This is a genomic window from Mammaliicoccus sp. C-M13 (assembly GCF_022386845.1).
Lineage (GTDB): Bacteria > Bacillota > Bacilli > Staphylococcales > Staphylococcaceae > Mammaliicoccus > Mammaliicoccus lentus.
On the sequence record NZ_JAJNHQ010000007.1, the window covers coordinates 1 to 57,671 of the forward strand.

The 57,671-nt window shown below is 30.9% G+C and carries 45 protein-coding genes and 3 pseudogenes (1 of these 48 running past the window's edge); 10 read left to right on the forward strand and 38 right to left on the reverse strand.

The window, feature by feature from the left end:
- The 4 genes from LQ615_RS06740 to LQ615_RS06755 form a co-directional block, all read right to left on the reverse strand.
- Nucleotides 1-2,320: YSIRK-type signal peptide-containing protein (locus tag LQ615_RS06740; protein WP_239705386.1), on the reverse strand; the 2,320-nt coding region annotated here is incomplete at its 3' end.
- A gap of 300 nt (nucleotides 2,321-2,620) precedes the next feature.
- On the reverse strand, nucleotides 2,621-3,118 hold the full coding sequence (locus tag LQ615_RS06745; protein WP_239703820.1) for a TspO/MBR family protein: 498 nt from the start codon (nucleotides 3,116-3,118) through the stop codon (nucleotides 2,621-2,623).
- A 158-nt stretch (nucleotides 3,119-3,276) separates the two neighbouring features.
- Nucleotides 3,277-4,011: an NADPH-dependent F420 reductase gene (locus tag LQ615_RS06750; protein ID WP_239703819.1), complete on the reverse strand. Its 735-nt coding sequence runs from the start codon at nucleotides 4,009-4,011 to the stop codon at nucleotides 3,277-3,279.
- A gap of 39 nt (nucleotides 4,012-4,050) precedes the next feature.
- Nucleotides 4,051-5,391: an NtaA/DmoA family FMN-dependent monooxygenase gene (locus LQ615_RS06755; protein WP_239703818.1), complete on the reverse strand. Its 1,341-nt coding sequence runs from the start codon at nucleotides 5,389-5,391 to the stop codon at nucleotides 4,051-4,053.
- Between the two features lie 126 nt (nucleotides 5,392-5,517).
- Here LQ615_RS06755 and LQ615_RS06760 point away from each other — a divergent pair, with 126 nt between their 5' ends.
- Entirely contained in the window at nucleotides 5,518-5,886 is a 369-nt protein-coding gene (locus LQ615_RS06760; RefSeq protein ID WP_135021159.1) for a winged helix-turn-helix transcriptional regulator, read from the forward strand.
- Between the two features lie 59 nt (nucleotides 5,887-5,945).
- Here LQ615_RS06760 and LQ615_RS06765 read toward each other — a convergent pair whose 3' ends face one another.
- The 6 genes from LQ615_RS06765 to LQ615_RS06790 form a co-directional block, all read right to left on the reverse strand.
- On the reverse strand, nucleotides 5,946-6,758 hold the full coding sequence (locus LQ615_RS06765; protein ID WP_239703817.1) for an alpha/beta fold hydrolase: 813 nt from the start codon (nucleotides 6,756-6,758) through the stop codon (nucleotides 5,946-5,948).
- Between the two features lie 62 nt (nucleotides 6,759-6,820).
- Nucleotides 6,821-7,504, reverse strand: a complete 684-nt coding sequence (locus tag LQ615_RS06770) for a type 1 glutamine amidotransferase domain-containing protein (RefSeq protein ID WP_239703822.1) — start codon at nucleotides 7,502-7,504, stop codon at nucleotides 6,821-6,823.
- A 16-nt stretch (nucleotides 7,505-7,520) separates the two neighbouring features.
- The gene (locus LQ615_RS06775; protein ID WP_239703816.1) at nucleotides 7,521-8,528 is read right to left on the reverse strand and encodes an NADP-dependent oxidoreductase; all 1,008 of its coding nucleotides are present in this window, start codon (nucleotides 8,526-8,528) and stop codon (nucleotides 7,521-7,523) included.
- A gap of 543 nt (nucleotides 8,529-9,071) precedes the next feature.
- Complete coding sequence (locus LQ615_RS06780; protein ID WP_239703815.1) at nucleotides 9,072-9,626, reverse strand: histidine phosphatase family protein; 555 nt, start codon at nucleotides 9,624-9,626, stop codon at nucleotides 9,072-9,074.
- Nucleotides 9,627-9,778: 152 nt separating this feature from the next.
- Nucleotides 9,779-11,098 carry a xylose isomerase gene (xylA, locus tag LQ615_RS06785; RefSeq protein WP_017000400.1) on the reverse strand — a complete coding sequence of 440 codons (1,320 nt, stop codon included), beginning with the start codon at nucleotides 11,096-11,098 and terminating at the stop codon, nucleotides 9,779-9,781.
- Between the two features lie 160 nt (nucleotides 11,099-11,258).
- Nucleotides 11,259-12,407, reverse strand: coding sequence for an ROK family transcriptional regulator (locus LQ615_RS06790; protein ID WP_182093619.1), 1,149 nt, complete (start codon nucleotides 12,405-12,407; stop codon nucleotides 11,259-11,261).
- 369 nt (nucleotides 12,408-12,776) lie between these two features.
- Between LQ615_RS06790 and LQ615_RS06795 the strand changes: the two genes are divergently transcribed.
- Nucleotides 12,777-14,183, forward strand: a complete 1,407-nt coding sequence (locus LQ615_RS06795; RefSeq protein WP_239713541.1) for an MFS transporter — start codon at nucleotides 12,777-12,779, stop codon at nucleotides 14,181-14,183.
- Nucleotides 14,184-14,197: 14 nt separating this feature from the next.
- On the forward strand, nucleotides 14,198-16,126 hold the full coding sequence (locus LQ615_RS06800) for a right-handed parallel beta-helix repeat-containing protein (protein WP_017000403.1): 1,929 nt from the start codon (nucleotides 14,198-14,200) through the stop codon (nucleotides 16,124-16,126).
- 92 nt (nucleotides 16,127-16,218) lie between these two features.
- Here the strand turns inward: LQ615_RS06800 and LQ615_RS06805 are convergent, their stop codons facing one another.
- The 11 genes from LQ615_RS06805 to LQ615_RS06855 form a co-directional block, all read right to left on the reverse strand.
- A complete protein-coding gene (locus LQ615_RS06805; RefSeq protein ID WP_064204716.1) occupies nucleotides 16,219-17,631 on the reverse strand; it encodes a DHA2 family efflux MFS transporter permease subunit in 1,413 nt (470 codons plus the stop codon).
- A gap of 122 nt (nucleotides 17,632-17,753) precedes the next feature.
- A complete protein-coding gene (locus tag LQ615_RS06810) occupies nucleotides 17,754-18,209 on the reverse strand; it encodes a MarR family winged helix-turn-helix transcriptional regulator (RefSeq protein WP_017000405.1) in 456 nt (151 codons plus the stop codon).
- 203 nt (nucleotides 18,210-18,412) lie between these two features.
- Nucleotides 18,413-19,540: an ABC transporter ATP-binding protein gene (locus LQ615_RS06815; RefSeq protein WP_064204715.1), complete on the reverse strand. Its 1,128-nt coding sequence runs from the start codon at nucleotides 19,538-19,540 to the stop codon at nucleotides 18,413-18,415.
- Nucleotides 19,541-19,601: 61 nt separating this feature from the next.
- The gene (locus LQ615_RS06820) at nucleotides 19,602-20,024 is read right to left on the reverse strand and encodes a YhcH/YjgK/YiaL family protein (protein ID WP_017000407.1); all 423 of its coding nucleotides are present in this window, start codon (nucleotides 20,022-20,024) and stop codon (nucleotides 19,602-19,604) included.
- Nucleotides 20,011-21,135, reverse strand: coding sequence for a Gfo/Idh/MocA family protein (locus tag LQ615_RS06825; RefSeq protein WP_017000408.1), 1,125 nt, complete (start codon nucleotides 21,133-21,135; stop codon nucleotides 20,011-20,013). The genes LQ615_RS06820 and LQ615_RS06825 overlap by 14 nt, the downstream gene beginning before the upstream one ends.
- Nucleotides 21,136-21,148: 13 nt before the next feature.
- A complete protein-coding gene (locus tag LQ615_RS06830) occupies nucleotides 21,149-21,976 on the reverse strand; it encodes a carbohydrate ABC transporter permease (RefSeq protein WP_017000409.1) in 828 nt (275 codons plus the stop codon).
- A gap of 2 nt (nucleotides 21,977-21,978) precedes the next feature.
- Nucleotides 21,979-22,878, reverse strand: a complete 900-nt coding sequence (locus LQ615_RS06835) for a carbohydrate ABC transporter permease (RefSeq protein ID WP_064204713.1) — start codon at nucleotides 22,876-22,878, stop codon at nucleotides 21,979-21,981.
- A gap of 9 nt (nucleotides 22,879-22,887) precedes the next feature.
- Nucleotides 22,888-24,213 (reverse strand): ABC transporter substrate-binding protein, encoded by a 1,326-nt coding sequence (locus tag LQ615_RS06840; protein WP_239703813.1) that lies wholly within the window; start codon nucleotides 24,211-24,213, stop codon nucleotides 22,888-22,890.
- 104 nt (nucleotides 24,214-24,317) lie between these two features.
- A complete protein-coding gene (locus tag LQ615_RS06845) occupies nucleotides 24,318-25,148 on the reverse strand; it encodes an AraC family transcriptional regulator (RefSeq protein ID WP_017000411.1) in 831 nt (276 codons plus the stop codon).
- 184 nt (nucleotides 25,149-25,332) lie between these two features.
- On the reverse strand, nucleotides 25,333-26,451 hold the full coding sequence (locus LQ615_RS06850) for a zinc ribbon domain-containing protein (RefSeq protein ID WP_239703812.1): 1,119 nt from the start codon (nucleotides 26,449-26,451) through the stop codon (nucleotides 25,333-25,335).
- A complete protein-coding gene (locus tag LQ615_RS06855; protein ID WP_216683822.1) occupies nucleotides 26,451-27,779 on the reverse strand; it encodes a PrsW family glutamic-type intramembrane protease in 1,329 nt (442 codons plus the stop codon). The genes LQ615_RS06850 and LQ615_RS06855 overlap by 1 nt, the downstream gene beginning before the upstream one ends.
- 703 nt (nucleotides 27,780-28,482) lie before the next feature.
- On the opposite strand from LQ615_RS06855, the gene LQ615_RS06860 reads away from it, so the two are divergent.
- The 3 genes from LQ615_RS06860 to LQ615_RS13475 are packed head-to-tail and all read left to right on the forward strand — an operon-like array spanning nucleotide 28,483 to nucleotide 31,080.
- Nucleotides 28,483-29,667, forward strand: a complete 1,185-nt coding sequence (locus LQ615_RS06860) for a M20 family metallopeptidase (protein WP_216683823.1) — start codon at nucleotides 28,483-28,485, stop codon at nucleotides 29,665-29,667.
- 20 nt (nucleotides 29,668-29,687) lie between these two features.
- Nucleotides 29,688-30,350, forward strand: coding sequence for a hypothetical protein (locus tag LQ615_RS13470; protein ID WP_239706298.1), 663 nt, complete (start codon nucleotides 29,688-29,690; stop codon nucleotides 30,348-30,350).
- On the forward strand, nucleotides 30,307-31,080 hold the full coding sequence (locus tag LQ615_RS13475; RefSeq protein ID WP_239706297.1) for an AbgT family transporter: 774 nt from the start codon (nucleotides 30,307-30,309) through the stop codon (nucleotides 31,078-31,080). Before LQ615_RS13470 ends, LQ615_RS13475 begins: the two co-directional genes overlap by 44 nt.
- On the opposite strand, the gene LQ615_RS06870 is transcribed toward LQ615_RS13475, so the two are convergent.
- From LQ615_RS06870 to LQ615_RS06880, 3 genes are all read right to left on the reverse strand, one after another.
- Nucleotides 31,068-31,967 (reverse strand): LysR family transcriptional regulator, encoded by a 900-nt coding sequence (locus tag LQ615_RS06870; RefSeq protein ID WP_239703811.1) that lies wholly within the window; start codon nucleotides 31,965-31,967, stop codon nucleotides 31,068-31,070. The genes LQ615_RS13475 and LQ615_RS06870 overlap by 13 nt on opposite strands.
- A gap of 140 nt (nucleotides 31,968-32,107) precedes the next feature.
- The gene (locus tag LQ615_RS06875; protein ID WP_239703810.1) at nucleotides 32,108-33,463 is read right to left on the reverse strand and encodes a GntT/GntP/DsdX family permease; all 1,356 of its coding nucleotides are present in this window, start codon (nucleotides 33,461-33,463) and stop codon (nucleotides 32,108-32,110) included.
- Nucleotides 33,464-33,772: 309 nt separating this feature from the next.
- Nucleotides 33,773-34,657: a 5'-nucleotidase, lipoprotein e(P4) family gene (locus LQ615_RS06880; protein ID WP_239703809.1), complete on the reverse strand. Its 885-nt coding sequence runs from the start codon at nucleotides 34,655-34,657 to the stop codon at nucleotides 33,773-33,775.
- Nucleotides 34,658-34,869: 212 nt separating this feature from the next.
- On the opposite strand from LQ615_RS06880, the gene LQ615_RS06885 reads away from it, so the two are divergent.
- Nucleotides 34,870-35,787, forward strand: coding sequence for a DMT family transporter (locus LQ615_RS06885; RefSeq protein ID WP_239703808.1), 918 nt, complete (start codon nucleotides 34,870-34,872; stop codon nucleotides 35,785-35,787).
- Between the two features lie 105 nt (nucleotides 35,788-35,892).
- On the opposite strand, the pseudogene LQ615_RS06890 reads toward LQ615_RS06885, so the two are convergent.
- From LQ615_RS06890 to LQ615_RS06915, 6 genes and pseudogenes are all read right to left on the reverse strand, one after another.
- A pseudogene (locus tag LQ615_RS06890) lies at nucleotides 35,893-37,398 on the reverse strand (phytoene desaturase family protein).
- Nucleotides 37,395-38,270 (reverse strand): phytoene/squalene synthase family protein, encoded by an 876-nt coding sequence (locus LQ615_RS06895; protein ID WP_239703807.1) that lies wholly within the window; start codon nucleotides 38,268-38,270, stop codon nucleotides 37,395-37,397. Before LQ615_RS06895 ends, LQ615_RS06890 begins: the two are co-directional and overlap by 4 nt.
- The gene (locus LQ615_RS06900; RefSeq protein ID WP_239703806.1) at nucleotides 38,267-39,412 is read right to left on the reverse strand and encodes a glycosyltransferase family 2 protein; all 1,146 of its coding nucleotides are present in this window, start codon (nucleotides 39,410-39,412) and stop codon (nucleotides 38,267-38,269) included. Before LQ615_RS06900 ends, LQ615_RS06895 begins: the two co-directional genes overlap by 4 nt.
- A pseudogene (locus LQ615_RS06905) lies at nucleotides 39,413-40,904 on the reverse strand (phytoene desaturase family protein).
- Nucleotides 40,897-41,385 carry a glycosyl-4,4'-diaponeurosporenoate acyltransferase CrtO family protein gene (locus tag LQ615_RS06910; RefSeq protein ID WP_147640506.1) on the reverse strand — a complete coding sequence of 163 codons (489 nt, stop codon included), beginning with the start codon at nucleotides 41,383-41,385 and terminating at the stop codon, nucleotides 40,897-40,899. Before LQ615_RS06910 ends, LQ615_RS06905 begins: the two are co-directional and overlap by 8 nt.
- Nucleotides 41,386-41,698: 313 nt before the next feature.
- Entirely contained in the window at nucleotides 41,699-43,378 is a 1,680-nt protein-coding gene (locus LQ615_RS06915; protein ID WP_239703805.1) for a thiamine pyrophosphate-binding protein, read from the reverse strand.
- A 268-nt stretch (nucleotides 43,379-43,646) separates the two neighbouring features.
- Between LQ615_RS06915 and LQ615_RS06920 the strand changes: the two genes are divergently transcribed.
- Nucleotides 43,647-45,113 carry an aldehyde dehydrogenase family protein gene (locus LQ615_RS06920; protein ID WP_239703804.1) on the forward strand — a complete coding sequence of 489 codons (1,467 nt, stop codon included), beginning with the start codon at nucleotides 43,647-43,649 and terminating at the stop codon, nucleotides 45,111-45,113.
- A 274-nt stretch (nucleotides 45,114-45,387) separates the two neighbouring features.
- Nucleotides 45,388-48,483 (forward strand): YhgE/Pip family protein, encoded by a 3,096-nt coding sequence (locus LQ615_RS06925; RefSeq protein ID WP_239713543.1) that lies wholly within the window; start codon nucleotides 45,388-45,390, stop codon nucleotides 48,481-48,483.
- A 237-nt stretch (nucleotides 48,484-48,720) separates the two neighbouring features.
- On the opposite strand, the pseudogene LQ615_RS06930 reads toward LQ615_RS06925, so the two are convergent.
- The 8 genes and pseudogenes from LQ615_RS06930 to LQ615_RS06965 all read right to left on the reverse strand — a co-directional run bounded on the left by LQ615_RS06930 (nucleotide 48,721) and on the right by LQ615_RS06965 (nucleotide 56,932).
- A pseudogene (locus tag LQ615_RS06930) lies at nucleotides 48,721-49,861 on the reverse strand (IS3 family transposase).
- 131 nt (nucleotides 49,862-49,992) lie between these two features.
- The gene (locus LQ615_RS06935; protein ID WP_017000439.1) at nucleotides 49,993-51,411 is read right to left on the reverse strand and encodes a sodium:solute symporter family protein; all 1,419 of its coding nucleotides are present in this window, start codon (nucleotides 51,409-51,411) and stop codon (nucleotides 49,993-49,995) included.
- A gap of 123 nt (nucleotides 51,412-51,534) precedes the next feature.
- Nucleotides 51,535-52,101 (reverse strand): DUF488 domain-containing protein, encoded by a 567-nt coding sequence (locus tag LQ615_RS06940; protein ID WP_239703802.1) that lies wholly within the window; start codon nucleotides 52,099-52,101, stop codon nucleotides 51,535-51,537.
- A gap of 156 nt (nucleotides 52,102-52,257) precedes the next feature.
- Nucleotides 52,258-52,761 carry a DUF805 domain-containing protein gene (locus LQ615_RS06945; RefSeq protein WP_017000441.1) on the reverse strand — a complete coding sequence of 168 codons (504 nt, stop codon included), beginning with the start codon at nucleotides 52,759-52,761 and terminating at the stop codon, nucleotides 52,258-52,260.
- A gap of 345 nt (nucleotides 52,762-53,106) precedes the next feature.
- Complete coding sequence (locus tag LQ615_RS06950; RefSeq protein WP_017000443.1) at nucleotides 53,107-54,324, reverse strand: Mur ligase family protein; 1,218 nt, start codon at nucleotides 54,322-54,324, stop codon at nucleotides 53,107-53,109.
- A 473-nt stretch (nucleotides 54,325-54,797) separates the two neighbouring features.
- Nucleotides 54,798-55,613: a formate/nitrite transporter family protein gene (locus LQ615_RS06955; protein WP_239703801.1), complete on the reverse strand. Its 816-nt coding sequence runs from the start codon at nucleotides 55,611-55,613 to the stop codon at nucleotides 54,798-54,800.
- Nucleotides 55,614-55,851: 238 nt separating this feature from the next.
- Nucleotides 55,852-56,112, reverse strand: a complete 261-nt coding sequence (locus LQ615_RS06960) for an MptD family putative ECF transporter S component (RefSeq protein ID WP_016999825.1) — start codon at nucleotides 56,110-56,112, stop codon at nucleotides 55,852-55,854.
- Between the two features lie 112 nt (nucleotides 56,113-56,224).
- Nucleotides 56,225-56,932 (reverse strand): energy-coupling factor transporter transmembrane component T, encoded by a 708-nt coding sequence (locus tag LQ615_RS06965; RefSeq protein ID WP_182093627.1) that lies wholly within the window; start codon nucleotides 56,930-56,932, stop codon nucleotides 56,225-56,227.
- 291 nt (nucleotides 56,933-57,223) lie between these two features.
- Between LQ615_RS06965 and LQ615_RS06970 the strand changes: the two genes are divergently transcribed.
- Nucleotides 57,224-57,671, forward strand: partial view of an NAD-dependent protein deacylase gene (locus LQ615_RS06970; RefSeq protein WP_064205170.1) — the 5' portion only. It continues 287 nt past the right edge of the window; only the first 448 of its 735 coding nucleotides appear in the window; its start codon is at nucleotides 57,224-57,226; the stop codon falls past the right edge of the window.

Sequence of the window (57,671 nt, forward strand, 5' to 3'; positions counted from 1 at the left end):
GATTTGTAAAATTACTAATATCTTCAGCTGTTAAATTACTTAAATTATTGATATTAGATTTACCTTGCTCTTTTTGATTATTCAATAAGTTGGTTGCATCTTTAATTTGAGCATCTTGTACCGCTTTATCTATTGTTGCTTTATCTTTAGCATTAGCAACTTGATTGTTATAAGTGGCTTTTTCTTCATTTGACAAATAATTAAATCCGTTAATTTGGTTTGTTCCTTGTGTTTTTTGATTCCTCAGTAAGTTGCTTGCATCTTGAGCTTGTGCATTAGTATATATACTATCTAAGTCTGTTAATTTTTGCGTTTGCTTAACTTGCGTATTGTAATTCGTCTTTTCACTAGTAGTTAAGTTTGTTAACTGTCCTATATTATTGTTTACAGTTGTTCTACCTTGATTACGTACAGTATTAACTTGAGCTCTCAAACCATCTATCGTATTAACACCGTTAAATGAATTTAACATTTCTTGTTTCGTGGCTTCATCTAAAGCCTTTGTACTGTTAATTTCTTTATAAATATCCTGATATTCATTTAAGTAATTAGCAAAATCTTGGAAAGTTATATCATAAGTGTTTGTTCCAGCTAATAAACCAGTATTAACTTTCCTATAATAAGAGACAGATAACGCGCTTTTAGAATCAAAATCTTTTGAATTTATGATTATATTTAAATTTAATGGCTCACCATTAGAGAGAAACGATGCTGTTCTTTTATATTCAATTGAATAATTCCCATTGGCATCTTTTATTAATTTGTCACCTTCAGCTGTTATGCTTACTATATTGTTCTTCAATTGCTCATTAAAGTTTACACTATATCTTTCAAGTGCACTAAAACCAAAATTCAAGCCTTTTTCCTGTCCTATTGCAATACTTAACTCTATTTGATCATTATTTATTTGTCTAAATCGAATTGAATCCATGTGTGTCCAATCATCAATAAGAGGTCTAGAGATTGTTTTATTAATATTAACTAATTTACTAAAGTCTGTAGTGGCTGTATCTCCAGCTTCTAACACTCTTGTTTTAGGTGTATCAGATATACTTCTATTTTCATTACTCTCTGTTCGTACTGAGCGTAATACAGTTGCTTTCGGTTTTGTTCCTTCTTGTTCATCAGCAGCACGCTTTAACAATTCTAATCGTAATGAATCATAGATTTCTTCGTTAGATGCTTTATCATAGTCAATATCTAAATTATCTATGATTGCTTTTGCATCTTTATCTTGAATGTCATTATCTTTCAAATAATCTTCTACATATTGCTTACGATTTGTTTCTTCATTAAGGCCTTCTTTAAACGCTTTGTCATCAGCTAACTTAACGTCTTTCGCTTCTTCTGGGCTTATTTCTTCATTTGTAATTTCTTCTTTATCTATTCCAGATTGATTTTCTGAGCTAGCCCCTATATCTTCTTCGCTATTTTCATTGTTTTCGTCATCTGTTGTTTGCTTTTCATTATCTTCATATGATTCATTTGGATTTTCTGTTGAATTTTTTTCATTGGATTGGTTTGTATCTTGATTAGCTTTATCTATATCTGTATTTCGCTCTTCTGTAGTATTATCTTCATTTGTTGGTTTGTCGGAGTCTTCTTGCACAGAATCAATGTCTTCTTTATTATTTTGTTCATCTGAATGATTATCTTCAGCTGTATCCTTTTCTGATTGAGGCTTTTCTTCAACTGTTGGTTCTTCTTTCGGTGTTTCCTCTGTGTCTTCACTTGTTGGCTTGTCTTCCGTACGTTGTTCTTCCGTTGAAGTATCTTCTTTATCTTCAGCTGTTGGTTCTTCTTTCGGTGTTTCCTCTGTGTCTCCACTTGTTGGTTTGTCTTCCGTACGTTGTTCTTCTGTTGAAGCATCTTCTTTATCTTCAGCTGTATCCTTTTCTGATTGAGGTTCTTCTTCAATTGTTGGTTCTTTCTTCGGTGTTTCTTCTGCCTCCTCATTTGTTGACTTGTCTTCTTGCTCATATGTAGCAGAATCCTCAATGTTTTCTTCATTAGATACATTAGATTCTGCTTGGTCTATTGTTGGATTTTCAATTTCTTCATTTGTTTTTGTTGAATTGTTATGTTTTTCATTTGTACCTTGTTCTTTCAACTGACTTTGTTTAACGGTGTCAGTTTCATTTTCTTCTGAGTTACTTTTAACACTTTGATCAGTACTGTAATTATTTTCAGATGCCTTAGCATTATGATCAATACCTAAAAAAAGTAAAGTCCCGACGAGTATCGAAGCTGTTCCCACCGTGAATTTACGAATAGAGTATTGGTTTTTTCTATTTGGCAAAAAATCTATTTTCTTCTTCATCTTGAGTACCACTCCCTTATCATTAATATGCATAAATGTAATTTATTGTACAAATAGCATTATACTCGATTTGAAAAATTTAACAATATAATATGTTGTAAAATTTGTTAATATACAATTGATTTTCACTATTTATATTATTAAGTTGTGTATATAAATATAATTATTCATTATTTTATACAATACTTAAAATAATTTCTATTGCCATTTATAACAACGAAAGAGCGAATCTCAAGAAGAAAGTGAGGGTTTTGGTTTTTACATATTTATCCAATAAACATTAAGTTTTCGTAAACACAATTATTTATCATTTGGTACATATTCTGGGTTATCTTTATTTAATACCCAGTTACCAGTTGTTAAGTAAGATGCGAAAGCACTCCATGCCACATAAGGGATTAATAGTAGCCCTGCAGTCTTCTTAACTTGATAAAACTTAACTGTCGTAATAATAACAGCACTAAATAAAGCAAAGCTTTCAATCAGTGCAGTACCTCTTAATTTATATTTAAAGTAAAGTATAGACCATAAATAATTCAGACCTAATTGAAGAGAGTATATACCTTTAGTACTCTTACTTGCATTATTATTAGAAACTAAAGAATAAGCTATGCCCATACTAAAATAAAGTATTGGCCATACTATAGGAAAGATATAACCTGGCGGAGAAAATGGTGGCTTTTTATTTCGTTTATAATCTTGTCGCGCATTTTTGCTCGTATACTTACCTATCAAATTACCCCCAACAAACGGAAATCCAATCGCAAAAACTTGTTTCACTATGCCTGTAAGTCTCATTTAATCATGCCCTTTCAAACAGAATTTTTATCCTTACAATTAAAAATACCCTCAATCTGTATAATAAATCATTAGTAATTTAATAAAAAAAGAGAGCTATTTAAAATAGGCTCTCATAATTTATATATAAAATTGTTTACATTTTTTAATTATTGCTATTAAATAATTTCATTTGTCCCATAATATTTTCTATTTAATTCTATAATTTGATCATGGTTCATATTTGGTTCAAAGTGTTTAAATACTTCGTCTCGATTAATTGGTGCTAGGTTTTTGTCAGCAACTTTTAATGCTATTTCCAATTCTTCAGTATTAAGTTCTGTGCAATATGCAGGTGTGCCTGGTTGATGTCTCCATGAATTTTTAATTTCACCACTATCAACAGTATCAAATCCTATTGATTGTATAAGTTCACTTATAATTTTTTTATCTTCTGTATTATCTCCTGATATCGCCATTGCTATTTTTTCTTCATTTTCTTCTGTACTATTTTTATTTTTCAATGTATATGCAAGTAAATTATTAAATGCTTTTATAACTGGTTTGCCAATTGCTTCTGATACCCATTCACTTTCAACTGTTCCATCATCTAATTCTTTAATATTTCCATCTCTAAATGGATAATAATTACTTGTATCTACGACTATTACGTCATCACTTATATTAGAAATATAAGGTTTTATTGTAGGTATAACTTGTGTAGGAATCGATATTATTAAAATATCTACATGCTTAATTACTTCATCTATTTCTACTGCTTTTCCTTTAAACTTTTTATTTTCTAAATAGCTTACTGATCGCACATCCGCTATTTTGATATTATGACCTAAATTATATAATTTTTCTGAAATAGTGACCCCGATAGGTCCTGCTCCTATAATTCCAATATTCATTATATGTCTCTCCTAATATTTTATAGTTTGTTTAATATATTACTCTCTCATTCCGTATTCTTGAGGTACTTCTAAACTATCTCTAAGTGTTTCTCCTTCATAGTCTAAATGGTATAATCCTCTTTCTTGTAAAATAGGTACAACATAATCTACAAAGTCTTCTATACCATCATGTGATGAATCTGGAACTATTGAGAAACCGTCTGTAGCATCTGCTAAATACCATTCTTCTAGAAAATCAGCTACCATTTCTGGTGTTCCAGCTACTACTGGGTGATAGTTAATCACACCATTTGCTAGTACATCTTTTACGGATAAGCCTTCTTTAAGTAATTCATATGCTCTTTCTGCTCTAGGATCCATCGGTGATGGATATGCTTGCGATAATAAACTTTCTGATAGTGGTTTATTAATATCAATTGTATTTACATTGATGGTTATACCAACCATATGACCTAAATATTGAACATAATGAGCTGTTTCTTCTGGTGAAAAATCAAGCAACATACGTCTTCTATCTAATGCTTCTTCTTTTGTCTTACCTATATAGAACATAAATCCTGCAAACATTTTAATATCTTCAGGGTTTCTTCCATGTTGCTTTGCACTATTACGTATCATTGTGCGATGTAATTTCGCTTCTTCTTTTGTAAATGGATTTGCATATACACCTGAAGCAAATCTACCTGCAAGTTCCAAACCTTTTTCACCACCACCTGCTTGGAATATCGGTGGTTGACCTTGTGATGACGCAGGTATGGGTAGTGGTCCTCTTGTTTGATAATACTTACCGTTATAATTAGCGAGGTTTACTTTATTCATATCTGCAAACTGTCCAGTTGATTGATTAATAACATATGCATCTTTACCAAAGCTGCCCCATAAAGACTGTACTGCTTCAATATGTTCACGCGCCATTTCATACCTTGTATTGCGGTCAGGCAAACGTTTACCAAAATTCATTGCTGTCTGACCATTTGAAGTTGTTACTGCATTCCATCCAACACGCCCATTACTTACAATATCTAATGTTTTTAACTGACGAGCAAGATTGTAAGGTTCTGTAAATGTAGTTGAAAAGGTAGAAACAAGTCCAATGTTTTTAGTCTCCCTTGCAACAGCAGTTAATGCAATTAATGGATCCATTGAATGCATTGGTGAATTGATACTAATATCATTTTGCAAAGATGGAGTATCTGCAATAAATAAAGTATGAATTTTACCCCGTTCAGCAATTTTTGCTTTTTCAACATAATTATCCATATTTGTATAAGCATCCGCTACAGCTCCTGGCATGCGCCAAGTCTTAAATTCTCCACCATAGCCAGACACCATTTGAAGTGCTAACTTCATTTTTCCATCTCTTTTATTAATCGTCATTTCTACGCTCCTTTTATATTTGAGTTATAGTAGTATAAATTATATACTTATTAATATATTTTAAAAGACGGCAATAAAATAGTTCTTAGTACTATTTTTTGTACGTATGCATAAGGATGGGATTCTATGGCTAAAATTTGTAAATATGGATTTGATGATTCAATTATAAAAAATGAAAGAGATTTATACGGCATAGGATTTACTCAAAATTTATTAGCAGGACGCTGGAAATATTTTATATTGTGGTTTTTAAAAGAAGAGCCTAAACGATATAGTGATATTAAACGGTTTTTATCAGGTATATCTCAAGGTTCATTAACAAAACAATTAAAAGAACTAGAAGCTGATGGTCTTATTAATCGTAATGTATATCCAGAAGTCCCACCAAAAGTAGAGTACTCCTTAACAGACATGGGTGAAGAAATATTACCAATTCTAAAAATGATGGAAGTGTTCGGTAAAAAACACGGTAAACAAATAGATGAAGTGCTTTAATTCTTATTTATATAAAAAATGCCTCGACACTATTTTCCTAACTAGTGTCGAGGTATTTATTATTTCTTCAATAATTCAATGATTAAATCGTTAATTTCATGTTTTTTCTCTACGAATAATGCGTGTCCTACATCTGATACACGTGTTAGTTGATAATTAGGCATTGTTTTTTCTAGTACTTCAGAAAATTCGATTGGGCATGCCGCGTCGTCTGTGCCGTGTATTCCGTATACTGGTAAGTCTATATTCTTCACGTCTTCTCTAAGGTCTTCATCACGAAGGGACTCTAATAATTTAACTGTACCTATTAATGATGATGTTAGCGTTAATTGAGTGAAATAGTTTTTGTATTCATCTGATACGTTTGTGTTAGAACTGAAGAATGTGTCTCCAAATTCTGTAATTGCTTTTGGTTGATCGTCAGAAATAGACTTCATTAAATCTGTAACATCGTCTACTTCCATACCGTAAGGGTAGCCTTCTCTCTGTGTAAAGCTAGGTCCTGCTGGTCCAAGTAGTATCATTTTTTCTAAATCTGGATTGTTATGCTTAGCTGCATATTTTAGTGCTAACGCACCACCTACTGAGAATCCAACAACGACATAATTTTTAAGATTTAATTCATCGACTACTTTTTGAACGTCATCTACAATTGTGTCGTAATCATAACCAGAAGCAGTCGTATCTGATAATCCGAAACCACGATGATCAATACCTATATAACGGTAGCCATTATTTACAACATGTTGTGCTTGATATTCAAACATTTTATTATTAGCCGGCCATCCGTGAAGAAATACAATCGGCTGACCTTCACCAAAGTCTTCTACATTAAGATATGCATTTTCTTCTATTTGAATTCTATGTGTCATATTTATCTACTCCTTTGTTTAGTACTTTCCTTTTTGCTTTCTTCTTTAAACATTAGGTCAGATTAACTCAACAACTCTTTAACAGCAGCACCTACTAAATTAGCAGATTTTGGATTTTGTCCAGTTACTATTTGACCATCAATGACTACTTTAGGACGAAATGGTATATGAGATTTTTCATAACGTGCACCTTGTATTTTCAATTCGTCTTCAAGCTTAAATGGGACAATCTTCATCTTATTGGCCAAAAATTCTTCTAAGTTTGAGAACCCTGTAATTTTCTTTTGATCAATTAAAAACCTTCCTTTTTCATTTTTCACATTTAATAGACCTGCAATACCATGACAAACTGCGGAAACAACGCCGCCTTTATTATAAATCTCATTTATAGCTTTTTTAGCGTCTTCATTGTCAGGAAAGTCATACATTACACCGTGTCCACCTGTGAAATAAATTGCATCATATTGTGCAGCATTTGCTTCGCTAATAGGTTGTGAATATTTTAATTTATTCATAAAATCTTTATTTTGATAGTAGGCTTTTGTCGTCTTATCCAACATTACTTTTCCTAAACTCATTGGATCAAGTGGTGTATTTCCTCCTGTAATGTTGAAAAAGTCTACTTGATAATCATCACTCTTAAAATGTTCATAAAAATGAACAAGTTCACCTAGCCATAAACCTGTTGGCACTTGAGTTCCTTCAAAAACATCCGAACTTGTATTTACAATCATAATTCTTTTCATGATATGTCCGCCTTTCTTATTTGCTGTCATCCATTTTTACAATAATTTTACCTTTTGCCCTTCCTCTATTTGAATATTCTAGGGCTGCTTCTGTATCTTTAAAGTCATAAATTTTATCAATGATTGGTTTAATTTTATCTTGTTCGATTAAATCTTTAATAATCGTTAATTGTTCACCGCTCGGCTTCATAAACAGAAATTCATAATTTGCATGATATTTTTTAGCTTTTCTTGTATATTTTGAAGAAGCTAACTTAAATAACACTTGTTTAGCGGCACCTAAATTCATGCTTTTCGCAACTTTAGCTGTTGGCATACCTGATATAGATGTAACTGTACCGCCTTCTTTTAACACTTCAAAAGAATGTTCTAAATTTTCTCCTCCTAAAGTATCGAAAACACCGTTATATCCTGATAAGACATCCCAAAATTTTTCTTCTCTATAATTAATAACTTTATCTGCCCCTAGTGAACTGACAAGGTCATACCCTCGAGAACTCGCTGTTGTAGCAACATATAAGCCCATCGCTTTAGCCAATTGTATAGCGAATGTTCCAACTCCACCTGAACCAGCTTGAATTAATACTTTATCACCTTGTTTAAGTTGCATAACATCATTGAGTGCTTGATATGCCGTTAACCCCACTAACGGTATACTTGCCGCTTCTTCAAAAGTTAAATTACTTGGTTTTAAAGCAATATCATTCTCATCGACAGCTATATATTCTGCAAATGTCCCTATCTTATTTTTTCTAGGACGGGCATACACTTCATCCCCGACTTTAAAACCTTTAACCTTACTACCAACTTCAGTAATCACACCTGAAAAATCATTACCAAGAATAAGAGGAAAGTCATATTTCAATAAAGGACGTAAGCCTCCCTCTTTAATTTTATAATCTATAGGATTAATACTAGCTGCTTTAATTTCCACACGTACTTCAGTAGGACTCATACTCGGTATTGGCATGCGTTCTAATGATACTGGTCCATCACCATATTTATGAATTACCATCGCATTCATATCCGTTATCATATAATTCTTTCCCTTCTTTTTTAACGTTCATTTTATCTTCTATACATATTACCTATTACACGCTTGGCTAAACTTTCGAAGACAGTCAAAAAGGCACACCATTATGCGTATTAGCTAATGGTATGCCTTGATTTAAATCGTATATTTGTATTTTAATGTATTAAAATATTTCCTTTGGAAATAAAGCTCATTATTAGATATTATAGAAACAAAAGCTATACCTCATAATTAATTTTGAAAGATAATTCAGTAAACTAAAGTTAATTTTATACGCTTTATACTTTGGAGGTAACATTATGTTAAATTTTCTTTTTATAGTTCTTCTAGTCTTTCTTACGTATACTTTCTTCCATTATTTATATATAAAAATTTCTAAATCGTTAAAGGCTAAAGAAAGAACAAAAAACAACTTTGTGGTCAAAAATATTTTGCTTTCTTCTAAACACAATATTGATTCCTTTGACGTAATAGTTGTTTTGACGATTTCTTATTTCATTTATTATATATAATATATTATTCACTTGTTACACATCACCCTAATATTTCACTTTTCGTAAACTGAAAAATTTCATTGTTTAGCATTAAATCGTTATTTTCATCACGCTTTAGTTTTATATTTTTATATTGTTCTAATAAAGTGGCAATGACGCCATCGTGTGTGATAATCACATTATTCTCATCATCTTTTATATATTTTTTTATAAAATGTTGAAATTCTTTAATAAATGATTGGTGTTTTAAATCATTAGGGTGTTTATTATTTAATAAGTTAATAGTAGATATGTTTTTGTCGTTATAATTTGAGCATATCTGATCACATATATTCATTTTTCCTTTTCTATGTGGGTACACTCTTGGACCTAAAATATCTACGACCTTGATTTTATTGTTATGACTTAATAACATAGCAGTTTCAATTGTTCTAACTGTTGGACTTACCCAAAATTGAGAGTCTTGGTCAATATATTCACTTATGTTTTTTGTATCTCTTCTACCTTTATCAGTCAATTTTGGGTCTTTTAAATTAAAGCTTTCCGGCTCATTCATGTTATGTTCAGCTTGAGCATGTCTCATAATCTTTATCATCTCGACTCATCCCCTTTAATCAACTTATATTATTTTACCCCTCATTATACATTTCCATGGAAATATTTTTTAATATACTGCCGAAATAAAAAAGCTGCTATCCATCAATTCTTCTAAATTTATTAGAAAAATGAAGGAATGCAGCTCAATAATTATTGATTATTAATGTTTAAAATATATTGGTTAATTTCTGATTTAATCACTTCTAAATGATCAGACTCATTGTCTATTGTTGTTAAATTTAAAGCATGATTTTCTAATTCTTTAAATGATACTTCGCCTTCGACAATTTGCTTACCGATACCACTTGCAAATGATGAATATTTCTTCTCTACAATTTTTTCAAAGAATTCATCTTCAATCATTTTAGATGCAACTCTTAGACCCAATGCAAAAGCATCCATACCCGCAATATGAGTAAGTACTAAGTCTTCTTGTTTGAATGAAGTTCTTCTTGGTTTAGCATCGAAGTTTAACCCACCTGGAGCTAGTCCACCATTTTTTAAAATTTCATACATTGCTAAAGTTGTATCGTAAAAATCTGTTGGGAACTCATCTGTATCCCAACCTAGTTGAGGATGACCTTGGTTTGCATCCACTGATCCTAACATTTGATTATCTCTAGCGTAACGTAATTCGTGTTGGAATGAGTGACCAGCTAATGTTGCGTGGTTTGCCTCAATATTAAATTTGAAATGCTTATCTAAATCATATTTTTGTAGAAACGCATGAGAAGTTGCTACATCTGTATCGTATTGATGTGTAGTTGGTTCTTTAGGCTTTGGTTCAATTAAAAATTGACCTTTATAACCAATTTCTTCTGCGTAAGCGATAGCCATTTTAAAGAATTTAGCTAAATTATCTAACTCTAACTTCATATCTGTGTTTAACAGGCTTTCATACCCTTCTCTTCCACCCCAGAAGACAAAGTTTTCTGAACCTAATGTTTTAGCAATTTCTAAAGATTTTTTCACTTTTGCAGCTGCATAAGCAAATACATCTGCGTTAGAAGATGTTGCAGCTCCGTGCACAAAACGTTCATGAGTGAAGTTATTTGTAGTATTCCAAAGTAATTTCTTACCTGTTTCATTCATTTTCTTTTTAATTAATTCTACAATTTCATCTAAATTTTTATTAGATTCTTCTAATGTATTTCCTTCAGGAGCAATATCAACGTCATGGAAACAAAAATATTCAATTCCTGTTTTATCCATAAATTCAAAAATAGCATCAACTCGTGCTTTAGCTTTTTCCATTTCATCTAATGAATCCCAATCACGTAATGCAGTACCTACACCAAAAGGATCAGATAGATCTTCAGTGAATGTATGCCAATAAGCTACACTAAAGCGTAAATGTTCAGCCATTGTTTTACCATTAATTTTTTCATCAGCATTATAATATTTAAAACTAAATGGATTTTTTGATTTAGGACCTTCATATTTCACTTTTTCAACATTAAAGTAAGACATTCTTAACTCCTCCTTGAATTGTGGTTTAGTTAGTTTGTTTATTAAACTAACTAACTAACATTGAGTTAAATATAACACCTTAATTAATTTTTGTAAACGGTTTCTTTAAGTAAAATAAAAACAGGCTGTGACATAAATGAATGTCTCAGCCTTCTCTAAATTAAAAGTTAAGTTTAATGTTTTCTATATCTAATATTTTCTGGGTAATAGCGAGTGTAGCTCCAAATAAAGTTGCGAATTTAACATTTGAAGTTAAACTAATTTCTATTTCTTTTTGTGTATATTGGTTAAAAGTCGTTTTAATATTATCTAAGAGATCGGTTATTTCGTTTATTAATGGACAATTAATATAAATCACTTTTGGATTAAGCTGCATATTTAAGTTGTACATCAAAATTGCAATCCTTATTGAAAATTGTTGTATCTCTTCCAGTACAATTTCATTTCGTTCATAATACATCTTCTTAAGCTCTGATAATGTATTTTGTGTATTTAACCTTTTATTAATCTTATTAACTAGTGCATCTTGAGAACATAAATCTTCAATTTTGTGATATGTTCTCTCGTTATCTTCAATAGATGATACGAGTGTCTTTCCTATTTCTCCCGCTTCACCATTTACACCTCTATATAATTTCTGGTCGATAATTAAACCTGCACCGATACCTTTATGTATGCTAAGTGTAATTAAATTATTGATTTCTAAACTATTATTAACATTACATTCATAAATAGCAGAGAAATTGGCTTCATTTTCTACGATAACAGGCACGTCTGCGATTTCCTTAATACTCTCAATCATAGAAACTTTTTCTAATTCGTGAAACGGTAGATGTATAATTTCTTGTTCATTATTAACTATTCCATGGACAGAAATGGCGATACCTAGTAAACCAAAATGTGTTCCAAAGTTTTCATCAGCATTAATATGATATTTTAACAATTCCAACACATGCGTTATTTTTTGATTAGCCAATGGTATAGATTCATACTTTAATAATTCTCCATTGAAGTAGCTATAGATTATTTCAATAGAATGGTATGCAATATCCAAAGAAATGACATAACCAAAATTTTTATTGATCTCTAATATTATTGGTTTACGCCCACCGCTTTTAGTACTCTTACCTTGCCCTACTTCATTAACAAGCTTTTTCTCTTTTAATTTATTTAGAATACTTGAAATGGTGGCTTTATTAATCCCAAGATTTTTAGATATTTGTATTCTTGAGATTAGTTCATTATTAAATATTTGTTGTAAAACTAACTTTTGATTTGAATCTAAATTTGTTACATCTAATTTCTCCAAACTAACACCACCTCAATAAAAACAATTTAAACTAATTAAAACGTTCACTATTTAATTGCACAGATTTGGTTTAACTATAGCATAAAATATATCTGCAAACATCAAATGTCTATGTATAGATTATTTATAGAAACTTTTAAAAGAGAAATAAATAGTAATATTTTAATAACCTTCTAATCCTTGATTTAAACACACTTGTTAAAGATTGAAATATTATAATAATAAATAATACATAAGAAAGCGTTTACAAAAAATATGTTCAGTGGTAATATTTCACTTAAGTTAGTTTGTTTTAAAAACTAACCAACTTATTTGGTTTTTAAACAGGGGGGATATTATTTATGAATGAAACTGTAGAAGCTCAATCTAGTGAACAGATTTTACAATCTAATAATAATGAGAAATTGCATATGCCTGAAAAAAATCGTTTTCGGTATTGGTGACTTTGGCGCTAACTATAGTTGGACCTTCATCGCATCATTTATCACTATATACATGACAGATGTAGTTGGCATTGCAGGCTCAGTTATTGGAACGATTATACTTTTTTGTCGTTTTGCAGATGGGTTTTCTGATTTATTTATGGGAAGCATTATCGATAATACGAATACTAAGATGGGTAAAGCGAAACCTTGGGTCTTTTGGACAGCACCAATTCTAGGGGTATTAACTTTTATGTTGTTCAACGTTCCAGATTTCTTTGGTAATACAGGTAAAATCGCATATATTTTCATTGTTTATTTCTTAATATCAGTTATTTTTTACACTGCTAACAATGTTGCATACTCATCTCTTATCTCATTTATGTCTAAAGACGAAAAAGACAGAGTTTCATTAGGCAGTATTCGTTTTATTTTTTCAAATATTAGTGTACTTTGTATTACAACTTTCACTACATTTTTAGTAACAAGCTTTGGTGAAAACCAGCAAGGTTGGACTTATACAGCATTAATTTATGGATTTTTATGTGCAGTACCTTTAATGATTACAGGGTATTTTGTTAAAGAAAGAAACGTAGCTAAAAAACAGTATACAAGCAACGGTAAGGCAAAACGTATTCCATTTACCTTAATACTTAAATCATTACTAACTGAAAAATATTTTATTATAACAATTATTCTTTATCTATTATGGTATTTACGTCAAACTGATAATGGTATGAGAGTTTACTATGCTACCTACATTTTTGATAATGCCAATGTCATGGCAATTCTTAGCGTAGCGACATTGCTACCTACAATTTTAGGACTGTTAATCGCACCTAAATTTGCAGAAATAGTTGGTATTAAAAATAGTATTATAATTGGGTTAGTTATTTCTATAATTTCGTACATTGTTATGGCATTATTCTCAGAAAACTTACCATTCCTCATTGTAGGTTTAGTTATAAATGGTATAGGTCTTGTACCATTTACTGCAGCATTAAGTGGAATCGTTGCAGATGTTGGTGATATTATTTATTGGAAGACTGGCGTACCCGTACAAGGTTCCATTTTTAGTTTGGCTAGCGCAGGCATGAAAATCGGTTCTGGATTACAATCCGCTATCGTGGGCTGGTCACTATCTATTGGAGGCTATGTCGCAGGAGCATCTGTACAATCAGAAAGTACTATATTTGCAATTAAATCTATGCAAATATACTTTCCATTATTAACAGTAGTACTCATTTGTGTCATTACTTTCTTCTTAAATTATGAAAAGTTTATTACACAAATTAAACAACAAATTCGTTCAAATAATGTTGGCGAAATGAGATCAAAACAAATATATAAATAAAAGGAGTATTTCAAATGACTAATTTAATACATGTAGCTAAAAACGGTTCAGATTATGGGTTAGGAACTGAAACATCACCCTTCTTAACTATTGATAAAGCCGCTTCAGTAGCGTTACCAGGAGATTCAGTAATCGTACATGAAGGCATCTATAGAGAACAAATCACTCATATTAATAGTGGCTTAAGCGAAGCTAGAAGAATTACTTTTAAAGCTGCAGATAATGAGAAAGTAGTAATTAAAGGTTCTGAAGAAATAAAAAACTGGGAACATGTAGAACAAAATATATGGAAAGTGGATATTGATAATCAATTTTTCAATCATTTCAATCCATTCGATACCAAACTATTTGGTGATTGGTTAGTTGTTGATAATAATAAAACATTAGGACAAGTTTATATAAACGGGCAAGCATTATTTGAAGTGAATGATTTTGATTCTCTGAAAAATCCACAGCCTATACATGAAACATTAGACCATTGGACTAATAAACAAGTCTCTTTTGATTATACAGATGAATCAGTATATGTATGGCATGCAGATGTTCAAGAAGACCATACTACTATTTATGCTAATTTCCAAGATTATGATCCAAATAATGAAACAATCGAAATTAATGTGAGAGAAAATGTTTTTGCTCCCGTTAAAACACATACAAATTATATAACTATTCAAAATTTCGAAATTGCACATGGTGCAACACAATGGTCACCTCCTACAGCTAAACAAACTGGAATAATTGATACAAATTGGAGCAAAAATTGGATTATAGAAAATAATCTTATTCATGATTCTATGTGTAGTGCAGTAGCAATTGGTAAAGAAATATCAACTGGTGATAACTTTACTACTTATAGAAAAGATAAACCAGGATACCAATACCAAATTGAAACTGTTTTTAAAGCAGTTAATAGTGACTGGAATAAAGAAACGATTGGTTCTCACATCATTAGAAATAATACTATTCATGATTGTGGACAAAACGCAGTTGTCGGTCATTTAGGATGTGCTTTTAGTCATGTATATAGTAACCACATTTATAATATTGGAAATAGAAGAGAATTCTTCGGTCATGAAATTGCAGGCATAAAATTACATGCAGCATTAGATACACAAGTTTATGATAACTACGTTCATAATTGCTCTTTAGGTATGTGGTTTGATTGGCAAACTCAAGGCACAAGAATCAGTAAAAATATTTTCGCCAATAATACAAGAGACCTATTTGTTGAAGTAACTAGTGGACCTTATATTGTAGATAATAATATTTTAACAGCAGACTATGCACTGGATAACCATGCACAAGGTGGCGCATATATTAACAACATTATTAACGGTGAAATCGTACATCGATTAATGTTAGATAGATCAACACCTTACCATGTACCACATAGTACTTTAGTAGCTGGATTTGCACCTGTTTATGGTGGAGATGACCGATTTTATAATAATATATTTGTTGGTAAACCAGGTGTATCTAACATTGGCACGCATATATTTAATGAATACACAACTTCATTAGAAGAATATAAAGACTTAGTATCCAAAGAAGAAGGAGATCACGAAGCCTTCCATAAAATAAAACAACCAGTGTTCATCAACCATAACGCATATTTAAACAATGCCGAACACTTCAATAGAGAAGAAAGCTTCATTGAAGATAATTCATTCAATCCAAAGATTTCAATAACTGAAGATGAAAATGAAGTTTACTTAAATGTAACATTGCCAGATTCATTATTAGAATTCAAAGGAGATGTACACTCTACCACTTCACTACCTAAAGTAAGATTAGTCGACGCAGACTTTGAAAGACCAGATGGAAACGAAGTTGTTATTGATTCAGATTTAATCCATGATACTAGAAACGAATTTGCCGTGTTAGGTCCAATCCAAAATTTAAAACCAGGTGAAAACCGTATATCAATATGGAAAAAAGCTTAATTTAAAATTTCCGTATGTTATGAAAGGTATGTCCTGGGAAATAAAAAAGTGCGTTTTCTACATCAGAGAAAACGCGCTTTTTTTATGTTTTATTAACGAGTTTCACCTTCCTCCTTCGAAGGTAAATAAATCCAACATATGAATAACAGTACAAGTATTATAACTGGTATTAGAAAGCCTATTTGATAAGCTAATACGGCGTTATTTGGTGATACGAAGGTGCTTCTTGTCATCGTAGCAACTACTGTAGCTATAATTGCTGATCCAAAACTTGCTCCAATATTTTCAACAATATTTATTGTGATACCAGCTTGTGGTAATTGTGAGTCTTTAAGTCCAACATACGTGTTTGTAGTAAATGGCAATAGTATACCTCCAACACTTACACCTCTCATAAATAGGATAATACTCATAGTTAGTATAGTCGTTTGACTTGTTACAAATACTAATGGTATTGATGCGAGTAGAGATACTATTAAACAGATCAAAATAACTTTTTTTGCGCCATATTGATCTGTTAATTTTCCTATCATAGGTCTTGCGATTAACATACCTATACCTTGTGGCATTAATGCAGTGGCCGCTTCTATCGTATTAAAATTCTTAAATTGCTGAAAAAATAAAGGCAATATAATCATTGGACCCATGATTGCAATATTTGCTAAGAATAATCCACTACTAGACGTTGCAAAATTTCTATATTTAAATAGATTTGTCGGTAATACTGTTTGATAATTCTTCATTCGATTGTAAATAAGATAGTTGATTATAAACAGTCCGCCTACGACTAACGAAATAATGGTTTCTTTATTTATAAACGTAGTATTTTCAGTTGCTTTAGTAATACCGTATATGATTGTAAAGCTTATTAAAGATAAGTTTGAAATACCAAACCAATCTAATTTTTTCTCTTTGTTAAATGGCATAAATGAAGGTAATTTCTTAATCATAAGCGGAACTATGAGTACTGTAACAAAAATATTAATATAAAATATCCATTTCCATGAAGAGAAATGAATAATAAATCCTCCAATAACTGGTCCAAGTATCGGTCCTAAAATCATAGGTATACTCACGATGGCCATAACACGTCCTAATTTATCGTGACCGGCTGTTTTTACTAGTAGCGTTGACATGAGTGTTGATATAATACCTGCACTAAACCCTTGTAATACTCTAAATAAGATAAATAAAGATATGCTTTCACTCAATCCTGTTAAGACTGATATTACTCCAAATAATGCTACTGAAGAAATATATACTATCTTGCTATTAAATTGATCCATAAGCCAACCTGAAAATGGGACTGCAATTGCCATAGCTAAAATATAGCCCGTAACTCCCCACTGAATCATATTCAATGAAACATCAAAATATTGCGTTAAGTCATCAATTGCTATATTAATCATTGTTGAATCTAACATAGGAGCAATAGCGCCTAAAGCTATAGCCCATGCAGCCAACATAGTACTTTTTGGAATTTTATCTAATTGTTTTGCTGACATTATTATTTACCTCTCTTTTTGTTTCCTAAGAAACATTATATAAACTTATTGTTTCCTATTCAACAAAAATATTTCAATAAAATAGGGATAAGCATCACATATGCCTATCCCAAATATACTTTTTACTTTTCTTTTTTTATTTCTTGATCTAAAAAATCGCTGTATTTTTCAAAAAAGTTATTTAATACTTTAAATTCTTCATCTGATATATTATCGAAAAACGGTTTATCTCTATCAAGAAAAACTTGATGTAATTTTAAATGACGTTGATAAACACGTTCACCTTCTTCAATTAAACGAAAATAGATCTCTTTTTTATTTTCTGATTTTCTATAACTTTCAATAGCATTTTTCTTAATTAACTTTTTAGTTAATTTGCTAATAGCACCACGCGTCATAAACATTTCATCAGATATCTTTTTCACGTTAGGGTCTTGAATGTTTTTAATAGCCTCTATACAATGCACTTCTGACGGTGTGTATCCTTCTAATTCTTTTTCCATTTTTGGCTTATTGAGCCATATTATTCTATCTTGTACACGTCGCATTAGATAATTTAATTCTTTTACTTTATTCATAATATAAACTCCTTATATTATCACCAAAATAAGATTAGTACCGTACGCAATAATCCCTTATTATATAGTTTATCACTTACAATAGGAATTCTTAAATTATTATTCGTGGATGCTCTATGCAATTATTTTATCATGCAGCATAATTATTAGAATTGGTTAAGAAATTAAAGAAACTCTCTAATATTTAGAGAGTTTCTTTAATTTTACACTATTGTTTCAGCTTGTTTAGTTTCTTTTAATAAATTATGACCGTTATCAGCGTCAAAGAAATGACACTTGTTCATATCAAATGCTAGTTCAACTTGTTCTCCTGCACTCAAATCGTTTCTTGCGTCTATTTGAGCAATCAAATTTTCTTGATTCAGTTGGAAATGAATCATAATGTCTGAACCTAACAACTCAGCTACCTCAACTTTTGTTGTGAATCGATTATTCTGATTTGCTTTAATAAAAATAGGTTCATCCCTTATGTCTTCAGGACGCATCCCAATTTTAATATTTTTATTAATGTATCCTAAATCTTTTAATTTTTCTAATTGATTTCCAGTGAATTGAAATAGTTGTTCACCTATTTGCAACCCATCACTCGTTACTTTTGCATTTAGGATGTTCATTGCAGGTGACCCTATAAATTGTGCTACAAATAAATTACTAGGAGAATTATATACTTCTCTAGGTGTTCCAATTTGCATAATATCACCTTCGTTTAGAACTACAATTCTTGAAGCCATAGTTAATGCTTCCGTTTGATCATGAGTCACATAAATTGTAGTTGTATTTAAACGTTCATGTAACTTCATTATTTCCGCTCTCATCTGAACACGTAATTTAGCATCTAAGTTAGATAGTGGCTCATCCATCAAAAATACATTTGCGTCTCTTACAATTGCACGACCAAGTGCTACCCTTTGTCTTTGACCACCAGATAAGGCTTTTGGTTTTCTATCTAGGAATTCTGTTAAACCTAAAATTTCTGAAGCTTCTTTTACGCGAGTATCAATTTCTTTCTTATTTATTTTTCTCAATTTTAAGCCAAATGCAATATTATCATAAACTGTCATATGAGGGTATAATGCATAATTTTGAAATACCATTGCAATATCTCTATTTTTCGGTTCAACATCATTCATGCGTTTACCATCTATCGTAAAATTGCCTTCTGAAATAGTTTCTAACCCAGCAATCATCCTTAACGTGGTAGACTTCCCGCACCCTGAAGGACCAACGAACACAATAAATTCTTTATCTTTAATCGAAATATTAAAATCTTTTACGACTGTTGTATTACCATCATAAGTCTTTTTTACATGTTCTAATTTGATTTCAGACATTATATTTCGCGCTCCTTTCAATTTTTCAATATATTAACCCAAACAAGCCTTTGATATTACTTTATTTAAATTTGTAAACTATTTTTTCAACATTAAATGGTTCACCTTGATAATTCCAACCAACTTTATGCGCTTCGCCTTTAAAGAAAAGAACAAATTGTTTTTCTTTAAACGGACTAATCAAGTAATCATTATTTTTAGACTCTCCTAAACTTACATCATCTTGCTTATTATAATCTTGGTTAGCTATGAATCCGCTACTCTCTATCATCCCAAAATATTCTTTACCTTTAACTATAATATGAAGATCTATGTGTTTTTGATGTTGCTCAAAAGGTTTATTATATTCTGTTTTATACTTAATAAAATTTTTTACGATTTCACCTTGTGGTTCTCCATTTAAATTTCCCTTTATATCCTCAATGATTTCTTTTGGAATTATATTTTTATATAAATGAATGTTTTTTAGTTCATCGATTATCATTATTCACTACCTCTTCTATTTTTACTTTCTTATTTTCTTCTTTGGATTTTGTTAGTGCATCTGCAGTCGCAATGGATGACATTGCTGCTGTTCCATCAACGAGTGGTTTGAACTCTTCTGAAGCTTCCATACCATTTAATAACTCATGTAAATAGTTCATTTCTCTTTGCATAATTCCTTGTAACCACAAAGGTGGTTTTTTTTCAGGATTACCATACATTATGGCCCCGTCATCTTTACTGCCCTTATATATGTTTGTTCTATCTTCATCTTCTTCTTTATTACGATGTAATAAAAATTGCTTATCTTCATTATTTTTTCTTAATACAACTTTCACATCTTGTAAATCTATTAGTATAGCCCCTTCTGTACCTTGAATTTTGACAAAATGATCTGACCATCTAAAAGCAGAACCATATTGAAGCGTTGCATATTTATTTTCTTTAAATTCTAATGTAATTAATAACATATCATCTTCATCACCAAATTTTTCACCATTATGAGCAACATTGCCACCAACCATTGTAGCTTGAACTGCTGGTCCCATAATAAATTGAATGAAATCTAATTCGTGTATATGATGATAGAGGTGTCCCCCTGATATATTTCTTTTCTTTTTCCAGCTGACTTCTTCTTGTCGTTCTTCCCAACCATTACGTTCAGCATGACAGAATAAAACTTCACCTATTTCCCCACGGTTTATAATTTGTTTTACTTCTCTTACACCATCCATAAAGTTCATTACATGTCCTGCCATAAAAAATACGTTATTTTTCTTGGCTTCTTCAATCATCTCATAGCAATCTTTATAATTAAGTGCTATCGGCTTCTCGCAAAATATATGTTTTTTATGCTTGGCAGCTAAAATTGCAGATTCTTTATGATAAGCATTTGGTGATGCTATTATAACCACATCAATGTCTGACCTTCTACAAATTTTTTCCAAATCGATATCGAATTCACAATTTATTTCTTCGGCTAAACTTTTACTATTTTTTTTATCCACATCATAAACAGAAACCACTTTAGCGTTGTCTAATTTTGTTATTATTCTAGCTAGTTCTTTTCCAAAGTATCCTGCACCTATAACACCATAATTAATTTGTTTCATAAAATTTTCCTTTCTATTTAACTGAGCCTTCTGAAAGCCCAGCAGCAATTTTTTTCTGTATAAACATAAAGAATATTATTGATGGTAGGACAATAATTACTGAAGCTGCTAACATTTGTCCCCAATCCAATATTTCTGATCCATTTAAAGAATATAATGCAATTGAAATAGGCATTTTATTTGTACTATTAATAAGTAACAATGCAAACAAGAATTCATTCCATGTATTGATAAAGGTATACACTGCTGTCGCAACTATACCAGGCATAACAATTGGAAGAACTATTTTACTAAAGATCACAAATCTACCAGCCCCATCTATCTTTGCCGCTTCTTCAATTTCAAATGGTACGGTACTAAAAAATCCTATTAACATCCATACTGCATAAGGTATTGAAAAAGATAAATATGTTATTACTAGTCCAGTCCATGTATTCATTAATCCCATTTGCACAATCACGATTGTATAAGGAATTGCTAACAATATAGGAGGAAACATATAAGTCGCAATTAGAATTTTAGTCATTAACTTTCCGAATCTTGGAAAGAACCTCACAATTCCATATGCTCCTAATGCAGAGACGACAATAGTAATTAACGTGGCTGCTAGTGAAACAATTAAACTATTTCTTATGTTTTTAACAAAACCTAAATCAAATAAAACTTGTTTGTAATATTCAATAGTGAAATCCTTAGGTATTAGAGTTAAAGGATTATTCGATAACTCTGTTGATGACTTAAATGAAGATAGTAAAATCCAAAGAAATGGAAAAACAGCAATAATTGTTAAAATAATCATTATTGTATATAGTCCTACGTTAACTAAATGTTTTTTCTTCATAATTATCTATCCTCACTTTCCCATTTATCTAACACTTTGAAATAAAAGAAACTTACTGAAATCAAGAATATTAAAAGTAATATTGTAATAGATGATGCAGTACCTAATTGCATCAAGCCCCAACCAGTTTTATAAGCATATATAGGTAAGGTTGTCGTTGCACCACTTGGGCCTCCACCAGTTATTAAGAATAGTAATTCAAAGTTATTAAAGACCCATATTGTTCTTAATACAATTAATAATCCAATGACACTTCGAATATGTCTTAAAGTAATATTCGTAAATGATTGCCACGCGTTAGCACCATCCATAACAGCAGCTTCGTATTGTTCATTTGGAATTGTTTTTAATGCTGAAAGAATGTTAACCATAAACAACGGAGCGCCAAACCAAATATTTATAAACACGACTGTTCCAAATACAAGTGTGTTGTTAGATAAGAAATCTACATTTGCACTTGTTATTCCAATCGTTGTTAATAAATTTGGTATAACACCTGAAACATCATTTAATAACCATTTCCATGAAAAGCCAATAACAATAGTAGGAAATGCCCAAGGTATGATGAGTAAAACTCTAAATAACCCAGAGAATTTTGGTAGTTTATTGAGCGTTAATGCAGCAATAAATCCAACTACTACTTGTCCCATTATTGACAAGACTGTCCATTTTACTGAAATCCATAATGCTTCATAAAATTCTTTTGAACTTAGTACAAATTTAAAGTTTTCAAATCCAACCATATCGTAATCCGACTTAATCAAGTTCTTAGATGTAAAACTAAAATATATACTTGAAAAAATAGGGTAGATTAGTAACAATACAACAATCAATAATGAAGGTAGAATAAATAACATACCTACTTTATCCATCTTTTTAAAATTTTCTTTTAATTGATACATTTTCTTCACCTACCTATTCATAATTTCAAACTGTCTATTCAACTTTTCCTCAGCTTTCTTTGCGGCATCTTCAGTACTAATATCCGTAGTAACGATTTCTTGGAACATTTCCTCAATAATATTTTGAGTAGTTAGTATACTTGCCTCTATATTCGGTCCATCTTCCATACCAATCGCTGTTCCTTGTGAAATTTGTTTTTCTATCATGTCAATTTCTGGTTTGAATCGTTTTATAGTTGGGTTTTCTTGATATTTCGGCTTATCAGAAATACCTTTTAGTACAGGTAACATACCTCCAGGTGTTGAAAGTAAGAAATCTACATAATCATCTTCACTATATAGTTCTTTTAAAAACGCCCTCGAGATATCTTTATGTTTACTCTGTTTCCATAAAACTATTGGTACATTTGTAGTTTCAATACCTTTGTCCTTATCAGAAGCCTTTTCTTTTGGTATTGGTGCAGCGCTTATTTTATTTAGTAAATCTCGTGAATTAGTTTCAACTCCTGATATTTGGAACCCACTATTAAAATCAAACGCTGTTTTCCCTTGATAGAATAAATTAGCTTGGTCAAGCACTTTAAAATTAAGAGATCCCTTAGGAGAGTTTTTATGATATCTACCAATCCAATAATTAATGCCATCTATTGCTACTTCATTTGTTAAGTCTGCTTTTCCATTTTCAACTAATTTTTCATGATGGGATCTAACATAAAAATTTAAAAATCTACTAGCCATCATGTCTCCTGTACCCATAGGAACAGAAACGCCAAATGTTCCTTTTTTCGAAACCTTATCTGTTACCCTTTTAAAGTCATCCCATGTTTCAGGTACTTCTTCATTTACTTCATTAAGTAAATCTTTTCTATACCACATAACTTGCGCATGTGAATATAAAGGTAAGGAGTAATGCTTTCCATCTTTTTCTCCTTCTTTCAATGGTCCATGATAAAATTTGTCTTCACCAATATCACTAACTACACTATCAACATCTGATAAGACATCTGCATCTATCATGAGTGAAACGTCATTTGGCATAGCTGTAGAAATGTCTGGTACTTGCCCCGCTTGGACCCCTGTTGTCCATTTTGTATGAAATTCTGGCCACGCAAAAGTTTCAATTTTTATATTCACCTTTGGATGTTTTTTCATAAAAGCTTTAGCTTTTTTCTCTATATATTCTTTCCTAGGTCCTTGTGTAAATGAATGCCAAAAAGTGATTTCACCCTCTAATTCATTTGATGTTTTATTAGAAGTCTCAGAATCATCTTTTTGACCACAAGAAGTTAAAATAAGTATAGAAGCTAGTAATAAATAAATAATTTTACTTTTCATGGACTCCCTCCTATGTAGTAAGCGCTTACAAAATAGTATATATAATTATCGATATGAAAAATAGCACATAAAACAACGAAAACTAGCATAAACCAATTATTATGCTAGTTTCTATAGTTTCTATACGCCCTTGGTGATAACCCATAGACATATTTAAATTGTCTAGTAAAATAATTTGCGTCTTCATAACCTACTTGAAGAGCAATTTCATTTATTTTCAAATTCGTATGTAATAACAATTCAGCTGCTGATGTCATCTTGTATTCATAAATATAAGTTCTAGGAGATTTACCTGTAAAACTTTTAAATAATAACCTAAACTGAGATTCACTCAAATCAACCATACTTGCTAATGTAGCAATATGATGCGCAGTACTTAAATTATTTTTTATATATTCTATAGTTTGAATAATTCTTCTATCATTATTATGGTTAGTTTCTAATTGAGGAACTACCTTTTGAGTTATAACTGTATCTTTCAAATGTGATTTTATTGTTCCAATTAAATAATATAATTGTCCTAAAAGCTTATAATTCTGCCCTACTTCATCTCTAATAAATAAATCATTCATGTTTACAAATAAATTACCACAAAGTTTTCTTATAGTGGCGTCATCAAAACGAATATGATTAGGAAGATCAATCATTAATAATTTTTGTAGTTCTCCATATTTATGTATATCTGCTCTAAATCTTAAACTAATAAATTCTATATTTGAGTCCATAGCCTCACTTACTAAAGTAGCATTTTGAGGTATACATAGAATATCGCCTTCTTGCACTCGATAGTTTTCACCATTTATCGTAAATTCACCAGAACCTTTAATAATATAACGAATGATTGAAAATAATACGCCACCATCATAATCGCTCCAACCTTGTAAAAACCTATATTTATTTATATATAAAAACTGTAGTGTGTATAAGTTTTCCAAAATCATCCCCCCCAAAATTAATATATTTTGTTATAAATAAGGAAATAAGCTATTCGTTAAAATTAATATAAACTTACCTTTTTCAGGAAACGCACAAAAAATGAAGCGTATATCTTTATATAGATAAAACGCTTTATCATATTATTTTCTTGAACTTCTTTATATCTACTTAGAGAATAAATTACTATTCAGCATACTCATTTTCAAACATTCTTAACTCTATTTTTATTGTTTCATAATCTCTTTGAGCATCTTGCCATGCTTTAGAATTACTACTGTCACTAAATTCTTCAATATTATCTAAAATCTCATCTCTATTATCTTTGAGTTTCTCTAGTTGTAATAAAATTTCTTCTTCATCATTATTTGTGACTTGGTTATTTAACTCATCTAAGGCGCTATCCCAGTTGTCCACCATATATTTAGCTTTAAATAAATACTCATCCTGTTCAGTATAGTCACTAGCACTGAAAGCTGTACTTAAAATTTTTCCTATTCCACCTGCATAATTTACAGCTTTTTGAGTAAACTTCTGTGATGCTTTACCATTGTCACTTACACTATTTTTCATATTATCTAATGAAGTTTGATCAATTTGAAATGTATTTTCAATCGATAAAACCTTGTTTCCCTGTATATTAATCAAAATAGTAAAAGTGTTATTAGGATTATCATCATAAACTAATTGAGTATCAGTTTCTACTGTGGGTTCGCCATGAAATTGTTTGAAGTCATCAACTGATACTCTTTCTGGTAAAACGTACACGCTTGATATTGTGTCATCTATACCATAATAAATACCTATATCTCCAAATTTTTCAACATCCCCAATATCCATATCAATACTATCTGTCGAATCTCCAAAATTTTGTTTCACTTCATATTTTGACATTCCAAGCTTAAATCCTTGATAACCACCAGTATTATCGGAATTCATAAATTTTTCACTGAACTGGTCTGATAGCACATTAATCTCTATTTGTGTATAACCTTGAGATTTATTATTACTTTGAGAAGTATCGCTAGAATCGTTTCCTAATAAAATATTTTTGTAAAAAAGATATCCTGTAAATAATAAGGCTAATATTAATATAATTATTATAACTACTGAGGAGATAACCATCCAAATTTTAGATTTTTTTTGTTTTTTTATATTTACTTTTTCATTGCCCTGTTGATTAACCACTTTTTTTATATGTTCACTATTTGTTTTTTCGTTTTTTCCAATTAATTTTGTACCACACTCATTACAAAATTGTTGATTTTGTTCTATTTTATTACCACAGTTTGGGCAATATTTCATTATTCTTTTTCTCCCTTCGTTTCGTACATAGCTGCTTGAAGGATATTTACTTGTCTCAATCCAGCTTTCATTAATATAAATACTAGCAACCAAACTACAAATATTAATAATAAATATTTAATAAAATAGTTTTCTCCTATTGAAAATGATGTATCCCAAATTCCATGTAAAATTACTGCTGACAAAAAGAAAAATAAAAATCTCTTGTCCATTATGCTATTAAATTCAAAATTTTTATCTCCTTTAGCTATGACAATAGCTGCACCTACAATAGCTGACCATACTAAATGCCCACCAATAGCACTCCAAGCTCTTAAAATTACCATTTCAATTATTGTCGCTTCAAAATTAGTCGAATAAGTTAATATATAACCGGCAGATTCAAAAACAGCAAAACCGGCGCCAATTGCTCCTCCAATTAGTAATCCGTTCAAAATTTTATTAGTTTTATATTTATTAACAAAATAAACAATAATAAGTGCTTTTCCTGTTTCTTCTACTAATCCGACTAACCCAGCATCAATTACAGTCATTGATCCATAAAAGTAATAGTCATCGCTAAATGTAATAAAACTATATAGAACAGTAGTACTTATAAGAGACAAGACTCCACCTATAAAAAACATCTTTAATACTTCAAATAGGCTTATATTTTTAAATGCGTTTGATTCATAAAAAAAGAATAATCCAGCTAAGGGAACAGTTAATGCTCCTATAAATATTAATCCAGGAATCGCTTTCTCATTTTCAAAAAAGCTTCCTAGAACCCATAAAGCTATAAATACCAAAGCAAATGCTAAAAATACTCTAGCAAAGACCCAGGGTTTCCCCCATTCTTCTGAAACTTCATCTAATGAAGGTGTAGTATTTTTAGTTCCAGCTATAAAGACTTCATCTGATTCATCTTTTGTATGTGGTTTAAAAACCTCTGAAAACATATCTCTTAAATTTAAATTTAAACTTTCTTCACTGCCAGCAAGTCTACCAATTGATTTTGTAGTACTATCAAATATATTTTTAGCTTCTGATTTTAAGTTGATATTGTCTGCTACTTTTTTTTCTTTATTACCTTCACTCCCAATAAAATTCTCTTCTTCATCAATATTAGAAAATACAGTTTTCTGACTATTATCATTTCCATTTAGGTTATGACCACATCCAGTACAAAATTTATCACCAACCTCTATACTTGTATTACACATTGGACAAGCATTCTCATTTTGAATAATATTTTCACTCTTTATAGAAGTTTCTTCTAAGTTAGTTCCACAATTTATACAAAATTTATCATTTTCCCCAACTGCAACACTACAATTCGCACATATCATATATTTTCCCTACCTTCTCCTCAAAATATTACTAATTATAATAATATTTTAATATGTAAAACAAAAAAACGCTATATTATTTTTTAAAACTAAAATTAAAATATACAAAATGTAATATTTAATCAAAACATTAATATACAATTTAAATAAAAGAACATAAAATTTTGTATGTATTTCAGAAATTATATTAAATCAAATAACAAGTACTATTCAAATTATGTTGGTCTAGTTAAAAATATTAATATATAAACCAAAAGATAAAAGAAGTGCTTATTAGCCTTGCACAACTATATAAAAATGCCACTAGTCTCAAATAAACTAGTAGCTTAAATTAACAACTTAATTATTTAATGAATTTTATTCAACTCCTTCTATTAATGGTTTAAATTATTTATTGTTAGTCATTTTGAGTTGATTATTTCTTTATTACTAATATCATAGTTATTGCTTTCCAATCTTTCTTATTCGTGCCACCTTTACCTCATTATAAGTAATACCAAACTTTGCAATGAACATCTTAAATTTCATACCCTTTTTATTTTAAATGCTTGATTTCTGTCAGATAAATAATGTCATCTATAAATTAATTATTCACACTCACTATAAAATTTTTTTATAGCTAGTTAAAAAAAATGAATTTCAATCATTATTATCAAAATGGTAAGTTTACAATAAGAAAATCCTTTCAAGGAGGAATATCAAAATGGATTATAAATTAAAAATAAATAACGAAGTAAAGAAGATTGAACTAGAATTATTTAAGCTAAACGACTTTATACACGACAACCCTGAACTTGGTAATCAAGAATATAAAGCTGTCGATAAAATAACTACAATGTTATCAAATCATGGATTTTCTATTAGTAGAAACATTGCAAATTTATCAACAGCTTTTATCGCAAAATATAGTAATAACGACAAAGATTCAAAGTATCATTTAACAATAGGGCTTATTTGCGAATATGATGCTTTACAGGATTTAGGACATGCTTGTGGACATAATTTACAAGCCCCATCTATAGTTGGAGCTGCTATAGCAATTGCAAAAGCATGTGAAGATTTAAGTTTCACAATTAAAGTGATTGGTACGCCTGCAGAAGAAACAACAAGTGGTAAGTTACCTATGCAAAAGGAAGGTGTATTCAAAAATTTAGATTTAGCTTTAATGATGCACGCAGGGGATAGAACCACAGTAGATACCAAATCGCTTGCTATCAATAAATTAGACTTTGAATTTCAAGGTACACCTTCTCATGCAGCGGTGGCTCCCGAACTCGGGAGAAGTGCATTAGACGGTGTTATGATGCTCTTTAATGGAATTGAATACTTAAGAGAGCACGTCAGTAATGATGTGAGAATGCACGGTATTATCACAAATGGAGGCCAAGCCGTTAATATAGTTCCAGAATATGCCACTGCTCAATTTTCTATTAGAGCAAAGAAACGAAGTAATTTAAATAATGTTCTAAAAAGAGTTTATAAAGTAGCCAAAGGTGCAGCTTTATCTACAGAAACTGAAGTGAAAATTAATACATTAAAGCAAATGGAAAGTAAAATTAATGTTCAAACATTAAATGATGTAATTTTAAAAAATGCTGAAGTGGCTGGGGCAAAACAAATAACGCCACCAAGAAAAAAGACAGGATCTACAGATTTTAGTTTAGTAACACATGATGTACCAGGAGCGTGTTTAAGAACAGCTTTTGTCCCATACAACACTCCTAATCATACTAAAAAATGGGTTGAAGCTGGCAAAACAACAGAAGCTTATGAAGCTATTCAAGTAGCTAGCAAATCTTTAAGTTATACGATTTTTGAATTCTTAACTAATTCCGATTTACGTTCAAAAATATTAACTGAATTTGAAGAAGCAAACAAAGACATCTAACAATAACTGGGGGTATTTTCATGAAAAAAAAGGGAGAAAAAAGTTTTCCTGATGCAATAATCATTATATTTGTGATGTCTATCATTGCAGCTATTCTAACTTATATTTTACCATCTGGTGAATATAAGAGAAAAACAATTGATGGAATAAATGAAATATTACCTAATTCATTTCATCCAACTGAAAAAAATCCAACAAGCTTAATGGATTTTTTCACAGCCATCCCTCAAGGGTTGATTGAAGGTGCTGATATCGTATTTTTGGTATTGATTATAGGTGGAGCTATTGCAATTATTGATTCTACTGGTGCTACTTATAGCGGTATTAACGCTTTAGTAGCCAAAACAAAAGGTAGAAAATATTTATTAATTATCAGCATTGCATTATTATTTGGGGTTATGCACCAAGTCGGAATCTCAGGAAATACTGTCATTGCATTTATTCCAGTTGGCATTATGTTAGCTAGGGCGATGGAATTAGATGCTATCGTTGGAGTATCTATTGTTTATCTTGGTAATTTTGCTGGGGGAGCAGTTGGGACTTTTGATCCAGCAATCATGGGAGTTGCACAAAAAATAGCTCGTGTTCCTTTATTTTCTGGAGCATGGTTTAGAATAATTATTTTTGGTGTATTGATTATTGTTACAATTTTGTATATTTGTCGATACGTTAAAAAAAATTAGTAACGACCCTTCGAAAAGTATATTGAAAGATAATCCTTTCCCTATAGAAGAAGAAGTGAATGTCACTCAATCGTATGAAAATTTCAATAATAAACATAAATTTATAATTTTTATTTTCATCCTAGCTATTGGTGTGTTTTTATTTGGAGTTTTTACGTATGAATGGTCAGTTAATGAACTTTCTGGAATTTTCATTATATCCTCCATAGTGATAGCGTTAATCAACAAAATTAAACCTAATGATTTCATTAAAATTTTTATGACTGGCGTTAGAAAATTAGCTTATGGTGCAATTATCATTGGGGTTGCTAGATCTATTATTGTTATATTTGATAATGCTAATATATTAGATACTATAACTCATGCAGCCACTATACACATGCAAGAATTACCTATAACAATTGGAGCTTTGTCAATGTTTGCATTTAATTGGTTATTTAATATATTAGTAAGCTCTGGAAGTGGTCAAACTTCTATTGTAATGCCTATCATGAGTCCAATTGGTGATATGATAGGTATTACAAGACAAACTACAGTATTAGCATTTAAACTCGGAGATGGTATCACAAACATTATTACACCATTTTCAGGAGTACTTATGTCCGTCTTAGCAATTGGGGGTATACCATGGACTAAATGGTTAAAATTCGCTTTTCCTTTAGTTTTATGGTGGAGTTTAGTAGGTATTATATTCTTAATAATTGCAGTATTTATAAATTATGGCCCTTGATTAAAGTATTTTTTACAAAACTCAATAAATTCATGGACATGGCTATTTTCTTTTATAGTTTCTCGATAAAATAGCCATGTTTTTCTATATATATAGTTTTTATTTTCATCCTTTAAATCATATTGATAGAATTTTTCGTTTTTTTCAATACAGGAATTAGGAATAATTGAATAACCTATGCCCTCTTTCACTAATTCTTTACATAGTTCTACTTTATCTGATTCTATAACAGTTAAAGCTTCAACGTTATATCTATTTTGCCACCAATCATTTATTAATTTTGTGATAGAATTTTCTAACTCTATATACGCTTTATAATTCCTTTTAGGTTTATAATTAATTCTTGGTTTTTTTGGCAAAGTATCTAAATTAATAGGCATACTACTAATTAATGTAATAGGATCCTTTTTTAAAAATATACTTTCTCCGTACCATTGGTAATCTCCAGTAACAATAGCAATATCAAGTTCATTATATTCTAATTTTTGCATAATTTCTGCACTCCAACCACTTTCTACACTCATACTTATAGTTGAATCTAAAGACGAAAACCTCTTCAAAATACCCGGTAAATTATAGAGAATAAAATTATTGTTAACACCTAATTTAAAACTATCAGGCACAAAAGCTTTAATTTCATTTATGCTATTTTTTAAGTTTTGAATATCGTGCAAGATTTTATTAGAAAATTGAACTAAATATTCGCCTTCAGGTGTGAATTTAATTGTTTTACCAAATTTATTTGTTAGATTAATGCCAAACTCTTCTTCAATTTTCTTCACTCTATATGTTAAAGCGGGTTGAGAAATAAATAACTTTTCAGCTACCCTTGTTAAATTCTTTTCATAATAAAGTAAAGATAATATTTTATAATCTTCTTCTTTCACGCATTACACCTTCTTATTTAATTTGGTTAATCTTCTACTGCATTTCATAAAAAATATTTAAATTACAACTATTATCATTATTAATAAAATAGATATATTTAGGTTACTAAATAAACTAGTAGCTTTAATTAACAACTTAATTATTTAATAAACAAACTTAAAATCATTACAACAGCAAATCCTACGAAACCTACAATTGTTTCCATAACTGTCCATGTTTTAAGGGTTTGTTTTTCTGTCATTCCGAAGAATCTATTTACTAACCAGAACCCTGAGTCATTCACATGTGAAACGGCTGTAGATCCTGCTGCGATAGAAATTGTAATTAATCCTAATACTGGTTGTGACACTGACATATCGGCTATGATAGGTGATACTAATCCTGCTCCTGTAACCATTGCGACTGTTGCTGAACCTTGTGCTACACGAACAAATAACGCTATTAGAAATGCGACCATTACGATTGGTAAGTTAGATTGTGCCATAAACTCACCCATCACCTTACCTACGCCACTGTCTATTAACGTTTGTTTGAACACTCCACCTGCACCAGTAATTAAAATGATAATACCGGCTGGTTCTAAAGCTTTAGTTGCAATCTCCTGAATATCGCTTTTAGTGTAACCTCTTCTAGTTCCTAATAACCAAAATGTTAAAAGTACTGTAATAATTAAAGCGATAAATGGATGTCCAATAAACGTTAGAATATCCTTAGCAAGACCGTTCGGTAAGACTACCCCCGACACAGTGTTAATGAGTATTAGTATTAGCGGAATTAAGATTAGACTTACTACTAAAGCAAAGCTAGGTAAGTCTTTTTCTGATTTTATATCTTTTACTTCTCCATGTAATTTAGCGATATCTGGCATATCTAAGTGTACTTTTTTACTTATAAATGTTCCAAAAATAGGACCCGCTAAAATCATAGCAGGAATACCGGCTATAATACCAAATAGAATAACCCACCCCAAATCTACTCCTAGCATTTTTGCTACCGTTATAGGACCAGGTGTTGGAGGTACGAATGCATGTGTAACTGCCAACCCAGCTAATAAAGGGATACCATAGAATAAAATTGGCTTTTTAGCTTTCTGGGCTAAACTATAAACGATAGGAATTAATATCACTAATGCCACATCTAAAAATACCGGAATGGAAACTATGAAACCTGTTATACCTAGTGCCCATTGTGCTTTATTATCTCCAAATTTATTAACCATCGTTAAAGCTAACCTTTCTGCACCACCAGAGACTTTTAATACTTCTCCGAACATAGCGCCGAGGCCAACTACTACAGCTATAAAGCCTAATGTTCCTCCCATTCCTTCTTCAACAGTTTCTACAATTTTGTTCAAGTTCATACCTGAAGCTAGTCCAATAAGAATACTAGAAATTAAAAGAGCAACAAACGCCTGCATTTTTGAGACCATTACTAAATATAGTAATAATCCTATACCTAGTATTGTGATTAATATCAACCATAAATCACCATTCATTTTACCCCTCCTCATTTATGCTATTTCTTTTTATAAATGATTATCCCCATCTTTTATTGTTTATTTTTATATAGAAATAAGAGGCTGGGACATAAATACATGTCTCAGCCTCTTTTATTATAATGGCAGTAGCTGACTGGATTGAAAATGCGCTTATATCAAGCTTTTTCCAATCCTAGTCATCCTTGCCGGGGTGGGACTACGAAATCTATTTATTAAAATGAGATTTCTGTCCCACTCCCTTAAAATAAAAATTTAATAATTTTTAGCTTGTTCAACTGTATATAATCTATTTACTTTGCTTAAATTTTATTCAACTTCACCTGTTGATGGGTTAAATTGTTTAATTGATTGTTTTCTTAGCTGATCTTTTTCTTCGTCGCTAATATCATAGTTGTTGTTATACAATGTTGCTTCAAAGCTTCCATACATAGGATTTGGGAATATAATGTATTTCTTACCGAAATCATCTTTATGTTCTTGAATGAATTTTTCACGTTCTTTAGCAGTTGGTTTTTCAGGGTCACCGAAGTCTAAAATGTTATCTCCAAATAACATCACAAGTTTATGATCTTTTTCCACTTGTTTTCTACGTGGTTCTTTACTCTTATCATCTTTGCCTTTTAACATGATATGATCATCAGTTGCTTGTGGAATACCTTGTTCTTTTAAGTTTCTTTTAGTTGCTTCGAAGTCTTTATCTTCATCTCTGTCAGTTATGTAGTAAATGTCTACACCTTTTTTATCTGCATATTCTAAGAAAGATTTAGCACCGTATACTGGTTTTGCTTTTGCTGCTTCTATCCATTCATGCCAACCTTCTGGATGCTCTTTGTTGTTTAATGTCGCATATCCTTGATAAGGCGAATTATCTAAAACTGTTTCATCTAAATCAAGTGCGATAGCAAGTTTTTCTTTCCCATCATTCTTCTTAATTTCTTTATCCAGTTGCACTTTAGCACTATTGTACCCCTGTAAATATAGAGCTTTAGCTTCTACTGAATTTTGATACCATGAAACAGCCATGATATTCTCAGAACCAAGATCGGTTTGTTGCTGCTGTTTCTCCTGTTTCATCGTTGGTGCACCTGATCCGCTTGCATTCGCTACAGGTGAGTATGTAGAGAGTGGTGCTGAAACTGTGAAAGCTCCCGTTAATAAAGCCGTTACAACATATTTCGAAAACTTATTCATGTGCTCACTCCTTTAAAATTTAATTTCCAATACAATTTAAATGATATAACAAATTAAACGAAATGTGAATAGTTACAATATTGTGAATTATATAATTTTCAGTTATTTAACATGAATGATTATTTAATTTTTTAAAGAACTTAAATATAAAGAAGTTTTTTTACACTGAAACCTTTATACTGTATTTAATATCTTTGATTGGGGGTTATGTTGTGAAGCGCACGAATTTACAAACATATATCATGACAATGTGTGGTGCGGGTTTATGGGGAACTATTGGATTATTTGTTAATCCTTTATACAAAGAAGGGTTTACTGCATGGGAAGTCGTGGCTATTCGAGGTGTATTCACATTTGTGTTTTTGTTTATTTTTATGTTGATACGATATCCTCATCTCTTAAAAACAAATTTAAAAGATCATATTAACTTTGCATGTGCAGGTATTTTAAGTACAGCGTTGTTTAATTATTTTTACTTTGAAGTTTTTTCTCAATCAACACTTTCTTTAGCGGTCACACTTTTATATACAGGGCCAATTTTTGTCACGATTTTAAGTAGAATATTTTTCAAAGAAGCATTTACTATTAAAAAGATATTAGCATTAATCATAGCTGTCTTTGGTTGTAGCTTCGTTGTTGGATTTTTACCAAGTGGTGATATAGAAGTTTCTATAAGTGTACTCATACTTGGATTGTTATCAGGGTTTTGTTTCGCACTGTACACTACTTTCAGCAAACCTATCACACGTAAATATTCAGCATTAACAATCACAACTTATAATTTCTTATATACTGCTATTTTCATGCTTATCTTTAGTGATATCACAACAAAAGCCAATCAATTTACTAAAATAGAAGTACTAACTCCGTCAATAGCATTGTCACTAATCGCTACTGTTCTAGCATACCTATTATATACATCTGGTCTAAAAAACCTAGAAGCAAGCACAGCCTCCATTTTATCAACGATGGAACCAATTATAGCGATACTATCTGGCGTAATTTTCTTAGGTGATGTATTAAATATATGGCAAATTATAGGTATATTATTAGTTATCACCTCAGCAGCAATCATAGGTAATTTAAACTTAAAAATAAGACGAAAAAACTCAAAAAATAAAGTAATATGAAATAAGGGTTAAGACAAAAATAAATGTCTTAGCCCTTTACTTATTGAATTAACTTCAACGTTGACTCACGTAACACAACCCTTGATGCTTACGCTATTTCATTGCCTATTTCCCATCTTTCATATCTTTCAGCATTTCTTCGGTTGTAATTTTTGCGCTTGTAAGTACGATTGGTACGCCAGCGCCTGGGTGTACGCTTGCGCCTGCGAAGTATAAGTTAGCATATTCTCTACTTACATTGGGTGGTCTATAATAATTACTTTATGCCAATGTTGGCATTAAACCGAATGCTGATCCGAATTTAGCATTGTATTTATCTTTGAAATCTTCTGGCGTAAATATCATTTCTGTCACTATATGTTCTTCTATGCTGTTTAATGATTTTACAGTTGATAACTTTTTATAAATGATATTTTTCACTTGTTCGATGGATTTCTCATCTGACCAATCGACTTTCCCCGTTTTTAATTCTGAAACAGGCATTAATACATATACACCTGTTTTTCCTTCTGGTGCTAATGTTTCATCTTCTACGCTAGGAGCATATACGTAAATGGATGGATCTTCTGATAGTTCCCCTTCGAAAATCTCTTCAATGTTATTGCTAAAATCTTCTGAGAAAACAATATTATGTATCAAAAGTTCATCTGTTAAGTCTTTGTCTAAACCTAAATACATTAAAAATGCTGAACAGGAATATTCCATATTATTAATTTTTTCAGTAGTATATTTTTTAGGCTGGTTTTCTTTTTTTATTAATTCTGATTTAGCATAAGGAAAATCTGCCGTGCATAATATTTTGTCATATTTTTCAATTTTACCATTTATTTTTAGACCTTCCGCACGCTTAAACCTTTGATCAATTATGATTTCATCAACGCTTGAATTCGTATAAATTTGAGTGCCTAATTCTCGATTTAACTGTTCAAGTGCATTTACAAAACTATACATGCCACCTTTGATAAAGTGAACTCCAAACATAAGCTCAATCATAGGTATAATTGAATATAAAGAGGGGCTACGTTTTGGATCTATACCAATATACAACGTTTGAAATGCTAATAACTTTTGAATTTTTTCATTATCTACATATTTTGCAATAAGCTTATCAGCAGTATCGAGTGTTTTTAATTTCGAGCCTTGGTACAAAGTAAATGGATTATAGAAATCTGTTGGCTTTCTAAAAGCACGCTCCAAAAAGTATTTTCGAGCAATTTCGTATCTTTTGTATATGTCAGTTAGAAAAGACATGAAGCCATGTGTGGAACCAGGTTCAATACCTTCTAACATGTCTTTTAGTTGAGCTAAATCCGTCGGAACTCTTACTTTATCATCCTCACTAAAATAGACATCATAAATGAAAGGTAACTGTTTAATTTCTAAGTATTCATCCATGTCTCTATTTGCGTAACTGAATACATCACGATATATTTCAGGCATCATGACAATAGTTGGACCCATATCAAACGTAAATCCATCTTGTTTGATTTGGTTCATTCTACCACCAACTTGCTCTCCTTTTTCATATAGATCAACTTGATGTCCGTTTGCAGATAACCTTGCTGCAGCAGCCAAGCCTGAAACGCCTCCACCTACAATTCCAATCTTCATGGTGTTCCCCTCCTTTTATATTTTGACATAATTTCATTATATATTGATATCTTTCTCACTTTATTTACATAAACTTTTGTATGCAAAGTGTAATTCGATTTTCTTACTTCTTCTAAAATTTCAAAATAAGCACGAGCAGCCAATTCAATAATATATTGGACATCTTCATCAAAATCTTTAATTCTATTCAAAGCTTTTTCATACAGTAGACGTGCTTCATAAGCATAACTCTCCCATAGATTGATATAGGATTTTGTAACACCATGTTGATAAATGTCTGATAGTTTTATTTCATATTGATTTAACTTCTCTTCACTTATATAAACTCGATTTTCTTTAAAATCTTCCCCAACATCTCTTAATATATTAGTGATTTGCATTGTTTTACCTAAATCAATACCAGCTTCTCTTGCTGATGAATAATTACTATGATTTTTCGAAGCTAATATAGGTATCAATAGTTCTCCAACTGTACCCGCAACACCGTAGCAATAATTAAAGAACTGGTCTTCCGTCTTAATTTGACGTAATTCTAAATCATTTTTAACATATTGGATTAATGTTAAGAGAGGTTGATGTGGTATAGCATAATGTTTCAGTGTGTCTTTAAATGCTCTCATAATAGCAACATTACTTTCAAAATCTTTAGATTCATCGTTATAAATAGCATCTAAATCGGATTCTATTTTTAATAACTGGTTTAAGTCTTGATCTCTATCAATACTATCGTCTATGATGCGACAAACCGCATAAACAGTCCAAACTGCTCTTTTTTTATCTATTTTTAAAAAATCAAAAGCATAAGAAAAAGTTTTTGAGTGGGTCTTCATAATGTTATGACAATAATTATAGTCTTTATCTAACTGTTTCATTCCTTCTCACCCCTAGATTCCAATTTAGCATTCAAATCTATTTTTCTATCTTTCCATTTAACTGTTTTAAACACATGTATATCCATCCATGATTTTGCGTGAATGATGACAAAGCATAATGAAAAAACAGGATGTAATAGTGATATTACTTTATTAAAATTCCCTACTCTTTTAATTAAAATTAGAAATTGTAACGCGTAACTTCCATACATTATTAACGATATTATCAGAGCTTTCATACTTTTCTTTAACCCAAATATTATGAGTAAGACAGATGTAATTGATCCAAATAACCAACTCATCGTCATAAACATCACACTTCGTTTCGTGATAGATGAACCTGAAGCAAAATGTTTAGACCATCCATTGACTAAGCTTGATAATCCTTCTGGATACATTCTAAAGTTAACGATATTTGCTCCTTCATATATTTCCACAGGTAAGCCTAACTTGTCATAAGCTTTGCTAATTGCAAAACCTTCTATAATAGCTCCTTGTACGTTGAGATGGCCTTCAGTTGTTAAATAATCTTGTTTATTTGTAAATACAACTGGTCCAAAAGCTCCTATATTTTTATTGTTGTGATGCTTATATGAAAATGCGTTCATACCGACTAATGTAAATAAATTAAAAATAGCTGATAAATTTTCATATTTATTCTTAATCATATGGTATGGCTGAATAGATAATAGGCCTTTACATGACTGCTTCTCATATTGTCCGTATATACGTGACAAACTTTCTTTTGCTGTCAATTCAATGTCAGCATCTATAAAAAGTAAAAATGAATGACTAGCTTGTAATGCTCCTTGCCAACATGCATTAGATTTACCTTTATATTTAGAGTGCCCGCTCACTTTTATTGCCTTGGCACCACATGCTTCAGCGACTCCAAGAGTATCATCAGTAGAGTCATCATCAACGACTATTACTTCAGTCTTTGTATTGTTTGCATTGATAGATTTTAATAACTTCGGAAGATTAGATTGTTCATTTCGAGCAGGTATAATAATACTAATTGGCGGTGTTTCTGCTGTCATTTGGTTAACATCAATCAATCTTCTGTAAAGGAACATAAACTTGCCGCTAATCATCGACCAAATAACAATCATTAATGAAATAAAATAGTTTATTCCGATCATTTAATCACTGCTTTCTTTCTTTTGAATCAGCATATCTGCAACTTGCATTCCACTTAAAGTAACCATTGGCATACCTGCTCCAGCGTTAACTGTTCCACCAACAAAGTATAAATTATTAACGTATTTACTATGTTTAGGAAATTTAAAACCTTTATTTTTCTTACGATCAGATACTACTCCGTATATAGCCCCTTTATGCGAACCGTACGTTGAAGCAATTCTATTGGGCGTCCAGATATCTTCATATACGACATGTTTCCTTAAATCTGTTAAACCCATATTTTCTAACTTATCCAGAATTAACTCATAGAATGCTTTGTATTGTGCTTCAGTAAAAGGTTTATCTTGTATATAAGGTATATGCGGTAAAATTTTTATATTTTCGTACCCATTAGTTGCTTGAGTAGCGTCCGTTTTATTAGGATTTACAACATAAATCGTTGGATCTTGAGGTAATTGATATTTATGAAAAACTTCGTCATAGTTCCTTTTAGAATTCGATGAAAAGAAAAAGTTATGATGCTTTAATTGAGGATACAGTTTATTCACGCCTAAATGGATAACATAACCTGAGCTAGCAGGTTCGTACTTTTTTTCTAATTTATCTATTTTGTTTTGTTCGAAATTTAATAATTTTTGGTATAAAGGCAATACTCCATATTTGAAATAAAGTAATCAGCATAAATTGTTGGACCGTTTTCTAAAGTGATAGATTCAATATCTTTAGAATCATTCAAATGCATATCAATCACTTTCTCTCCTAAATGAATATTCACGCCTGATTCTTCTGCAAGTTGTTTCATCGCATCTGCTAATTTGTGAATACCACCTTCTACGTACCATAAGCCTTCTTCAAACTGCATTTGAGGTAAAAGTGTTAAAACTGCTGGAGCATCATAAGAAGAAGACCCAACATATTTAATGAAATAACCAAGAATTTCTCTTAAATATTCATTAGTAACCCTCTTGTTAATGGCTTGTTGCATCGTATGAAAATAATCGAATTTCTTTAAAGCTTCAAAAGGACCATGATATTTAACAATAGAAGTTAAACTATCTAAACCCTCATTAAAGTAGCTTTTTCTGCAATATCATGAATGCTTTTCGCATAATTCATAAAATTGTTGAGTTCTTTTGCATCTTTTTCAGTTACCATTTCATTATTTTTTAAAATATCTTCTATTTGATCATAAAAATCTAAAACCGTGCCATCTGGAAAGAAATTTCTAATTTGTAAATCAAGCTTTTTAATAGTGACATAATCTTCTAAATTACGGTTACTATAATTAAAAAGTCGCTTAAATATTTTAGGCATCGTTAAAATAGAAGGCCCTAAATCAAATCCAAAGTCTTCAACATCTAAGCGATTTACTTTCCCACCAATATGATTATTTTGTTCATATAAATCTACTGTATAGCCTTCTTGAGCCATTCTAATGGCAGCAGAAATACCACCTAAGCCACCTCCAATGACAACTATATTTTTATTCATTGTGTTTCCCCTTTCTTTCAACGAACTTTTTATAATAAAACCTTTCTAATTTCGGCCTATTATAACGTTGGACAATGATAATAGGTACATTAGAAACAATTGCGTATACAATATTTATAAATTTAACTTTTCTAGATGATTTCAAGAATACTGAAGCCGGCAACATAGATAACAGATGTATAAATTCAGCCCTTCTCGTTTCTAAAATAAAATCATTGATGTACTGTTCAGATTCTAATTCTTCTATAGTCTTTTTACTTTTAATTGCGTGATTCATTTTGTGTCCATCTGGAAGTAATTTCTTCCAAGATTTCACTTTAAATAATTTTTCCCATAGCCTTCCTTCTGATTCTATTGGCCATGATTTAAATAAAAAATGATATTTTTCAAAGTAACGTTTATCTATTAAAGTACCCAATGTAGAAATAATCATTTGTACAACAAACCAGTACACAGAAATGGATAGTATTAGCCTTTTCATTATTTATTCTCCTAATGAGTTTTATATTAATTTAAAATTCGTTTGTGATTAAAAAAAGCGAGTCAGGACTTTAATCCCTCTAACTCGCTTTCATGGTGAATAACTTGGCAAGAGCTCTAATCTCTTGTTTAAATAGTACCCTATATATACTTATGTAAACTATTATTAAATAAAATTATTATTTAAAATATAACTTAAAAAATAATTTGAAAAACATTGGTTATAAATAGAAAATATTTTAAATATTTATATAAAATAAAAACATCAAACCGTTACTTTTAACTAACAGCTTGATGTTTTTAACTCTTGTATTTTAGAACTTTTCTTGTGGACGGAAGCTTTCTATATAAGCTTCATCTTCTGAATAAGAAACATTTGTAGGTCCAACTTTATCCATATCAACAATAATAAAAGCAGGTTTATTAAGTTGTAGTGCGTACTCGAAAGTTTTATGGAATTCGTCTATATTTTCAACTACTTCTGCATGTATACCTACAGACTCACTTAGCATTTTAAAGTCTGGTGTATGAAGATCCACACCTTCGTTATAATCATAAGCTGCACTTTGTAAATAACGTAAAATACCGTAGCCACCATCTTTAAATAGCAAAGTGATAACTGGTAAATCTTGTTCAGCAAGTGTAGCTAATTCTCCAGCATTGACCATAAATCCTCCGTCACCAGCCATATTAACTACGCGACGTTGTTTTGTGCCCATTTGTGCACCGATAGCTAATGGCAAACCTTGTCCAATACCACCGCCTACTGTATAAACTGATGTGCGAGGTTTCGTAAATTGAATTAAATGATTGCCCCACCAGTATGCTGGCACAGTGACATCTCTTACGACAACATCATCATCTGCAAGCAATTGATTCATACTTTCAGCAATTTGGTTGTAAGGTGAAACATCATTGCTTAATGCTTTATACATCTGAGCTTTAATATTAGCAATTTGTTTAACATAACTTTCATCAATTTGTACATGCTTTGATTTAAGTGCATGATTTAATGATTCTAAAACTGTGTTTGCATCCCCAATGATTGATTTAGATGCAATATAGTTCTTATTGATGTGTTCTGGGTTTGAATTAATATCAATATGTGTTTGCGGTAATTCGAGCTCCCAATTCAGCGTATCTTCACCACGCAAATGCGTTCCTATTGTAATTAAAACATCTGATTCTTTCAATAATTTCGTAACTTCAGGATGTACTGAATTATTTGCTAAACATAGATCTGAAGTTTCTGGATACGCACCTTTACCTGATTCGCTCGTAATCACTGCGGCCTGCAATTTATTTACAAGGTGTTGTAAAGCGTCTGTCGCACCTGCTTTAATTACACCGCCACCTACCCAAATGATTGGTTTTTTCGCATTTATAATCATTTCTATAACTTCTTCAGGTATCACAATATCTTGTTGTTCAACTTGAGTAGCTGTTTCTATTACTTCAAGCTTCGGCAGTTTCACATGTTGTAAATTTGTAGGAATAATTGCTGTAATTGGTCCCGTTGGGGTATTTTGTGCTTCTTTTATAGCATGAGACATAAAGTCATGAATTTGATATGGTGAATCTAATTGATAAGCAGCTTTACTTGCAGCTTCCATCATGCCTAACTCATCTTTACATTCATGAATGTAACGCTTATGTTTACCGATATAGTTTGAATCAATCTCACCCGTAATATGTAAAAGCGGTGTTTCTGCATTCCAAGATTCTGTTAAAGATCCCGCACCATTTCCAGCACCTGCACCAGTACTTGTTAGCACTACACCCATTTTTCCACTCGTACGTGCATAACCATCTGCCATATTTACAGCACCACTTTCACCACGCGCTGTAACAAGCTTGATGCGCCCATCTTGGGCAATCGCATTATAAATCGGCATATTATGTATACTGACAATCCCAAAAATTGTATCGACATCTGCCTCTATTAATTTATCTACTATGACATTTGCAACTGTATAATCAATTTTATTATTCATATTAATAACCCCTTTTATAAAATAATTAATAAAATCTAAAAGCTAGTAATCGAACTGACTATATTATGGTAACACTGTTTATTATTAATTCAACTTTCCATACTTTTATTTTTGTAGCATTATACAAATAATATTTTTAAAATGTATTATATCAACTCATTTCACATATATATCAGTATTTTGAACTTATATGTGATTTTGTGCAATTTGCTAAAAAAACTAATTTTATCTAGTATTATAGTGAACAACATTTTGGGAGGTTGCAAATATGGGACGATTACAAATGTATATAGATGGAAATTGGCGAGATGGTTTAAAAACTAGAGAAATTATAAATCCAGCGACAAGTGAAGTACTTGCGCAAGTTGCAGAAGGGAAACGTCAAGATGCTAAAGATGGGATTAAAGCTGCAAGGCAAGCGTTTGATTCTTCAAATTGGTCGGAGTTAGATGTGGAGATACGCGCAAATTATTTAGAAAAAATTGCCGATCAAATTGAAGCGCATGAAGATGAACTTGCTAAAATAGAAACTTTAAATAATGGAAAAACTTTAGCAGAATCCCGTTATGATGTCCAAGATTCAGCAAGTTGCTTTAGATATTATAGTGAATTAATTCAGAATGAAACACAGGAACAAACAATTGATAATGACGAAACAGAAAGCTTCATTGTTCACGAACCTGTTGGAGTAGTGAGTTTAATTGTGCCTTGGAACTTCCCTCTTTTAATGGCTGTTTGGAAAATCGCACCTGCACTCGCAGCAGGTAATACGATTGTCGTAAAGCCAGCAGAAAGCACACCAATGACATTACATCGTTTATTTGAAATATTTGAATCGGTTAGTCTACCGGACGGTGTTGCAAACTTGATTATGGGCGATGGCGTAATTATAGGAGATGAAATGACATCTAATGATGATGTGGATATGATTTCATTTACTGGAAGCACAAAGACTGGCCAACATATTATGAGAAACGCTACAACTACACTTAAAAATGTATCTTTAGAACTTGGTGGTAAATCACCTAATATCATATTTGAAGATACAAATATTGATGCAGCGGTAGATATAGCGCTATACGGTATTTATATGGGTGCTGGACAAGTATGTACATCAGGTTCACGTATTTTATTACATGAAAATATTTATGATGTATTCGTAGAAAAGTTTACTGAGCGCGCAAGCAAAATTAAGGTAGGACCAGGTATGGATGAAAATTCAGAAATGGGTGCAATTACTAATAAAGATCAATATGAAAAGATATTAAATTATATTAATATCGGACAAAATGAAGGTGCCAAACTATTATGTGGAGGTTATCCATTAACAGAAGATGAACATCAAAATGGATACTTCATCGCTCCTACAGCATTTGGTGATACTACACCAGAAATGCGTATAGTCCAAGAAGAAATTTTCGGACCGGTCGCTGTATTCCAAAAATTTAAAACTGAAGCTGAAGCAATACAACTTGCCAATAATACAAAATACGGATTAGCAGGCGCTGTGTTCACAGTCGATCAAGAGCGTGCCCTTCGTGTTATTCGTAAAGTAAAAGCAGGTATCACGTGGGTTAATGATTACCATACTGCTTTCAATGAAAATCCTTGGGGTGGCTATAAACATTCTGGTATAGGCCGAGGGTTAGGTACTTACGGTTTAGAATCTTTCCAAGAAGTAAAACAAATCAATATTAGTAAGCAATTAAATAAAATAAATTGGTTTAGCGAGTAATTAATAAAATACAATTTCAAATAGCCTCTTTCAAAGTAGACATTAGAACTTCATTCTTTGAAAGGGGCTTTTTCTATTGAAAATCGCAAATATAAAATAGAAAGATATTCTATTTTGATATACTGATATACCTATTACTATCACTTTTAGAGCTATATAAGACTAAATAAATATAATGATATAGTAAAAATATTATTGAATTGATTTTGAACATGGGTTATGATAACGGTATTGATTATTATAGTACATGGCGTGTACTAATAGATAAGGAGTTGTGCTTTTGAAAAAACCATTTGAAATTTTTATAGAAGACATTAAAAATATAAGACGTGTGCCGTTTGTAATTATATTATTATTAGGGCTTTCAATTTTGCCATCATTCTATGCTTGGTTTAATTTAAGTTCTACATGGGACCCTTACAACAATACTGAAGGTATTAAAATTGCGGTCGTAAACGAGGATAAAGGTGCCAAAGTTGAAGGGAAAGATATTAACGTAGGTGACCAATTAGTTAAACAGTTAAAGAAAAACGATAAGTTCGGATGGGAATTTGTAAATCGTAAAAAGGCTGACAATGGTGTCGAAAAAGGTGATTATTATGCCTCTATATATTTACATAAGACTTTTTCTGAAGAAGTCACAAGTATATATAATAAAAAACCAAAGAAAGCAGTCATCGATTACAAAGTAAACGAGAAATTAAATGCTATTGCACCTAAAATGACAAACGCTGGTGCATCTTCAATTGTAGATTCTTTAAATAAAGAATTTGGCGAGAATGCTACGCAAGCATTATTAAAAGAAGCGAATCAAGTCGGTTTAGACATTGAAAATGAATTACCTACTATGAGTAAAATTAAAAATGCTGTATTTACCGCTGAAGATAATCTTCCTAAAATAGAAGAATTTAAAGAAAAGGTAATAGAAATTGACGAACATCAAGATGACATCACTCATTATAAAGATGAATTCGAAGCGCTAGGTAATTACAAAGGAGATATTAATGAAGGTGTAGACAAGATTAATGAAGTAAACAGTAAAATGGGTGAGATTAACCAAGCTGCTAAATTAATTACTGCGCTTAATGCTAAAATGCCTGAAATTGAAAGTGCATTAGCAAAAGCTAATAAAGTACAAGAGCAATTTCCTAAAATAAATAAAGGTGTTCCTCAAGGTATTGAAGCATCTGAAAAAGCATTAACGGCTATCAATAAAGCAGAACAATACTTGCCTGAATTAAATAATAAATTGGATAAGTATGAAGCAGATGCTAAAAAAGCTCAGGAAAAAACTGAAAAAGCTAACGAAAAATTGAAATCAGAAGAAGACAAAGATAATAAAGATAACAAAGAACAATCAGATTCAAATAAAGAAGAACCTAAAGATAATCAAAATAAAGAGCAACAAGATAATAATAAAGAAAAAGAAGAAAATAAAACTGAAGAACAACCTAAAGAGCAATCAGAAGAACAAAGCGAAGAAGATAATAATACTGATCAAAGTGCTGAGGAGCAAGAAAATAATAAAGAAAAATCAGATGCTTCAAAAGAAGAAACAGAATCAACTGAAGAGAATGAAAATGGAAATGATATCGTAACAACTCAACAAGCTTACGATGAAGATGGAGAAAACGCTAATAAAGAAGACAATCCAGACAACAATCAATCTTCTAAAGAAGTATTAAATGATCAAGAATTAAAAGAAATGAAATCAGCACTTAGCGAATCATTAACAGCGCTAGCAGACTACAGCAATGAACAAGCAACAATGAATAAAAAAGATTTAGAAAGTATGCAGTCAATCAATCAAAGTATATTGATGAGTCAAGACAGCAAACAACTTGCAGATACTGTGAAAAATAATCAATCACGATTAAAACAAGGTGTAGAATTTAATAATTCAATGATTGATATTTTAAATGAACTTAAGAAATCTGAAGGTATTGATACTTCAAAAGCAATTTCACAATTTGAATCAGCTAACAAAGATTTACAAAGTGTAATTAATGGCCAAAGCAACCTTATTAACGCTTTAAATGACGGTAAATCTGGAAAAGAAGAAGTATTGGCATTAGATAAATTAATAGATTCTAATTTACTATCTTTAGATAATTTAATGAAATATACGAGCAGTGATTTTAAAACTACCTTAATGGAAGGCGTCAATCAAATTGATCAAGCGTTAAATAAAGGTATCGACGATATCTCTACTATCAGAAGTTCAATGAACATGATAGAAAATGTCATTCAAACTGGAAAAAGCTCATTACAAAATGGGCACGATTTATTAGTAAGCATTAATAATGAATTACCAGAACTTGAAAGAAAGTTTAATAACATTAATGAAGTTGCACAGACAAACTTCCCTAAATTTAAAGAACAAGTAGGTAAAGGTGCTTATTACGTTGAAAATGAACTGCCAAACGTTCAATCAGAAGTAGAAAATTTAGCACAGTTTTCAAATAATGATTTACCAGCAATGATTGATAAATACGATCGCGCTGTTCAATTAGTAGATGACAACTTGCCAGAAGCACAAAAAGAAATTCATGACTTAGCAGAATTTGCACGAAATGATTTACCAGGTATTGAAAAAGATATTAAGAAAGCTGCGAACAAAGTTAGAGAAATAGATGAAGATGATACTGTTCATGAACTTATAAAATTATTGAAAAATGATTTGAAGAAACAAGCAGATATTATCGCACATCCAATAGAATTAAAAGAAGAATCGTTATTTAGTGTTCCTAACTACGGAACAGCTAGTACACCTTTCTATACATCTTTAGCTATTTGGGTAGGTGCTTTACTATTATCTAACTTATTAACGACAGATATTAAAAATCCAGAAATTAAGAATAAGTATTCATTAAGACAAACATTCGTTGGAAAGAGCTTTATATTCATAATTATAGGTGTTATGCAATCAATCATCGTGTCACTAGGAGATATGTTTATCTTAGGCGCTGCTATAGATAATAGACTATTATTTATATTACTATCTGTACTCGTTTCTATAGTATTTATCAGCATAGTATATACATTAGTATCTCTATTCGGTAACGTTGGTAAAGCTTTAGCAATCGTTATAATGGTATTACAAATTGCAGGAGGCGGTGGAACATTCCCTATACAAGTTACACCAAAATTCTTCCAGGCAATACACCCATTCTTACCATTTACTTATGCTGTAGATGCATTAAGAGAAGCGGTTGGTGGTGTAGTACCAGAAATTTTAATTTATAATATAATATTCCTAGTATTATTTGGAGTCGTTATATTCACAATAGGATTTATCGTTAAACCGATACTGGATCCATGGAAAAACAAAACAAGTAAACGCGCTGAAGATAGTTATTTAATGGAATAACTTCATGTAGCAAAATTAGTCGCCCAATCCGTAGAAATTAACTACTGGATTGGGCGATTTTATTTATAATATTAATCTTGAAAGTGCATGCTTGCCTAGGGGTATGGTTCGAGCCTGTAGTCTCTCACTCATACTATTCCCCCGGGCGTCAGCACTTTCTAAAACCATTAAAAAAACAGCTACTTTCTAATATGACACTGCACCCTTACTAAGGGAACTCAATAAAAACACTATTTTCTAGGCTGCTAATTCCCTATATTCTATAGGGGATAAGTAGCCGAGTATTTGTTGAATTCTAACTTTATTATAGTTTTCAATGTAATTTTCTACAATATCTATTACAATGGTATTAGAGTTTCTAAGCTCACTGTTTAAGTAGAATGTTTCACTCTTTAGAGAGCCATGAAAACATTCTATTGGGGCATTATCAGCTGGCGTTCCCTTACGGGACATGCTTCTGGTAATGTTTTTTCTGTACATAGGGCATAGTATTCATAAGAGGTATACACACTTCCTTGATCACTATGTAATATAGTCCCTGGTTCCAATTGAAGTTGTTTTAATGTCTCATTTACTAGTTCTTGATTTTGGTTTTTACCAATTTTATATGCCACAATTTCACCATTGTAAGCATCCATGATAGATGAAAGATACAACATTGTATTCCCGAAGGGTATATAAGTGATATCTGTTAAAAGTACTTCTAAAGGTTTCTCTGCTTTAAAATTTCTATTCAATAGATTATGTGTCTTATAATATGGATTCCCTGGTCTTTTCGATTTCTTCACGCGTACTTTACAATTTAAATTATGTTTTTGCATAATTCTTTGTACTTTCTTGTGATTAATTGTTTTATTATTTTTTCTATTTAACAAGCCAGTTATTTTTCTATAGCCATATGTAAAACGATGCTTCTTACATAGTTCTATAATTTCATTTTCATCCTCAGATATACTGAAATCTTTGTTTTTCCATCTGTAATAATTAGATTTTGGAATATCTAAAACTTCTAAAATGAGTTTCACTGTATATTTAGATTTCAATTCATTTACTAACTCGACAACTACTTCTGGGACCACTTCCTTTCCAATTCTTTGTACTTTTTTAAAATTTTATTTTCTACTTCTTTGCGTTTCAACTCAATTTTAATTGTTTCAACAGTACTTAACTCTTCGATACCTTTTCCGTAGGAATATTGTTTTCCTACTTGTTGATTGAACCTATGTGTTTCACCATTTCTATACCATTTCCACCACTGATCAACTTGGGACTTATTTTTAATGTTTAAAGTATCCATAATTTCTCTTGTACTATATCCTTTAAGTTTCATTTCTACTACTTTATATTTTATTTCAACTGAATATGCTACTCTTTTCATAGAAAAAACACCTCCGTATAAATTCATTTTAATATGAATTCAACGAAAGTGTTTTTATTTTACTCCCACATTCTGGGGTTAGTGCAAAACGTCCAGATTCTTTTTTATAATGTTTTGCTTTAATCATATAATTAAATTGTTGCTTCATCTTTCTTACTTAAAAATGTAACAACCAATAACATAATAATTGAAAGTGGTAATCCAACTAAAATTGGATGAATCCCAAACGGATGACCAAGTATTTGCCAAATAACGGCTGATCCAAGTCCACTCCACATCGAAATATTCCCGGCGATTTTTGTAGGTCTTTGCCAGAATAAGCCGAAAACAACTGGCGCTAATAAACCTGATACTGACATCGCAGTACCTGTTACCATAAGGTTTACTAATCCAGGAATCATAAGTGATAATATCAAAGAAATAACAGAAACTATTAACACTGATATCTTACTATATAACAACATTTTCTTTTGACTAGAGATTTTGACATTTGGTTTAATAATGTCGTTAGCAATAGATGAAGCACCTGCAATGAAGAACGAATCTGCACTAGATATAACAGCTGCTAGTAACACCATAATCATAACGACTACTAAAGGAAACGGGAAGACTTCTTGAATCACATGATAATAAACTAATGGTGTCTCAGTTATATCGAGATTCAAACCAAATTTACTGTATACACCGATTAAAACTGTCATTGCGCCTAATATCACCGCAATAATCATTGAAATCCAGTAACCATTTCTCGCAGTTTTTAAATTCTTAGCTGCCCAAATACGTTGCCAAACATCTTGTCTAATAAACTGATAAAAAGCTAATGTTAAAAGATAAATTAAAATTTCATTTGGTGTAATATTAAGAAAATCTAACATATCATTTTGATTCTGGTTAATAGCGTTAGCTTGAACTTCGCTCCAACCACCTGAATAATATATAACCACAAAGAACAACACGATAATACCAACCGTAAGTATCGTACCTTGAATAACATCTTGCCAAATGACAGCTTTTAAACCACCGAGATAAGTTTTGATTGTCAGCAAGACCCAACCTAGAATGATACCAACTGTCATATTTAATCCTAATGTTAAATTTAAAATAGAAGCAATAGCGACAAATTGCATACCTGTCATCGCACAATAAGCAAATAAGAAACTGATAACAGTAGGAATACGTGCAGATTCACCATAACGAAGCGCAGTGTAATCACCTATTGTTACCATGTTATATTTTTCACCTAATAATCTAATACGCTTTAAGAAGAATAACGCAAGAATAATGACGGCACTTATCATCGTAATATGTATCCATTGTTGGCCCATACCTAACGTATATCCATTTTCCATATACCCTAACAATGTAGCACCACCTACACCTGTACCAACAAATGTTAAAATCAATGGGATGACAGATACAGTCCTACTCGCCATATTATAGTCATCGTATGTTTTTATATTTCGCTTTATGTATAAAGACATGATTAGTAAAAACACAAAATAAATTATGATTATAAAACCTAGAACAAATTGTTCATTGTTATTAAACACTATAATACCACCTCGTAAATATGATGTTTTTCACAATAAATTAAGCTTATTGTTATTTTTAACTCAATTGAAATCTTATCACTTAAGTCAGAATTATGAAAGTATCTTTTTACAGTATTGAGTTTACTTTGAATAACCCCCTGTTTCTTCCGGATAAACAACCTCGCCATCATCTTCTATAATTGGCATTGCACCCCATTGTCCGAGTTTATGTGGCACTATTTTTATTCCTTCTTTATCGTTCAATATAATATGTTTAACTTCTGTATCATGTGCCACTAACCAATTGCTTATAATTAAACGATGGCATCTTGAAGGATGTTGTTCTGCACATAAAATTGCTACAGTATCATTTTTAATATCATTAATTAATGATTTAATACCTGTCTTGAAGTCGTCTGTTAATGTGTAGTCTGCATAATTATGAAATGATTGGTTTTTCCAACCTTCATTTAAAGTTTCCCCTACTTCTTGAGATGGTTTTCGTCTTCCACCTAATAAATCTATATGATGATAATTTATATCATGATTTTTCAGCCATTTCTTAAATGATCCTTGATTGTACTGCGGATGTTTTTTGCTATTAGGAAATGCACGAACATCAACAATCATTGTGATATGAGCCTTTTTCAACATCTTTAGAAAAGTATCTAACTCATAATCAAAATGACCTATAGTATATACACACATAAATTTCATTACCTCCATATTTACAGATCTTTTTCATGTGAAACATCTTAGTTCCAAGTGTAGTTACATTTTATACATTGTATCATTTTAATTATTAATCCAACCAAAATAAAATCCTATCAATAAATGATAGGATACATAAACACTGAAGTTTAATTATTGAGTTTGAACTTCTGGAGCAATATCACAACTACCGCCAGAACCATAATTATTAGCCGTTTTATCACCAGGCTTAACTAACACATACAATGTATATAACGTCACTACTCCAGCTACAACTGTACCGAATGCACCAGCCATCAACGACGCACCAAGCATACCAGTACTTCCAGCCCCTGCAGCTGCAAGGATAGCTACAACAAACGTTACAGTCGCAGCCAAAGCGATAAGTCCACTAATATGAGAAACGATTGCAAGAACCATTGTACGATTTGAATCATGTAAACGTCTTGTCATAACAGTGAATGAAGGTATTATGACTGCCAATCCGAAAAGTCCGCTTAGAAACCCAGCTGAAACCATTCCTAAGAGAGAAGTTATTACAAAGTTGATCCAAAAAGGATGCCAAAAGTCTGGACGATTAGATCTTCCGTTTATGTCTAAAAAACGTACCCAAAAATCTTTGTAACTTTCTATAACTTGATTTTGTGAATTATTCATGAGTTTCCTCCTACCATTTGATAGTAATAGTATACAAAAGTATAACCTTATATAGCAAATGAATTTTAGTTATATTATTTTTAATATCAACTTTCAACCTCGCTCATGATTAATACATTTTGTTATATATGTTTTATCGTCATGTCCAATGAGTTTTCCTCGGTAGTGTTGTGGCTCATTAATGCCTGTTAGTAGTATAATATTTTCTTTTTTATTAACTTTATTTATTATTTTCTCTATTGCTTCTTTTCGAGATTTGCCTATAATGAGATTATTTAAATCGTATGTTTTGGGTAAGTTTTTAATCATTGTATCGATAATTAAATTTTCATTTTCATATCCAACTTACTCAGAAGCTAATACTACTTGATCGATATACTTTGGAATGAGTTTCATAGTGGATTCTATTTTATCGTAGCCTCTTAATCCGACTCCTGTAATCATAACTGTAAGTTGTTTATCTATATTTGAAGCGTATCTTAAGGCGTCTTCAATGGATTCTTTAATTGCTAATGGTGTATGCGCGAAATCTAATATGAATTGATAGTCGTTTATTTCAAACGTTTCAAATCGATGTGCTGGGGGTTTCATCGTTTCAACTGCTTTTAATATATCTATAATATTAAAGTTTAATTTGTGTAACGTAAATATGCTAGTCGCTAGATTAATATAGTTATGTGTTCCATTGAATAGGACATCTAATTTATAAACTTCTTTACCAATTGATATATATAGTTTATTATTTTTCAACTCATATTTATAATAGGTATCGTTATTATTAGAAAAATGATATTTGTCATTACATATTTTTAAATATTCTTTAGTATCATAATTCACCATGCTTCTCTTACTTAATTGATCTAGCTTTAGTTTTGATTCTAAATAGTTCTCTATTGTATGATGATATTCTAGATGTTCAGAACTAAAGTTTGTAAATACAGCTATTTCATTTTCAATAAAATCTACTCTTCTTTGATCTAGAGCGATAGATGTTGCTTCATATACAATATAATCATAATCTCGTTCAGCGAAATGCTTTATGATTTCAGCAAATTCAAAGTGCATAGGTGTTGTAGGAGTTGAATGTAAAAATTCTATTTTATTATAGTCATCATCGTAAACGCCTAACGTACCAATGGTAGCTACTTTTACATCCATTTTTGATAATAGCTTACATATCATATGGCTTGTAGTAGTCTTTCCATTAGTACCCGTAACTGCTATAAACTTTAATTGTTCTATATATTTGTCGTAGAATAAGTGGACAAGTTTAATTGCGACTGATTCATAATTATCTATATACACAACATAGACATTCCCTTTAATATCATCCAAACTATTTAATGGCATATTCGTGATGATTAACACAGGGTTTTTCTTAACCGCTTCTATTGCATATTTTTTTGAATGCTTTGATGATTTCAAAATAAAAATTGATGAGTCTTGAATATCTTGATACATAGATGTTACATCTGAACAATCTTTATTAAAATTAACTTTGTAACTATGATCATCAAATATGATATCTCTTTTTATTTTTGATAATACATTTGTAATTTCCATATTTTTCTCCCTTTAATGAATGATTCAGTTTTATCCATGTAAAAGAAAACTATATCCCCATGGGAAATAGTTTCCTCTTAAATCATTAATTGCTAATTATTTTTGTGCACCTGTATCTGGCATTTCTTTTGGCATATCCATTTCAAAATCTGATTTGTTCTGCATTACAATTGCGTTACTTAAACCTTTAGCTGGCATAACTTTCGAACTTTTTAGGTTTTACCTTAGTAGATTTCTCACTCTTTAAGTTGCTATCTTTGTTTTTATGTACATCGCTATCTGTGTCATTAACATTCATACATCCACTTGTAAATATCGCTAAAATAAGTATTATTATTATTTTCTTCAAATCGCTCACACCCTTTATAGGGTATACGCATTAATTCTTTTAAGGGATCACATAAACACTAAGTGATTGCGACTTTTTTGTGACAAGTTTTCTCAAAACATTCATATATAATACTTCATGGTAATTAAAATTTATAGTCACTATTACTATTTAAATAAGCATAAAATAGTCCTATAATCACTCCTCCACCAATATAGTTACCTATACATGAAGCAATTATATTTATCATCACTGGAATCGTACTTAACTCTTCGCTTTGATATAATAGTCCTCCAGTAAATAATACAGTGTTATAAACTACATGCTCATATGCCATAAAAGCAAAGATTGACACACCAAACATAAGCACAAACATTTTAGCTAAAATATCTTTTATTTGCATTGCGATAACCAATGAAATATTAATAAAGAAGTTTGCAAAAATACCTTTAACTAATATAGCTGTAAAGCCTGCAGTTAATGTTTTATGAGCAATAATATTATCTAGTTGAGTTAGCATTTCTGGAGTCATTACATCCGATAAATAAAACAATACAAAAAATATAAAACCAACTAAAAAGTTTCCTAAAAAGCAAAGAGTAAATATTTTCATAACTCGAATAGGGTTTGTAATGCGATAGTATAAACCAACAGTAAAATACATAAAATTACTGGTAAGAAGCTCAGAGTTAGTAAACAGTATAAGAACTAAAGCAAAACTAAAACAAATGGACGCAATTAAATTAATTAAACCACCAGCAATTTGTCCATCTAATGATGCTCTTATCATTAAAACAAATACAGTAATCAACCCTAAAATAAACCCCGACATAGTAGCTCTTAGTATATATCTTTTTCTATAAAAACTTTGCAAAATATCTTTTGTTTTTATTGTATCCACAACATCGTCTATAAACTGTTTCCCATAAAATACTTTATTATTGCTATTAATATCATTCAACTTTATAACCTCACTTCTTAATATACAAACTAGATTATGATTTAATAATAACTAATTGTGAAGTATTTCACAATATATTTTTTAAATAAAATAACTTATTAAATGTCGTAATACTAGGTTATGCAATCAAATAAAAAAATAAATTCTCCTAATCCATTAATTAGAAATTATTACGGATTAGGAGAATTATTTTGAGCGAGGAATTATATGTTCCAATTTCTTTTCTATATATTCACACTTACAATACGCCTGAACGTTGAAAATGCTTTTTCAATATTTGTTTTGCGATAAAGCCTCCTGCTATTGCACCAAGGATACATAAGATGAAAATTACTGGAAGAACTTGATATGTAAATACTGAATCAAATGCTTTGGCATAATCTTCACCATGGTTTTGTTTCATGTTGCTAAAATATTTATTTCTCATAATATAAAATGGTAATAATCCTCCTGTTGTCCAAATTGAAACGACAACAGGAGGGTTATTATCCAAAACCATTGTTTATATTTACCAATATTCATAATTAAGTCACCAATGATTATAAGCGGAATAACGATGGCCATTTTCATAAGTAAATGAAATGTTTTTTAATTGGATCATATGTATAACCTCACAATAGATAATAAAAAATTGTTAAAACGACTGCTAAAACTAGTATAGATACGTCATACCATTTGAGCCTTAACTGTATAATTGCCGTTTTCGGACGTGTAATATTTAACCCTCTGGTTACCGAAGCAATCGTAAGCTCATCAGCAATTTTAATCACACTGTTTAAGACAGGAACCATTCTATACTCTATGTATGTGATCGGCCTATCGAGTGTATTGTGCAAAGATATGTTACGCATTCTCATCGCATCGTCAATATATGAAGACTCTTCTTTAATAGTAGGCAAAAAGCGAAACATGACAGCAATAGGGATTGTTATTTTGCGTGAACACTTAAGCCTCTCAAGACCTTCGATTAATTCTTCTACTTGCGTCGTGTTTAAAAAATAATACCCCATCACAACAGTTGGCATAAAACGTGTAACAATACCTGCTGGAACAAAAATTAATATATCGTATAACTGACTTTCTCCTCTTATAAGAAAAGCTTCGGCATACCACCCTAAAAATATAATTAAGCAAAACACAGTACCTTTAACAATTTCTTTATTAGCTACAACTAACAAACTAGGAATAAGCAAGATAACTAATCTCGCATAGATACTGTTTCCCGTAATATTTCCTGTAATCGCAATAAAAGATATAATAATCATTAAAAAAAGTTTGGTACGAGGGTCCACTGTAAAGAAAACTCGTTTTTTGTTCATTTATATCATCACCGCACGTATAAAATATATTGCAATCAGTAGTTAACCCACCCATAAAATCATCCATAATCTAAGACAAAATAAAAAAATAATTTACACCTTAATAAATCGTAATCATTACGTTTTATATTATCACGATAATTACTAGTAATGTCAAAGCCATTAGTAAATTAATGGTTATCTCCACTTATTTGCTTAAATGAGTATTAGAATTTAAAATTGAATTAAGTATAAGAAATGAATTCAAAAAATTTCTGTTTGAATTCAAATTTTTAATGGAGTGATATAAGTATGAATCGTAATATTGAACAGTTAAAAGACACCATTGATGCTTCTAACAAAATTACATTTTTTACAGGCGCAGGTATATCTGTAGCAAGTGGTATTCCTGACTTTCGTTCTATAGGCGGTTTATACGACGAAATTTCAGAAAAAGGTTACTCACCTGAATATTTATTAAGTGATGATTATTTAAAAAATAATCCAGAGGGTTTTATTAATTTTTGCCATCAGTACTTACTATTTGCTGATAAAAAACCTAATATCGTTCATGATTGGATAGCACAACTTGAAGAAGATGGTCGTTCATTAGGTGTGATAACTCAAAATATTGATGGTCTTCATTCGGATGCTGGTAGTGTAAATACAGACGAACTACACGGTACTTTAAACCTGTTTTATTGTACGCAATGCGACCAACAATATTCGAAAGCTCATGTTATAGATAATGATTTACGAC

What these genes read in the sequence shown, in the direction of transcription:
- LQ615_RS06745 (WP_239703820.1), bottom strand. Translation starts at nt 3,118, where the DNA reads ATGAGACTTACAGGCATAGTGAAACAAGTTTTTGCGATTGGATTTCCG.
- LQ615_RS06750 (WP_239703819.1), bottom strand. Translation starts at nt 4,011, where the DNA reads ATGAATATTGGAATTATAGGAGCAGGACCTATCGGGGTCACTATTTCA.
- LQ615_RS06755 (WP_239703818.1), bottom strand. Translation starts at nt 5,391, where the DNA reads ATGACGATTAATAAAAGAGATGGAAAAATGAAGTTAGCACTTCAAATG.
- LQ615_RS06760 (WP_135021159.1), top strand. Translation starts at nt 5,518, where the DNA reads ATGGCTAAAATTTGTAAATATGGATTTGATGATTCAATTATAAAAAAT.
- LQ615_RS06765 (WP_239703817.1), bottom strand. Translation starts at nt 6,758, where the DNA reads ATGACACATAGAATTCAAATAGAAGAAAATGCATATCTTAATGTAGAA.
- LQ615_RS06770 (WP_239703822.1), bottom strand. Translation starts at nt 7,504, where the DNA reads ATGAAAAGAATTATGATTGTAAATACAAGTTCGGATGTTTTTGAAGGA.
- LQ615_RS06775 (WP_239703816.1), bottom strand. Translation starts at nt 8,528, where the DNA reads ATGAATGCGATGGTAATTCATAAATATGGTGATGGACCAGTATCATTA.
- LQ615_RS06780 (WP_239703815.1), bottom strand. Translation starts at nt 9,626, where the DNA reads ATGATAAAGATTATGAGACATGCTCAAGCTGAACATAACATGAATGAG.
- xylA (WP_017000400.1), bottom strand. Translation starts at nt 11,098, where the DNA reads ATGTCTTACTTTAATGTTGAAAAAGTGAAATATGAAGGTCCTAAATCA.
- LQ615_RS06800 (WP_017000403.1), top strand. Translation starts at nt 14,198, where the DNA reads ATGACTAATTTAATACATGTAGCTAAAAACGGTTCAGATTATGGGTTA.
- LQ615_RS06805 (WP_064204716.1), bottom strand. Translation starts at nt 17,631, where the DNA reads ATGTCAGCAAAACAATTAGATAAAATTCCAAAAAGTACTATGTTGGCT.
- LQ615_RS06810 (WP_017000405.1), bottom strand. Translation starts at nt 18,209, where the DNA reads ATGAATAAAGTAAAAGAATTAAATTATCTAATGCGACGTGTACAAGAT.
- LQ615_RS06815 (WP_064204715.1), bottom strand. Translation starts at nt 19,540, where the DNA reads ATGTCTGAAATCAAATTAGAACATGTAAAAAAGACTTATGATGGTAAT.
- LQ615_RS06820 (WP_017000407.1), bottom strand. Translation starts at nt 20,024, where the DNA reads ATGATAATCGATGAACTAAAAAACATTCATTTATATAAAAATATAATT.
- LQ615_RS06825 (WP_017000408.1), bottom strand. Translation starts at nt 21,135, where the DNA reads ATGAAACAAATTAATTATGGTGTTATAGGTGCAGGATACTTTGGAAAA.
- LQ615_RS06830 (WP_017000409.1), bottom strand. Translation starts at nt 21,976, where the DNA reads ATGAAGAAAAAACATTTAGTTAACGTAGGACTATATACAATAATGATT.
- LQ615_RS06835 (WP_064204713.1), bottom strand. Translation starts at nt 22,878, where the DNA reads ATGTATCAATTAAAAGAAAATTTTAAAAAGATGGATAAAGTAGGTATG.
- LQ615_RS06840 (WP_239703813.1), bottom strand. Translation starts at nt 24,213, where the DNA reads ATGAAAAGTAAAATTATTTATTTATTACTAGCTTCTATACTTATTTTA.
- LQ615_RS06850 (WP_239703812.1), bottom strand. Translation starts at nt 26,451, where the DNA reads ATGAAATATTGCCCAAACTGTGGTAATAAAATAGAACAAAATCAACAA.
- LQ615_RS06855 (WP_216683822.1), bottom strand. Translation starts at nt 27,779, where the DNA reads ATGATATGTGCGAATTGTAGTGTTGCAGTTGGGGAAAATGATAAATTT.
- LQ615_RS06860 (WP_216683823.1), top strand. Translation starts at nt 28,483, where the DNA reads ATGGATTATAAATTAAAAATAAATAACGAAGTAAAGAAGATTGAACTA.
- LQ615_RS13470 (WP_239706298.1), top strand. Translation starts at nt 29,688, where the DNA reads ATGAAAAAAAAGGGAGAAAAAAGTTTTCCTGATGCAATAATCATTATA.
- LQ615_RS06875 (WP_239703810.1), bottom strand. Translation starts at nt 33,463, where the DNA reads ATGAATGGTGATTTATGGTTGATATTAATCACAATACTAGGTATAGGA.
- LQ615_RS06880 (WP_239703809.1), bottom strand. Translation starts at nt 34,657, where the DNA reads ATGAATAAGTTTTCGAAATATGTTGTAACGGCTTTATTAACGGGAGCT.
- LQ615_RS06895 (WP_239703807.1), bottom strand. Translation starts at nt 38,270, where the DNA reads ATGAAACAGTTAGATAAAGACTATAATTATTGTCATAACATTATGAAG.
- LQ615_RS06900 (WP_239703806.1), bottom strand. Translation starts at nt 39,412, where the DNA reads ATGATCGGAATAAACTATTTTATTTCATTAATGATTGTTATTTGGTCG.
- LQ615_RS06910 (WP_147640506.1), bottom strand. Translation starts at nt 41,385, where the DNA reads ATGAAAAGGCTAATACTATCCATTTCTGTGTACTGGTTTGTTGTACAA.
- LQ615_RS06915 (WP_239703805.1), bottom strand. Translation starts at nt 43,378, where the DNA reads ATGAATAATAAAATTGATTATACAGTTGCAAATGTCATAGTAGATAAA.
- LQ615_RS06920 (WP_239703804.1), top strand. Translation starts at nt 43,647, where the DNA reads ATGGGACGATTACAAATGTATATAGATGGAAATTGGCGAGATGGTTTA.
- LQ615_RS06940 (WP_239703802.1), bottom strand. Translation starts at nt 52,101, where the DNA reads ATGTGTGTATATACTATAGGTCATTTTGATTATGAGTTAGATACTTTT.
- LQ615_RS06945 (WP_017000441.1), bottom strand. Translation starts at nt 52,761, where the DNA reads ATGAATAATTCACAAAATCAAGTTATAGAAAGTTACAAAGATTTTTGG.
- LQ615_RS06950 (WP_017000443.1), bottom strand. Translation starts at nt 54,324, where the DNA reads ATGGAAATTACAAATGTATTATCAAAAATAAAAAGAGATATCATATTT.
- LQ615_RS06960 (WP_016999825.1), bottom strand. Translation starts at nt 56,112, where the DNA reads ATGGTTTTGGATAATAACCCTCCTGTTGTCGTTTCAATTTGGACAACA.
- LQ615_RS06965 (WP_182093627.1), bottom strand. Translation starts at nt 56,932, where the DNA reads ATGAACAAAAAACGAGTTTTCTTTACAGTGGACCCTCGTACCAAACTT.